Origin of the sequence: Escherichia sp. MOD1-EC5189, from assembly GCF_002966045.1 — a bacterium.
GTDB lineage: Bacteria > Pseudomonadota > Gammaproteobacteria > Enterobacterales > Enterobacteriaceae > Escherichia > Escherichia coli_F.
In genome coordinates, this window is record NZ_PTRX01000010.1 from 1 (window position 1) to 57,671 (window position 57,671).

Here is a 57,671-nt window from a genome sequence, read left to right on the forward strand (position 1 = left end):
GTAGTCAGCCTGATGTCCAGCCCGTACCGTGGCCCGGATGCTGATTCCCTGTTCTCTTACCGCGGTCTGTTCTGGCATCGTCCGATCCTCGCGGCAGTGATGACGGTGATGATGCTGTCACTGGCGGGTATCCCAATGACGCTGGGCTTTATCGGTAAGTTCTATGTGCTGGCGGTCGGTGTCCAGGCACACTTGTGGTGGCTGGTGGGTGCGGTGGTTGTCGGTTCGGCAATCGGCCTCTACTACTACCTGCGCGTAGCGGTGAGCTTATACCTGCACGCCCCGGAACAACCGGGTCGCGATGCACCATCAAACTGGCAGTACAGCGCGGGCGGTATCGTGGTGCTGATCTCTGCACTGTTGGTACTGGTGCTGGGTGTATGGCCACAACCGCTGATTAGCATTGTGCGGTTAGCCATGCCGCTGATGTAAGCTGTCAGTTCGTAAGTCAGAAAGCCGCCGACATGTTCGGCGGTTTTTTTTGGTGCCCTGACCCCATCACCCAACAATAACCGTCAGCGCATGATTCCCCTGTCGCAGCATACGTCGATACGCACTAATCAGCTTTTCCATATCCAGCATGATCGAAGCAAAGAGTTGCCCCTCTAACTCTTCTGAAAAAGTCACACCAGGGTAAATCTCCATTTCATTGAGTCGTTTAATGGAAAACTGTTTACGCAGCTCACTTCGATCCAGTGATTCCAGGCGATCGATTGTCGCGGCTAACTCCTGATTCCAGGTCAATCCTAGGAATCCATCTATGCCATCTTCGAGGCTGTGTTCACCAAGCACGGCACGACTCAGCGGATCATTCTTCGCGGGATCAAAAGCAGAGGTGCCTGTCAGCCCAAAGTGTAAAAAATCCCAGCGTTTATCAATATCCAGTCGGCGTAATCCTGAAAGCGTGTCATGTATATTATCCATCAAAGGTTTTTGAGTAGACTCAAGAAGTTGGTTAATCTTTTCTGAGTCAATTTCTGCAAAATAGCCAATCATTCCCATTTTATTTTCCTCCGTTGAATTTCATGTTTCGCATCTTAAAACAGACGAGGGAAAATAAAATGTACATGTCGCTTTTTCTGGACCCGCCTCGAGAAATTTTTATTATTTACTGTTGTATAACAAAGTTATAACCCCATCCACTACCTGAGCCATTTTCTGATAATTCAATCTGTCTGCGGTATCACCGGGCAAGTGGTATTGTTTATTACGATAAAAAGCGGTGTCGGTAATCATTACGGCGGGAATATCGTGTTGCTAATAATTAAGGTGATCAGAGAAATCAATACCGGGAATAAACCCTGGGGCATTCATAGAATAAACAGATAAATCCTGAGATGACAACAATGCCGCTTTTAGCTGACGAACGGCGTTGATATCCTGCATTCTGCCGACCACGGCAATAAAATCTCCCCGATCGGGATAAAGCCAGGACATTGCCGGGTAAGGATAATCCTGGCTTCCAGGCGCAGAGTCGTAATAGCCAATCATCTCCAGCGCTATCATTAATTTCACTGGACGCTCAAGCGAAGCTGCATGTATCGCGCTCCCCATTTCATCGCTACGAAAGAAGGGCGGTTCTTCCGACGCATAGGAGACCAGCTGCACGCCTGTTTTCGGCGCTTGCTGCTGTAATAAACGTGCCAGTTCAAGTAATCCTGCTACGCCGCTGGCGTTATCATCCGCGCCAGGCGTATAGGTTAATTGATCGTTTTCAAAACTGCTGGCAGAGTCATAGTGCGCACCAATAATAATCAGCGGTCCATTGGCAGGACCATAATCAGCTACAATATTTTTGTAGGGGCCATCCGTAATGGGGACGTCCTGCGTGGTAACTCTGGCACCGCTACTGATAAAGACCTCTTTTATATACTCTGCGGACCTTTTCAGATTATCAATATTGTCGGCACTACGTGGATGCACAGTTTGTGTAAGATAGCGAACTGTTTTTTCTAATTGCTCAGGACTTGCGTGTCGGGGCGTTGGCGGTAATGCATTGACCCAGGGTTGATAAAAAATAATAAAAGGAAGTGATAGTAGTAATGATATAAAACAAAGAGGTGTTATTTTTTTCATATGTAAATTATCAATAAAGGGCGTTATTTCATTATTATTTTAATGAGTTATGAGCGTTTATTTTATTACGGTTGGTAGTAATATACAAAAAGTATTTTTTCAGTGGGTTCGCTATTTTAAAAAGGAATTCATATGAGAAATAAAAAATAATTATGTTATTTATTGGTAGATTGAATTGACAGGGGGCAGAAATCTGAGGGTAAGAAAAGTCAGCAACTACAATCCACTACATCAACAGACCAGCAATCGCGTGCCGCGATACGCTGGAAATACCCGTAGATTGAACTGGCGGATGGTGTGACTGACATCGGTCCGTGATGACTTTTTAGCAAACTATGTTCGATCAGTCAGCATATTTGCTGACTGGTCGAATTGACTAACAATGATGTTAACTTACTCTTTTGCCTGATGCTCTATTTTGGGGTTGTGAGTGTTTTATTTCTAAGTCTCTATAATAATCATTGATATTTGCATCGCTATATTTATCCAAATAAAAATTTCTGTTGACCAGTCGATGTTGAAAATCAATTTCGTACTGCTCTTCTGCTGAATATTTTTTAAATCTGTCAGCATAGTTTTTTAATAACGTATAGGGAGCGCTGTCAGAATTGCTTTCCCTTTGTTCAATTACTTCTTTGGCTGCCATGCACACAAATGCACCGCAACTTTGGCTTAAGTATTGCTGAAGATCGGCATGTAAAAATGTTATCTCTTGTTCAGTTAAATGATCTGTTATATTCTTATTATTCGGCATTTCTCCCATGAATTTAGAATTGAAACTATTAATGACACGCTTAAGTGAATTTTCTTTATCATGGCCTAGTGCACGTAATGAGTTGAATATGACGCATTTTATTTGTTGTGTGTTATTTTTTTCATTAACTATTTTTTGTAGCGAAACTAATATCCAGTGTCCGCCAGTATTTATGGGGAATAACTGGACTTCTTTCGGCCATGATGGATCGCTCTTAATATTATCATTGAGAGCGATTTCCAGGTAAGTGCTGTTGGAATCGGGAAGGTAGAGACCAGTAGGATAATTGACTTGAGTATTTTTTGCATTAGCGGCGATCTTCTGAAGATAGCAATCTATTTCATCTGTGGTTAATTGACGGTTTTTATCCCAGAAGTTTGTACCATCGCTCAGTTCATTATTCTTATCATTTAAAAGTACCTTTGAAAGCGACTGTTTTTCAGATATAAGAGGAATATCATCACCGATAATTGTCATTAATTTTGACGGGGAGAATAGCTTTTTGAACAGGAGATCATCTGAATTATCCGGACCAGCTGGTTTAAGGGGGGAGTTGGTTGCGGTATGTGCCAAATTATATAATTTTAAACAGGCATTTTTGATAAGTCGGATAATCGATAGGGTTTCATTTGTTGGGTTTCTAACAATATGGTAAAGAATATCTTCAGCTTTTTTTCCAAATTCATCATAACCTAACGCAATGTTATGCAGTAACTCAATACTTTCTTCATCTCCGGATAACGCTGTTTTTTTTAAAGACTGCAGTAATTCATCGGTCACAGTAAATTTTTCTGCAAATGTCTGACTGAGTTGGGTTTGAGATAATTGACAATAATTGCTGACAACTGTAACCATCATAGGCTCCTTTTAGTTGCAAAGGTTGTGTTGAATGAAGATAAAAAGAGGCAACTTATTGCTCTGAATATAGTGCGTAAGGAGATGAATAAATATCAAAAATCGCTCAATATGCCCGTGTGGGTGGATATATGTAGCGCGGGTTACGATAACAGGGCAAGTTTCGCCCTGTTTTTAATAATAGGCAGAGTTAAACGTTAAACACAGTGAAATCATTCGCCAGTTCAGTCGCCGGGAAAATTGACCTGCATTCACGTAACAGGTGCTGACAACCTTTGTCATCATAGCGCGAGCTGACGTGGGTAATGATTAGCTTACCGACTCCAGCCTCACGGGCCAGTGTCGCAGCCTGGCGTGTAGAGCTATGACCGCGACTATTGGCTTTGGCTTCCATGGTTATATCCAGCGTCGCTTCGTGCACCATGACATCGACACCTTTAGCCAGGTCAAGTGCGGCATCGCAGGGGCCGGTATCGCCGAAAATAGCGAGCGCTTTACCTGGCACTGGAGCAGCTAAGTAATCTGCGCCGTTAATCTGCCTTCCATCTTCCAGCGTGATTGTTTTGCCCGCTTTTAATGCCTGAAACAGTGGGCCAGGCGGCACGCCAGCAGCTTTTAATGCCTGGGCATTTAATGCACCCGGTTTATCATGTTCTTCAATACGATAGCCATAACATTCCAGTGGGTGTTCCAGCGGATAAGCGGTTACTTTGCGCAGGCCATCATCGAAAATTTCGCCAGCGCCAATTTCGACAATTTCCAGCGGATAATCGGTCCATGAGCCGCTAATCCGCAGCGCAGTCTCCACAAATTCACGGAGACCTTGCGGACCATAAATCGTTAAGGGTTGGACAATACCAGACATAGAACGACTGCACAGCAAGCCGGGTAAACCAAAGAGATGATCGCCATGAAGGTGACTGATAAAAATCTTGTCCAGTTTTCCAGGGTTAAAGGCGGTATGCAGTAGCTGATGCTGGGTGCCTTCACCGCAGTCAAACAACCAAAGACCGCTCCGGGTCGGATGTTGCAGGTTAAGCAATATTGCCGTGACATTGCGCGTACGGGTTGGCACACCGGCTGAAGTACCTAAAAAAATTAATTCCATGAGTTCATCACGTTTCAAAAAATATTCCGGCTAGTATAAGGCATACATCTAAAAGGAGAGCATTATGATTGAATGGCAAGATCTGCATCACTCTGAATTATCGGTTTCCCAGCTTTATGCCTTATTACAACTGCGTTGCGCGGTGTTTGTTGTCGAGCAGAATTGCCCTTATCAGGATATCGATGGTGATGATTTGACGGGGGATAATCGCCATATTCTCGGTTGGAAAAATGATGAACTGGTGGCGTATGCGAGGATTCTGAAAAGTGATGATGATCTTGAGCCGGTCGTTATAGGTCGGGTGATTGTCAGTAAAGCGTTGCGTGGCGAAAAAGTGGGGCAGCAGCTGATGAGTAAAACACTCGAAACATGCGCGCATTACTGGCCTGATAAGCCTGTTTACCTCGGGGCGCAGGCGCATCTGCAAAATTTCTACCAAAGTTTTGGCTTTATCCCTGTGACGGAAGTCTATGAAGAAGATGGTATCCCACACATTGGGATGGCACGCGAGGTAATTCAGGCGTAATCAATAACCATTGTCTATAGTTAGTGACAGGTTTTACGCAAATGGAGAACGAGAATGTCTAATCAGTTTGGTGATACACGTATCGATGACGACCTGACGCTGCTTAGTGAAACACTGGAAGAGGTGCTCCGCTCCTCTGGCGATCCCGCCGATCAGAAATATGTTGAGCTGAAAGCGCGTGCAGAAAAAGCGCTGGATGATGTGAAAAAACGGGTTAGCCAGGCTTCAGACAGTTATTACTATCGGGCGAAGCAGGCTGTTTATCGTGCTGATGACTACGTCCACGAAAAACCCTGGCAAGGAATTGGGGTGGGCGCGGCCGTTGGGCTGGTATTAGGACTGTTGCTGGCACGCCGTTAAAACCTCCCTACACCGGGGTACTGCATTTTTTTTGTAGTACCCCGTATAATGTGAGGCTTTTAACAGGGAGAGGTCCGCGTGCAATCACTCACTACGGCGCTGGAAAATCTACTGCGCCTTTTGTCGCAAGAGATTCCAGCGACACCCGGCATTCGGGTTATTGATACTCCTTTCCCTCTCAAAGATGCTTTTGATGCCTTGAGCTGGCTGGCCAGTCAGCAAACGTATCCGCAATTCTACTGGCAACAACGTAATGGTGATGAAGAAGCTGCCGTCCTGGGCGCGATTACCTGTTTTACGTCGTTGGACCAGGCACAACGTTTTCTTCGCCAGCACCCGGAACATGCCGACTTACGCATCTGGGGGCTGAATGCGTTTGACCCGTCGCAGGGCAATTTACTTTTACCACGACTGGAATGGCGACGCTGTGGCGGTAAAGCCACGCTGCGGCTGACGCTATTCAGCGAAAGCTCCCTTCAGCACGATGCGATAAAGGCAAAAGAATTTATCGCCACACTGGTGAGTATCAAGTCCCTGCCAGGGTTACATTTAACCACCACGCGAGAACAACACTGGCCGGACAAAACGGGCTGGACGCAATTAATCGAACTGGCAACGCAAACCATCACCGAAGGTGAACTCGACAAAGTCGTTCTTGCACGGGCGACCGACCTGCATTTTGCAAGCCCGGTTAACGCAGCGGCGATGATGGCAGCCAGCCGTCGGCTCAATCTGAACTGCTATCATTTCTTTATGGCCTTTGATGGCGAGACCGCGTTTCTGGGGTCGTCTCCTGAGCGGCTATGGCGGCGGCGTGCCAAAGCGCTGCGTACTGAAGCGCTGGCGGGAACGGTAGCAAATCATCCTGATGATAAGCAGGCGCAGCAGTTGGGCGAGTGGCTGATGGCGGATGATAAAAACCAGCGCGAGAACATGCTGGTGGTGGAAGATATTTGCCAACGATTGCAGGCCGATACCCAGACGCTGGATGTTTTACCGCCGCAGGTACTGCGTCTGCGTAAAGTGCAGCATCTGCGCCGCTGTATCTGGACTTCACTCAACAAAGCGGATGATGTGATCTGTTTACATCAGTTGCAGCCAACGGCCGCGGTTGCGGGCTTACCGCGTGACCTGGCGCGGCAGTTTATCGCCCGTCACGAACCGTTCACCCGTGAATGGTATGCCGGTTCCGCGGGCTATCTTTCGTTACAACAAAGCGAATTCTGCGTTTCCCTGCGCTCAGCAAAAATTAGCGGCAATGTCGTGCGGTTATATGCTGGCGCGGGCATTGTCCGTGGCTCCGACCCCGAGCAAGAGTGGCAGGAAATCGACAACAAAGCGGCAGGGCTGCGTACTTTATTAAAAATGGAAGAGTAATGAGTCGCATCATTACCGATTCATATCAATAATCTATTTTTGTAGCTCCTTATACTTAGCCGCAATATTGATACCGGACAAACTCATGTCAGTAAGCGCATTTAACCGACGCTGGGCGGCGGTCATTCTGGAAGCATTAACGCGTCACGGCGTCAGACACATTTGTATCGCCCCTGGCTCGCGTTCTACACCGTTAACGTTAGCAGCGGCGGAGAATTCCGCCTTTATTCACCACACCCATTTTGATGAGCGTGGACTGGGGCATCTGGCGCTGGGGCTGGCGAAAGTCAGCAAGCAGCCGGTGGCGGTGATTGTGACCTCCGGCACGGCGGTAGCAAATCTCTATCCGGCACTAATAGAAGCTGGGTTAACCGGAGAAAAACTGATCCTGTTAACCGCCGATCGCCCGCCGGAGCTCATTGACTGCGGCGCGAATCAGGCGATTCGTCAGCCGGGAATGTTCGCCTCTCATCCTACGCATAGCATTTCACTGCCGCGCCCGACGCAGGATATTTCTGCCCGTTGGCTGGTCTCTACTATCGACCACGCCCTTGGTACGCTTCATGCTGGAGGAGTCCATATCAACTGCCCGTTTGCTGAACCGCTATATGGCGAGATGGACGACTTCGGGCTTAGTTGGCAACAGCGTCTTGGCGACTGGTGGCAGGACGATAAACCGTGGCTGCGTGAAGCGCCTCGTCTGGAAAGTGAAAAACAGCGTGACTGGTTCTTCTGGCGACAAAAGCGCGGCGTGGTAGTTGCTGGTCGCATGAGTGCGGAAGAGGGCAAAAAAGTTGCTCTGTGGGCGCAAACTCTTGGCTGGCCGCTGATTGGCGACGTCCTGTCGCAAACCGGACAGCCGCTGCCGTGTGCCGATCTCTGGTTAGGCAATGCCAAAGCGACAAGCGAACTGCAACAGGCGCAGATTGTGGTGCAACTGGGCAGCAGCCTGACGGGCAAACGGCTCCTGCAATGGCAGGCAAGCTGTGAACCAGAAGAGTACTGGATTGTTGATGACATTGAAGGGCGACTTGATCCGGCACACCATCGCGGACGCCGCTTAATTGCCAATATTGCCGACTGGCTGGAGCTGCATCCGGCAGAAAAACGCCAGCCCTGGTGCGTTGAAATCCCGCGCCTGGCGGAACAGGCAATGCAGGCGGTTATTGCCCGTCGCGATGCGTTTGGCGAAGCGCAACTGGCGCATCGCATCAGCGACTATTTGCCGGAACAGGGGCAACTGTTTGTTGGCAACAGCCTGGTGGTACGTCTGATTGATGCGCTTTCGCAACTTCCGGCAGGTTACCCGGTGTACAGCAATCGTGGGGCCAGCGGTATCGACGGACTGCTTTCGACCGCCGCAGGCGTACAGCGGGCAAGCGGCAAACCGACGCTGGCGATAGTAGGCGATCTCTCCGCACTTTACGATCTCAACGCGCTGGCATTATTGCGCCAGGTTTCCGCGCCGCTGGTATTAATTGTGGTGAACAACAACGGCGGGCAAATTTTTTCGCTGTTGCCAACGCCGAAAAGCGAGCGCGAGCGTTTCTATCTGATGCCGCAAAACGTCCATTTTGAGCACGCCGCCGCGATGTTTGAGCTGAAATATCATCGTCCGCAAAACTGGCAGGAGCTTGAAAAGGCACTTGCCGACGCCTGGCGCACGCCGACCACCACGGTAATTGAAATGGTGGTTAACGACACCGATGGTGCGCAAACCCTCCAGCAACTGCTGGCGCAGGTAAGCCATTTATGATCCTGCACGCGCAGGCAAAACACGGCAAACCAGGTTTACCCTGGCTGGTGTTTTTGCACGGTTTTTCCGGCGATTGCCATGAATGGCAAGAAGTGGGCGAGGCGTTTGCCGACTACTCGCGGTTGTATGTTGATCTCCCAGGTCACGGTGGTTCGGCAGCAATTAGCGTCGATGGATTTGATGATGTCACCGGCTTACTGCGTAAAACTCTGATTAGTTACAACATCCTTAACTTCTGGCTGGTGGGGTACTCGCTTGGCGGACGGGTGGCGATGATAGCGGCTTGTCAGGGGATGCCGGGGCTGAGTGGGGTTGTGGTCGAAGGCGGGCATCCGGGATTGCAAAGTGCTGAACAACGCACGGAACGTCTGCTTTCCGATCGCCAATGGGCGCAGCGTTTTCGCACAGAACCATTAACGGCGGTATTTGCCGACTGGTATCAACAGCCTGTCTTTGCCTCGCTCAATGACGATCAACGCCGGGAGCTGGTGGCGCTGCGTAGCCACAATAACGGTGTAACGCTTGCTACTATGCTGGAGGCCACTTCTCTCGCCGTCCAGCCTGATTTACGTGCTAACCTTAGCGCCCGCACATTTGCGTTTTATTATTTATGTGGTGAACGTGACAGCAAATTCCGCGCTCTGGCGGCGGAACTGGCTGCCAATTGCCATGTCATTCCTCGCGCCGGACATAACGCGCACCGGGAAAATCCCGCTGGCGTAATCGCAAGTCTGGCGCAGATCTTGCGTTTCTGACTAAAGGACACAATATGATTTATCCTGATGAAGCAATGCTTTACGCACCGGTTGAATGGCACGACTGCTCCGAAGGTTTCGAGGACATTCGTTATGAAAAATCCACCGACGGTATCGCAAAAATCACCATTAATCGTCCGCAGGTGCGCAATGCCTTCCGTCCACTGACGGTCAAAGAGATGATCCAGGCACTGGCAGATGCGCGTTATGACGACAACATCGGCGTGATCATTCTGACTGGTGCAGGCGATAAAGCGTTCTGCTCTGGTGGCGACCAGAAAGTGCGTGGCGATTACGGCGGCTATAAAGATGATTCCGGCGTACATCATCTGAATGTGCTGGACTTCCAGCGTCAGATCCGTACCTGTCCGAAACCGGTTGTCGCGATGGTAGCAGGTTACTCCATCGGCGGCGGTCACGTTCTGCACATGATGTGCGACCTGACCATCGCGGCGGAAAACGCCATCTTCGGTCAGACTGGCCCGAAAGTCGGTTCCTTCGATGGCGGCTGGGGCGCTTCCTATATGGCGCGCATTGTTGGGCAGAAAAAAGCGCGTGAAATCTGGTTCCTGTGCCGTCAGTACGACGCGAAACAAGCGCTGGATATGGGCCTTGTGAACACCGTTGTGCCGCTGGCAGATCTGGAAAAAGAAACCGTGCGTTGGTGCCGCGAAATGCTGCAAAACAGCCCGATGGCGCTGCGTTGCCTGAAAGCTGCGCTGAACGCTGACTGTGACGGTCAGGCGGGTCTGCAGGAACTGGCGGGCAACGCCACCATGCTGTTCTACATGACGGAAGAAGGTCAGGAAGGTCGCAACGCCTTCAACCAGAAACGTCAGCCTGACTTCAGCAAATTTAAACGGAATCCGTAATGCGTAGCGCGCAGGTATACCGCTGGCAGATCCCCATGGACGCGGGGGTGGTTCTGCGCGACAGGCGGTTAAAAACCCGCGACGGGCTGTATGTTTGCCTGCGTGAGGGCGAGCGCGAAGGGTGGGGGGAGATCTCCCCACTACCGGGCTTCAGCCAGGAAACATGGGAAGAGGCACAAAGCGTGCTGCTTGCCTGGGTAAATAACTGGCTGGCAGGTGATAGCGAGCTACCGCAAATGCCTTCCGTCGCCTTTGGCGTAAGCTGTGCATTGGCGGAGCTGGCAGACACGCTCCCGCAGGCAGCCAATTATCGTGCTGCGCCGCTGTGTAATGGCGATCCTGACGATCTGATCCTCAAACTTGCCGATATGCCAGGTGAGAAAGTGGCGAAGGTCAAAGTGGGATTGTACGAAGCCGTGCGCGACGGCATGGTGGTCAATCTGTTGCTGGAGGCAATTCCGGATCTGCATTTGCGTCTTGACGCGAATCGCGCCTGGACACCGCTGAAAGGCCAGCAGTTTGCCAAATACGTTAACCCGGATTATCGCCACCGCATCGCGTTTCTCGAAGAGCCGTGCAAAACCCGCGATGATTCGCGAGCGTTTGCCCGTGAAACCGGCATTGCCATTGCCTGGGATGAAAGCTTGCGCGAGCCGGATTTTGCCTTTGTCGCTGAACAGGGCGTGCGCGCGGTAGTTATCAAACCCACGCTCACGGGCAGCCTGGAGAAAGTACGTGAGCAGGTGCAGGCGGCGCACGCGCTGGGGCTGACGGCGGTGATCAGTTCATCTATTGAGTCGAGCTTAGGCTTAACGCAACTGGCGCGGATTGCTGCCTGGTTAACACCAGACACCATTCCGGGGCTGGACACGCTGGATCTGATGCAGGCGCAGCAGGTTCGTCGCTGGCCGGGTAGCACGCTGCCTTTTGTCGACGTTGATGCACTGGAGCGGTTGTTATGATCTTCTCTGACTGGCCGTGGCGTCATTGGCGGCAAGTGCGGGGAGAAGCCATCGCCTTACGTCTCAATGATGAGCAACTCAACTGGCGCGAGCTTTGTGTTCATGTCGATGAATTAGCCTCAGGCTTTGCGGCGCAGGGCGTGGTTGAGGGCAGCGGCGTGATGTTGCGGGCGTGGAATACGCCGCAAACGCTGCTCTCCTGGCTGGCGCTACTGCAATGCGGAGCGCGGGTGCTGCCCGTGAATCCACAGTTGCCGCAACCGTTGCTTGAGGAATTGTTGCCCAATCTGACGCTGCAATTTGCACTTGTGCCGGAAGGGGAAAACACATTTTCGGCGTTAACGTCGCTGCATATTCAGCAGGTTGAAGGCGTACATGCCGCTGCGTGGCAGCCGACGCGTCTGTGCTCAATGACGTTGACCTCCGGCTCTACCGGTTTGCCGAAAGCCGCTGTTCATACTTATCAGGCCCATCTTGCCAGTGCGCAAGGTGTGTTATCGCTGATACCGTTTGGCGAGCACGATGACTGGTTGCTCTCTTTACCGCTGTTTCACGTCTCCGGTCAGGGAATTATGTGGCGCTGGTTATACGCTGGTGCGCGGATGACGGTACGTGATAAACAGCCGTTGGATCACATGCTGGCAGGCTGTACTCACGCATCGCTGGTGCCGACGCAGCTCTGGCGTTTGCTGGTTAACCGCAGTTCCGTTTCCCTGAAAGCAGTGTTGCTTGGCGGCGCGGCGATCCCGGTCGAGTTGACGGAACAGGCGCGCGAGCAGGGTATTCGTTGCTTTTGTGGCTATGGTCTGACCGAGTTTGCTTCCACGGTGTGTGCGAAAGAAGCCGACGGTCTGGCGGACGTCGGTTCGCCGCTGCCCGGTCGGGAAGTGAAAATCGTTAACGATGAAGTGTGGCTGCGGGCTGCCAGCATGGCAGAAGGTTACTGGCGTAACGGACAACTGGTGCCGCTGCTCAATGACGAAGGCTGGTACGCTACGCGCGATCGCGGCGAGATGCATAACGGTAAACTGACCATTGTCGGGCGCTTAGATAATCTATTCTTCAGTGGTGGCGAGGGTATTCAGCCGGAAGAGGTGGAGCGTGTTATTGCTGCACATCCTGCGGTTTTGCAGGTGTTTATCGTCCCCGTCGCGGACAAGGAGTTTGGTCATCGACCGGTAGCGGTGGTGGAGTATGACCAGCAAACCGTTGATCTTGGCGAATGGGTGAAAGATAAGCTGGCCCGTTTTCAGCAACCGGTGCGTTGGCTGACGCTTCCACCTGAACTGAAAAACGGTGGTATTAAGATTTCACGTCAGGCGCTAAAAGAGTGGGTGCAACGCCAGCAATAATTAACCATCCGTTGCACTTCTCATTTCTGCCATTCCATTGCCGTTGATAAAGAGTTTATCTGTTAATCTGTAAATTGATGTGAAAACTCTTAGCAAACAGGATAATGCAATGGAATGGCTGGTCAAAAAATCGTGCTGCGATAAACAAGATAACAGACATGTACTTATGCTCTGCGATGCTGGCGGCGCGATAAAAATGATCGCCGAAGTGAAGAGTGACTTCGCCGTGAACGTAGGGGATTTACTCTCACCTTTGCAGAATGCGCTTTACTGTATTAATCGTGAAAAGCTGCACACGGTGAAGGTCCTCTCGGCAAGCAGTTACAGCCCCGATGAGTGGGAACGGCAGTGTAAAGCGGCAGGGAACACTCAGTAACGTTGTTTTGTCGTGGGCAGGAAAATCAACATCAACCCGCTCATAATACAAGCAACTCCCAGTAGTGCCTTCAGCGAAAAAGTTCCTTCCCAGCCGGGAAGTATCATTGATGCAATCCATACCAGCACATAGCTCATACTGAGCAAGGCATAGGCTTTGCTTAACGCAAGTTTATGTAGCGTTTTGTACCAACAAAAAACGGAAAGCAGATAACCCAGCAGCCCAAGCAACAGTATCCGTGCCTCCAGGCCAAAAGCTAACAGCGCCGCGATAAAATCCCATAAGTGCGTCATCGGCGGTAGATGACTCGCTGCATAACCCAGGCTTAATTGCGCAGCTGAGGCAATAATGACGCTGAATAATCCCCACATCAGGCCCATTACACCGTACTCCCGAGGATCACAATGCCGCCAATAATGAACGCCACCCCACACCAGTGACGCAGTGATACCGGCTCGTGCCACAGTTTTACTGCAGCCAGCGTCACCCAGACAAAATTCAGACTTAACATCGGGTAGGCAATGCCTACCGGTACGTTCTGCAAGACCAGCAGCCAGAGCACCATGGCAAGGCCAAGACAAGCCAGCGCCAGTCCCAGCCACAGCACGATATGTTTGCGCCGTTTGTTTATCGCCACAAAGCAGGTTGCTTGTTTCTGACACAACTGCCCGGCAACGCTAAGCAAGCTGGCAAAGACTAATGTTAGCCAGATCATTTGGGCCGATACTGAATCAGCACCAGACGCTCCTGACGATCGATGGCATCTGCGGGCGGAATGGCGAGACTGTTGATATCTTCATCGCGGTCAACCGAAAGCACGAGTGTAATAACCCCCTCCTGACGATGTTGATTAAGCCAGTTTGCGAACTCATCACCGCTGACAAATCTCCCTTTCGCATCCGGATAATTTAGGCCGTATTTCAATTCCCCTGTCTGGCGATACATGATGATGTCATCACGTCTCAGGCTCCATGCCAGACCAGCAGCAACGCCGACGCTATCGGTAAGAATATAGCGGCTTGGCTGCAGTGATTCTTGTGTCGTCTCGACAAAAAATTGCGGATGTTTTCCTTCCATGACTCTGTCAGGAATTGAAAATCCTACCAGCAACGCCAGCCCAAGCGGGCAAAGTGCGGCAAAAGACCAGGTCTTTTCGACGTTTGTTAAGGTGTACCAGCCGAAAAATGCCCATAGCGAAAAAATCGACCATGCACAGAAGACTTTATAGCTCTCGAAGGTTTGCCACACCGGCGTGCTCATAGGTCCCCAGGGGGAGACCACAAACGTAGCAATAATGCCAGTGACGCCAAAAGCGATGTTAATCCAGCCATTAATCCGCAACGCCAGAGGATTATTTTTTGCTGCCAGCAAAGCGTAATGCGCCATCAGCATTGCCAGAGGTGCAAAGCAGGAAAGAATATAGGTGGGCAATTTGCCTTTGGCAACGGAGAAAAACAGCAGCGGCATTACCGCCCAGCTCAATAAATAGACGGTTGCGGAATGCTTGCGGTTTTTCCAGCCTGTGTACAGTGCTCCGGGGAGTAATCCCAGCCACGGCAGGCTACCGGCAATGATGACCGGCAAGTAGTACCAGAACGGAGCTCTATGCTGGGCATCATCCAGTGCAAAGCGTTGAATATGCTCAACCCAGAAAAAATAGTGCCAGAAGTCAGGCTCCCGCTGCGCTATCGCCAGTCCCCAGGGGAGAACCGTCAGTACGCAACTGATAACCGCCAGCCAGCCGTAAATAAAGAGATCTTTCCAGCGTTTTTGCGTTGCAACCCATGGCAGCACGCTTAATACCGGCACGGCAAGGGCGAGAAAACCTTTGGTCATCACCCCCATGCCGCAGGTGATTCCCAGCAGTAAAAATCCCGCGCTTTTGCCTTTCCACGTCTGTGCCTGCATTGCCAGCCAGAAGCTGCACATTCCCGCCACCAGCCAGAATGCAATAAACGGATCGAGCACGGCATAAGTGCCAATGGCATAGACAATAAACAGTGAGAGATAAATCACTGCGGCGAGTAGAGCCAGACGTTTATCGCGCCATAAGCGCAGGGTAAACCAGGTCACCAGCGCGGCAGTTAACAGGGTCGCAAAGATAACGCCTGCCCGCACACCAAAGTTATTTGCGCCAAATAGCCATTGCCCAATACTGTTAATCCAGTATCCGGCAATGGGTTTTTCGAAATAACGTAGCCCTAACATATGGGGCACAATCCAGTCGCCGGATGCCAGCATTTCCCGACTGATTTCCGCATAACGCGTTTCATCTGGTTGCCAGAGCAGACGCGTGCTGATCGGTAACAGGTAATAGCAGGCAATAAACGCGAAGAGGCCGATAAGGTAACGTACCGATTTCATCAGCGACTACCCGCAATTTGTTGGCAACCCAGCCAGCCTTCACGTCCGGCAATATTTCCGCGAACAACTTGTCCGAGCGGCAACGTCCCTGATAACAGTTCGCTTAAAGGGCAAAATGTCACGCCTTCCTGGGTTGCGCGTTTCAGGAGATCCACAAAATTATGCTGATAAGCGCAGCCTTCAACTTCTGCATGAATGGTATAAACCGGCGTGCCTTTATCTCGCAGGATGCGGTTGAGTAGCCAACCGTTAAAATCTTCTGCTTTCACATCCCGACCAATCACTTCATCCCAGGTGGGTAAGGTCACCGGAATTTGCGCAGTACCGGGTTTTCCTGATTCGAGCAATGGACGAAACGGCATCGCCCCACGACAATCGCTGTTGTAGCGCAAATGGAACGCTTCTTTTGCTTCGATCACCTGCTGGTCGGCACGCCAGCCAGCGGCTGCGGAGCAGGTTACCGGTTGGCCGATAATTTCTTCCAGGGTGCGAAGGCCGCGTGCAATATCGTCGGTCATCGTTTGCCGATCCCAGTTACCGCTATGGGCTTGCCAGGCGTGATGATCCCAGGCGTGTAGGCCGACTTCGTGGTGTTTAGCCGCTTCTCGAATGATATCGGCATTGGCATGACCAATCTCTTTTCCTGGCCATGCCGTACCCGCCAGCAAAATATCCCAGCCATAAAGCGATGCTGCGTTTGAGCGCAGCATCTTCCACAAAAACTGTGGCTTCACCAGTCGCCAGAGATGGCGGCCCATATTGTCCGGGCCGACGCTGAAAAAAATGCTGGCCTGAATATTATGCTTACTCAAGATTTCCAGCAGACGTGGCACGCCTTCACGGGTGCCACGAAAGGTATCGACATCAATGCGTAAGCCTACTTTGGTCATGATGGTTTATCCGTAAGATCGACGGTGCGCAGGAAAAAATCCAGCGTTTCGTCGATGGTTTCCTGCATATCAATTTTCGGTTCCCAGTCCAGGCAACGGCGGGCATTGCGGATGCTCGGTTTACGATGCTCTACGTCCTGATATCCTTTACCGTAGTAACTGCTACTTTCGACCACACGAAAGCCTGCAAATGGTGGGAAGTGATGGCGCAGCGGATGTTTTTCGAAGCTCGCCAGCAGCATTTCGCCCAGTTCCTCAATGCTCGCTTCGTTATCAGGATTGCCAATATTGATAATTTCGCCGTCGCAGCGATTGCCTGCATTTTCGATGATGCGGTATAACGCCTCGATACCATCGCGAATATCAGTAAAGCAGCGTTTTTGTTTTCCGCCATCAATCAGCTTAATCGGTGAACCTTCTACCAGATTGAGAATGAGTTGCGTAATAGCGCGGGAGCTGCCAATTCGCGCTGCATTAAGGTTATCCAGTCGTGGTCCCATCCAGTTAAACGGGCGGAAGAGGGTAAACTGTAAACCCTCTTTTTCGCCATAGGCCCAGATCACTCGATCAAGTAATTGTTTAGACACCGAATAAATCCAGCGTGGTTTATTCACCGGGCCGACGATTAAATTAGAATGGTCTTCATCGAAGTATTTATCGCTACACATCCCATAAACTTCTGAAGTCGACGGGAAGATGATTCGCTTACGGTACTTCACGCAGTAACGGATAATGCGTAGATTCTCTTCAAAATCGAGTTCAAAGACGCGCAGCGGGTTGCGGGTATATTCAATCGGCGTGGCTATTGCCACCAGCGGCAAGACGACATCACATTTTTTGACGTGATATTCAATCCATTCGGAATGGATACTGATATCGCCTTCGACAAAGTGAAAATGCGGATGATTCAGAAAACGGCTTATCGCATCGCTGCCGATATCCAGACCGTAAACTTCATAATGATCTTCGCGCAGCAGGCGTTCTGTCAGATGGTTGCCAATAAAGCCATTCACCCCGAGGATGAGTACCCGAGTACGGCGTCGGGCGGTGCAGGCAGGCTGGCTATTCAAGCGTGAACCTTGCACCAGACCCAGCGACTGCGCTAACTGCGAGCCTTGCATAGTAATGCCGTCTCCCGCCTGTCCGGTGACGATTTCCAGCGCGCCATCGCCACAGGCAATCAGCAGTGGCGCAACAGAAATCACGCTCCCCGGTTGTGCTGCGGGCGCATGAGAATGCACGCGTGACGACCAGACGGTAAATTTTTGATTACCAACATAGCTGAAGGCACCCGGCCACGGATCGGCGACGGCACGCACCATGTTATGCAATACTGCTGCCGGTTTATGCCACTCGAGGAAGCTGTCTTCTGGCGTTCTGCGACCAAAACAGGTGGCTTCGTTTTCGCGCTGGGCGATTTCCAGAATATTACCGTGTTTAATGGCGGGTAATGTCTGCTCCAGTAGCTGGCGCGCGGCATGGCACAATTTATGATGCAGCGTAATGGCGATATCGTCTGGCGCAATGGCAATGCGCAATTGGGCCACAATGGCCCCAGCATCGGCACGTTTCACCATTCGGTGCAATGTCACGCCAGTTTCCGTTTCACCGTTCACCAGCACCCAGTTCAGCGGCGCGCGACCACGATATTTGGGTAACAGCGAACCATGCAGATTAAATGCACCTGCGGGGGCGAGCTGCAAAATTTCGTCGCAAATAAGATGGCGATAATAAAAAGAAAAAATCACATCAGGTGAAAGTTGGGCAATGCGTTCCACCCACAGCGGATGATTAACGTTATCTGGCGCATAAACCGGAATGCCTCTTTCCGCCGCCAGACGAGCTACCGAACCATAAAAGGCTTTTTCACCGGGATTATCACTATGAGTAAAAATAGCGCTAATTTCGTAACCGGCAGCCAGCAGGGCTTCAATACCGAGGCATCCCATATCGTGGTAAGCAAAAACGACAGTTTTCATTATTCATTTTCCTTGCTGGATGGACGGATAACTTGCTGAACAAAATAGCGGGGGCGGGCGCGGACATCGGTGTAGATCCTGCCGATATATTCACCGAGTAGTCCCATGCCGATAAACTGAGCGCCAATAAAAGTAAACAGCACGGCAAATAGCATAAAGACGCCTTCTGCCGCCCATTGGGGGCCGAAGGTCAGGCGTAAAATCACCAGCAGCACCGCAATGCTAAAACCTCCAATCGCAATAATGCTGCCAAGCAGACTCAGCATACGTAGCGGCGTAGTGGTAAGGCAGGTCACCAGGTCGTACATCAAATTAATCAGGCGCATAAAGCTGTATTTGGATTCACCAAACTCACGCTCGGCATGATGCACTGGAATTTCAATGGCACGGCGGGCGAAGATATTCGCCAGAATCGGGATAAAGGTGCTGCGTTCATGGCAGTGCAACATCGCATCGACAATATGACGGCGATAGGCGCGCAGCATACAACCGTAGTCACCCATCGCTTTGCCGGTGGTGCGCTGAATAAGTCGGTTGATCATCTTCGAGGCCGTTTTACGAAACCAGCTGTCCTGGCGGTTCTGACGCACAGTTCCTACCACGTCGTAGCCTTCATCGGCTTTTGCCACCAGGCGGGGGATCTCCTCTGGCGGATTCTGGAGATCGGCATCAAGGGTAATAATTAAGTCGCCAGTAACGTGACTGAATCCCGCCATAATCGCTGAATGTTGCCCGTAATTGCGGTTAAGCAAAATAGACACAATATGGCTGTTCTCCGCTTGTGAGGCTTCGACCAGCATATGCGCGGAATTATCGCTACTGCCGTCATCAATCAGCAGGATCTCATACTCTTTCCCCAGTGATTCACAGGCTGTGGTGGTGCGCCTGATTAATTCCGGTAAGCTTTCCTGCTCGTTATAAACGGGAATAACCACCGAGACTTTCTTAACAGGGTGGATTTCAAACATGGCTTATTGTCCTGCGAGTTGCTGAAGGGTTGTGATGACGCGGTCGGCATCGGCGGTGGTCATATCCGGGAACAGCGGCAACGAACAGATGCGTTCGCTATTCCATTCGGTATTCGGTAACGACAGCGTGGGAAAACGCTCGCGATAATATTTTTGTGTGTGAGCGGCGCGGAAATGTAACCCGGTACCAATGCCTCTTTCTTTTAACGCTTCCATCAACGCATCGCGACTGATACCACAACGTTGTTCATCGACACGAATAATAAACAGATGCCAGGCGTGAACGTGCGGCCAGGCGGGAAGGCTTAATGGCTCAAAGGGGAGAGCTGCCAGTGCTTGCTGATATTGCAGAGCAATTTCGCGCCGACGGGTGTTGAGGTGCTCTAATTTGGCTAACTGGGTCAGGGCAATCGCGGCGTTAATATCGGTCAGATTATACTTATAGCCCGGCGTTAAGACTTCAGCTTGCGGTGCACGGCCCCAGGTTTGTCTGTCATATGCATCGACACCCAGACCGTGAAATTTCAGCATCCGTAGCTGGCAGGCGAGGTTTTCATCATCGGTAACAATCAACCCACCTTCCGCACAGGTAATATTTTTGATGGCGTGAAACGAAAAAATAGCGGTACCTTTCGCGCCAATATGTCGGCCTTTGTAATATGTACCGACGGCATGGGCCGCATCTTCGATAACCGCGATGCCGTAACGTTCGCCAATGGCGCGAATAGCGTCAATATCTGCTGGCGCACCGGCATAATGCACCGGAATGATGGCTTTAGTGCGTGACGTAATGGCTGCTTCTATCAATTCTGGCGTGACCATCAGCGTATCGCGGTTAACATCCACCATTACCGGCGTTGCACCCAACAAGGAGATCATATTGAGCGTTGAAACCCAGGTCAGGGAAGGCGTAATCACTTCATCGCCCTTGCCAATTCCCAACGCCATCAGCGTGATATGCATTCCTGCGGTGGCTGAACTGACCGCGATGGCATGCTGATTTCCCGTCAATTGGCAAAAGGCTTGTTCAAGCGCTTGATTCTTCGGACCTGTAGTGATCCAACCGGATTCGAGAACCTCTTTAACTGCTGCGAGTTCCTCCACGCCCATTGCTGGTCGCGAAAAAGGCAAAAATTCTGACATTGCTTTTCCTTCCGCCATTGAATACCTGTCCACTTATATTTGCTATAAAGAGTGTTGTGTATATTTTGCCATTTGGAGCGAAATTCTAAGGATAGAATATTAACTTAACCTTAAGAAATTAATATTAGACGTAAATATTGAAATTTTTATATTTTTTCTTATTTAGGCTTTGCATTTGGCAAAATTTTGAGGCATTTTGCCGGCATCGTAGGATTTTTAATATTACACCAACTGCTAATTATCGCCAGAAATGTCGCTCAATTTCACGGTAATTGTCTGGTTGCGCTTGTCTATAGGTGGAGTTTACGTGTTAGCTTTTTGCCGCTCTTCGTTGAAGTCAAAAAAATATTTCATCATTTTACTGGCGCTCGCTGCCATTGCCGGACTGGGTACTCATGCCGCCTGGAGTAGCAATGGTTTGCCACGTATCGACAATAAAACGCTGGCCAGACTGGCACAGCAGCATCCGGTTGTCGTTTTGTTTCGCCATGCTGAACGTTGCGATCGTTCAACCAATCAATGCTTGTCAGATAAAACAGGTATTACGGTCAAAGGTACCCAGGATGCCCGTGAACTGGGCAACGCTTTTAGTGCTGATATCCCTGATTTCGATCTTTATTCCAGTAATACCGTCCGGACCATTCAGTCGGCGACCTGGTTTTCAGCGGGGAAAAAGCTGACGGTAGATAAACGACTTCTTCAATGCGGTAATGAGATTTATAGTGCAATTAATGACTTACAAAGCAAAGCACCTGATAAAAATATCGTTATTTTTACCCATAATCATTGCCTGACATATATTGCTAAAGATAAGCGTGATGCGACATTTAAACCTGATTATCTGGATGGTTTAGTCATGCATGTAGAAAAAGGCAAAGTTTATCTGGATGGGGAATTCGTTAACCACTAAATTTTCAATCTGACAGCCAGTAATGGCTGTCATCATTGTTACAGAAGACCTTTCAAACGTAACGTTTTTCGGGTGGCGACATTCAAATCATAATGCACCAGATCTTCAGGTTTTACCCACGCGTAGTCCTGAAACTCTTCGTTTATTTTCACTTCTCGGTTGGCTGATACACAGTCAAAGATCAGGTAAATCATATAAATTTCTTCCTTGCGACCATCTGCATACATCTTGGTACGAATATCATCGCTGAAGGTCCACGGCGTGATTTCTGTCAAAATCAGCTGTTCTCCCAGTTCTTCACGAATTTCGCGGCGTAGTGCCTCTTCAATTCGTTCACCAGGCTCCACGCCGCCACCCGAAAGCGCCCATTGACCGGGGAAAACGCCGCGATCGTCGGCCATTTTACACAGCAAATAAGCACCATCATTTTCAATCAAAGGGCATACAATAGTCCGTTGTCGCACAGGAGTATTCCTTATAAATAAAAAGAAACCATGAGAATACGGCAACTCAGAAATATGTGAAAGTGACAGTAATCTCTTTTGCGATGATAACCGCACTGATTATTATTTTTGTGTGTATCGATACAGTGTGTTTATTTTTTCAGCGTTTAATTATTTGAGAAGTATTTAGTTACAATAAGTGACTAGATCCCTTTTTTCGCTCATTGAATCCTCTGTGCCAGACAGTACAATCCCGCAGCTTTGGGAATTTTGATTTATTGCTTGTGGGAGAGGGGAAAATGAAAAAAATTGCGCTAGCAGGTCTGGCCGGAATGCTGTTGGTTTCTGCATCGGTCAATGCAATGAGTATCAGCGGTCAGGCGGGTAAAGAATACACCAATATTGGTGTCGGTTTTGGAACGGAATCGACGGGCCTGGCGTTAAGCGGTAACTGGACACATAACGACGACGACGGTGACGTCGCGGGCGTAGGGCTGGGGTTGAATCTGCCTCTCGGGCCGTTAATGGCGACCGTTGGCGGAAAAGGCGTTTACACCAACCCGAATTACGGCGATGAAGGTTATGCTGCGGCGGTAGGAGGTGGTTTGCAGTGGAATATTGGCAACAGCTTCCGTTTGTTTGGCGAGTATTACTACTCTCCAGATTCGCTCTCCAGCGGTATTCAAAGTTATGAGGAAGCGAATGCGGGTGCGCGTTACACCATTATGCGTCCAGTCAGTATTGAGGCGGGCTATCGCTACCTGAACCTTTCTGGTAAAGACGGTAACCGCGACAACGCCATCGCTGACGGTCCATATGTTGGCGTTAACGCCAGTTTCTGATCCCTTCCGGCGCGGCATTCTGTCGCGCCATTCAGTTTCTTACTACGCCTTATCTCCCTTTGCGTTATAGTGATTCGATAACAAAAGCAGGAGATAACCATGTTAACAGTGGAAATGTTATCCACCGGGGATGAAGTGTTACACGGGCAAATCGTTGACACTAACGCTGCCTGGCTGGCCGATTTTTTCTTTCATCAGGGGTTGCCATTATCTCGCCGTAATACGGTGGGGGATAACCTCGATGACTTAGTGACCATTCTTCGTGAACGTAGTCAGCACGCCGATGTGCTGATTGTGAACGGCGGGCTGGGGCCGACCAGTGATGATTTAAGCGCACTCGCCGCTGCGACTGCAAAAGGAGAAGGCCTGGTGCTGCATGAGGCCTGGCTCAAAGAGATGGAACGTTATTTTCGCGAACGTGGACGGGTGATGGCACCGAGCAACCGTAAACAAGCGGAGCTACCTGCCAGTGCAGAATTTATCAATAACCCGGTAGGCACCGCCTGTGGTTTTGCCGTGCAGCTTAATCGTTGCCTGATGTTCTTTACCCCCGGCGTACCGTCAGAATTTAAGGTGATGGTCGAGCACGAAATCCTGCCGCGCCTGCGCGAGCGTTTTTCTTTACCGCAGCCGCCGGTTTGTCTGCGTTTGACTACCTTTGGTCGTTCGGAAAGCGATCTGGCGCAAAGCCTGGACTCCCTGCAACTGCCGCCGGGCGTAACAATGGGCTATCGCTCCTCGATGCCGATAATTGAACTTAAGCTGACCGGACCGGCAAGCGAGCAACAGGCGATGGAAAAACTGTGGCTGGACGTTAAACGTGTTGCCGGACAGAGCGTGATTTTCGAAGGCACCGAAGGACTGCCCGCGCAGATCAGTCGCGAATTGCAGAGCCGCCAGTTCAGCCTGACGTTGAGCGAGCAATTCACCGGTGGTTTATTGGCTTTGCAACTTTCTCGCGCAGGTGCTCCATTGCTGGCGTGTGAAGTAGTTCCTTCACAGGAAGAAACCCTGGCGCAAACTGCGCACTGGATTACAGAACGGCGTGCCAACCATTTTGCCGGGCTGGCACTGGCTGTTTCTGGTTTCGAGAACGAACATCTCAACTTTGCGCTAGCCTCGCCAGACGGCACTTTCGCTCTGCGTGTGCGTTTCAGCACTACGCGCTACAGCCTGGCTATCCGTCAGGAAGTGTGCGCACTGATGGCACTGAATATGCTGCGCCGTTGGTTAAACGGTCAGGACATCGCCAGTGAGCATGGCTGGATTGAGGTTGTTGAGTCCATGACTTTATCTGTCTGATTCCGCCACTCCGTGCCGGTTTACTGCACCGGCACATTCCCCCTCCGGCAAAATTTGTCCAACCTGTTGTACTCAATAAGAAAAAATCCGTGCGCTGATTCACAAATTTGTGCGTAATTTCTCCAGTCCGCTGGACGAGGTGCGGGATTTGATGCGCTTCACAATTTTACTCCCCCTGAGCAACGAGACTGATTCCAGTATCTAAGACTGGAGTCCAGTATGTTGGAATCAAGCAAAGTTCCCGCCCTGACACGGGCTATTGATATTCTCAATTTGATTGCCCGCATTGGCCCCTGTAGTGCTGCGACGATCATTGACACATTGGGGATCCCTAAAAGCACGGCCTATTTGCTGCTTAATGAACTAAGCATTCGGCGGATCTGCGCTGCGGGTAAAGCGGCTGGTTTTCTGGCTGTGGCTCCTGATATGGCGCAGCAATGCCTGACGTGGGAAGCGAACTTTGTCGCTGTTGGCGTTGACACGATGCTCTACAGCGATGCCCTGGATCAACGACTGGCGATGTTTAAATTAGGCAAAAATGGGCCACAAATAAAAGGTAGTTATTAATATCAAAGGCCCACGGGGAATTGCACGTGGGCCAGTGTTAATTAGTGGTTATTGGCTGCAAGATCGGCTTCGCTTAGCTGGGTGGCTGCGAGCACCAGGTCATGATCGATGCCCTGTTCCAGCATGCGTAAGGCAATTTTAATGGCTTGTTCATGCATGCCTTGCTGCAAACCTTCTAATTTACCCTCCTGCCAGCCTTCAAGCTTACCCTCCTGCCAGCCAATTTGATGCCCTTCCTGCCGTAGCCGTTCAGCAATAGTCATCAATCTCTCCTTTTGTAGTGGTGAACGTTCGGCAATCTCCTCAATAAAGCGGGTGAAACGGGAGGTATCGCCGCATTGCAGCAGATAATTAAACAGCGTTTGTAGCTGGCTGTCATTAGTGAAGCCTCTAACCAAAAGCGTGGTGATCCTGTCGACCATACCGATTAAATCGCGGTCGCGAATATGCTTTTGAATCAGTTCAAGCAGAGCTATACGCCGATGTTGCATGATCTCATCGTCAGGTACGATGGTGATATCCACCAACGGAAAAGCTTCGGTGTACAACTGCCGGGCAAGTTGCGGATCATCAAACTCATCCAGCCAGTTAAGTGAGTATGGGTAGGGCGAGGTTTCGCCGTGATAAAACAGCAACGGCACCACCAGCGGGACTCTGTCATAGCCTTTGTCAAGGTGACGCTGCATGGCGGCGGTGGCATAGCGCATTAGCCGAAAAGCCATATTCTTTTCTGCGGAACTTTGATGTTCAATCACGCAGTAGATATAGCCGTCACCATCGCTGGTTTCCACCGACCACAAAACATCCGAGTAGTAAGCGCGTAAACTTTTTTTAATAAAGCTGGTGGGTTCCAGGCGTAAGGTTTGCAGGTTGCAAAGTTTACACAGTGGCTCCGGTAGATGTATTTCGAGAAAATCCCGCGCGGTTTCGGGCGAGAACATAAAGGTTTTAAACACCGCATCATGCGGGGAGGAGGTTGTTGATTCGGTCATGGTTGTCCGTCACCTGATATTTATGATGACGCGACATTACGGGGATCTCAGAACAATGACATCTGCCAGTTTCTGCCTTTGCGAGACGTTTTCAGAAGAATTTTCAAAGCGATGCAACGCATACACTGGATGCGGAATCACGTACGCAGAAATGCCCGATAAGCAATGCGCTTACCGGGCATCACAAGGAAGATTAAGACAGCGCCTGGGCCAGCAGCGTAATCGGGTGCTCGCAGCGAAGGCTCGTGGACATCTCAATCTGCCATTTGCAGGTTTCGCAGTCGGTGACCACCAGATCCGCGCCGCTCTCTTCTATCTGACGGAATAGTGGTGCGCCGATGGCTTGTGAGGTGGGGTAGTTCTCTTTTTTGAAACCGTAAGTACCTGCAATACCGCAGCACTGGGAATCCAGCACCGTTAACTCAAGCCCCGGGATTTTACGCAACAGTTCCAGGGTGTAGAGTGTCCAGCCCATTTTTTCCATATGGCACGGGGTGTGATAAACCACTTTTAGTGGCAGCGTTTTCAGCGGTAACGTTTTTCCTTCGTCCAGCTTGCGCCACAGCCAGCGGGTCGCCAGTTCGATATGATCGCGCAAGCCTTTGTTGTCGACATTCAGCACTTCCGGGTATTCATCGCGCAGGGCAAATGTACAGGTTGAGGAGGTGGCAATCACCGGAATGCCTTTTCCCCCCACAGCTTCGCGGATCGACTCTACATTCGTGATTGCTTGTTTACGTGCTTTATCGGTAAAACCGTTGGCGATGAGCGGCACGCCGCAGCATTTTTCTTTGCTCAGCAGTTGTACGCCGGTGTCCATCGCGTTGAGCACTTTAATTAAATCTTTACCTAACTGCGGATGGTTGTAGTTAACGAAGCAGCCGTGAAAGAAAGCCACCTGGTCTTTATATTGCGCTTGCTGAGCCGCCACGCTGCGATACCAGCGACGGAAAGTGCCGAAGGAGTATTTCGGTAGCGTGCGGCGATGATCGATTTTTAACGCCGCATCAAGCAACTGCCGCACCGGTTTCAGCGAGGTAGCGGTGTTGACGATTGGTGCGAACGGCGTGGAAACGCTACCCATCAGGTCGGTATGACTCAACACAAAATTACGCAGCGACGGGCGTGTGGTGTCATATTTCGCCCGCGCGCGCTGGATAATATCGCCAATCTTCACATCGGACGGGCAGGCGACTTCGCAACGTTTGCAGTTAATACAATATTTCAGTGCCTCGTCATACAGTGCACCATCTTTTAAACGCAGACGCTCGCCATCCGGCCCGGCTTGTTTTGGCCCCGGATAGCTGGGATTCACCCGGCTCACCGGGCAGGCGGTGGTGCAGACGGTGCACTTAATGCAGTTTTCGAAGCTGGTGTCGTTCATTGTTGGCCTCCTGCGCGTTGGGCAATTTGTTGAGCGGCATGTAAAGCACTGACAGCACAAACACCGCCGCCGCATCCCTGGGCAATGGGATCAAATCCGCCCAGCACCGAACCGATGGCAAACAGGTTTTCAATGGTTTGCCCTGCCTGCGACGGGCGTAGCGCCTCATCAGTGGTTACACCGAACTGCTGCCACGGTTGCGGCGCAAAAAAATCGCCCTTATACCATTCACCCCGCGTGGCGGTTTGTAGCACATCAAGGCCGAGAATCGGCTCGCGAATGCCGTCACGTTCTGCCACCAGTCCGCCGCTAAAGAAACTGCCGCTCGCAAGCACCGCAAATCGTGGGCGCAGCGGGATATCGGCGTGATTGCGCGTCCAGATTTCATTCACTACGCCATTTTTACAGGTCACTTTTTTCACTTCATCGCCCGGCATCCACACGCCCCCCTGGCGCACAAACTGGCGCTGTAACTGGTTTTGCAGACGAATGCCCAGCACTGAAGGTGGTAATGTCGGCAGTAACATTAATGAACAGGGCAATTGCTCGTTCAGCCACCGCCAGAGTTTGTCATCAGCCATGCCGAAGCAGGCGGGCATCAGGATCATTTCACTGGTATTGGCGACAGGAATAAGCGCATCAATTAACAGAGGCCAGTTTTCTTCGTTATCAAGGAAACGGGCGATATTCACCGCGCGGAACTCGGTGGCGTTATTGCGCAGGATATCCAGTTCTGGCAGCTCTATTTCTGCGGTTTCAACATTAAGATCCAGTTCGCGCAATGAAGCCGCCGCAAGATGCGCCTGAAAATCCATCAGGCCGCTAATTCCCACTACACAAATTTTCTTCGCGGGCAGCGGCCAGACGGGGACTTCTGGCGAACTTAGCCAGGTAGAGCGCAGAGTACCGAGCGGCGTAACTCGCTGGTGAGCCAGCTCTACGCTGCCCTGTAATTGCGCACCGCTTTCAGCGATTAATGTCTGTGCCTGACAAGCGAGATCGAGCACGCGTTGTGGCCCGAGAAGAGAGTATGGATGGGCAGGTGCCTGATGACACAAAGATTCCAGTCCACTGTGAATGTCTGTCACCGGCTGACCGTCAGGCAGATTGCTCAGCAAATCCAGCGATCCGGATGAAAAATGCAGCGCGCTTTGACCACGCGTAACAATGGCACAGCGCAGTCCGTGTTTTTGCAGTTGCAGGCCGCAGAGTAATCCGGCGAGCCCGCCGCCCATAATGACAGTATCAAAGCGCATCTTTCTGCTCCTTCTCCAGACCACAAAGTCCCTGATAAACCCAACGGGTAAACTCGCTTTCGCGCAATGCGTCTCCCCAGGCGATGGGTTGCACGCCTTTCCAGCGTTCGTTAAGGAAGGTGGAAAGTTGCTCGATAGATTGCGCGGACGTCGTGACGTTAAAACGCTGTAGCAGTCCGGCAGCGCGGCAGGCGCAGAGCTCGCCCTGGCAGGTTCCCATCCCCACACGGGTGCGACGACGTAAATCCAACAGGCTGTTAACGTTTAAATTTTCTACTGCGTACTGCACTTCACCCGCAGTTACCGCTTCGCACTCACATACCAGGCTGCGGTGCAGACGGCCTTCGCTCAGCCAGGCAGGCGTGCGATCGCCATGACGATAAACCGCAGAACCGCGCAGCGGGGCAGGCAGGGAGATGACTTTACGCAAGGTAACTTCAGCGGGTTCCTGTGAACCTGGAAGTGCCAGTTCGGCGGTCGTACAGGGGCGCGTATTGCCCAGCTTGCGACATACCGCGTCGGTAGCCCATTCCGCCATCAGCCGATAGGTCATCAGTTTGCCACCGGTGATGGTGATAAATCCGTCCAGACCATCGCGTTCAGCATGATCGAGCAGCACGATGCCACGGCTGACGTTACGTCCGCTCGGGTCGTCATCGCTGGCAACCAGCGGACGCACGCCAGAGTAAGCCCGCAAAATACGCGTTTTCGCCATCACGGGGGCCAGTTTTTCCCCTTCACGCAGCAGAATATCCACTTCTTCTGCCGTCACTCGATTATCGTCAATCTCGTTGTAATCAATACGTAAAGAGGTGGTGCCAATCAGCGAAATGGTATCGCCAGGCACCAGAATATCGGCGTCAGAAGGTTTACGGCAGCGGTTGATCACATGCTGATTAATGCGGTGATCCATAATCAGAAGCGACCCTTTCGCCGGGAACATGCGAATGCGCAGATCGGCATATTCCGCAATATGTTGCCCCCAGATCCCGGCGGCATTAACCACGACAGGCGCATGGAGAGCCTGCGTTTCGCCGGTGAGATGGTTACGTACACGAACGCCGCACACCGTCGTGCCTTCACGAATCAGCCCCGTGACTTCGTGAGCGGTAAGGATAATCGCACCGTGTTCTTTGGCATCCAGCATGTTTGCTGCGGTCAGACGAAATGGATCAACAGTGCCATCCGGAACTTTCACCGCGCCAATCAGTGCCGGGTTAACGGCAGGTTCGATAATGCGTGCTTGCTGCGGATCAATCGCTTCTGCGCTGATCCCTGCTTCCTGGCAGGCACGAATAAAAGTCGCCTGGAAGGAGAGATCATCTTCCGGCAGGGTGATAAACAGGCCGTTGGTTGGTTCGACACAGTGACGCGCAATGCGTTTTAAAATCTGGTTTTCACTAATACATTCGCGGGCCGATTCCGCATCCGTTACCGCATAGCGTGCGCCGCTGTGCAGTAGCCCGTGATTACGCCCGGTGGCTCCCGTTGCGATGTCGTGGCGCTCAACCAAAATCACGCGCAGCCCGCGCAGGGCACAGTCGCGGGCAATCCCGGCTCCCGTTGCGCCGCCGCCAATGATAATCACGTCACTTGATTGCGAGTCGCGAGTTTTCATTGTTATCCCTCTGAAGTTCGTTTTTTACCATTTAGCCATAGTAAAAACATGAATTGTTTGATTTCGCGCATATTCGCTCATAATTCGAAAGTGAAACGTGATTTCATGCGTCATTTTGAACATTCTGTAAATCTTATTTAATAATGTGTGCGGCAATTCACATTTAATTTCTGAATGTTTTCTTAACATCGCGGCAACTCAAGAAACGGCAGGTTCTCCCACTGAATCAGGCTGTTAATCATAAATAAGACCACGGGCCACGGAGGCTTTCAATGTTGAGTATTTTTAAACCGGCGCCACACAAAGCGCGCTTACCTGCCGCGGAGATCGATCCGACTTATCGTCGATTGCGCTGGCAAATTTTCCTGGGGATATTCTTTGGCTATGCTGCTTACTATTTGGTTCGTAAGAACTTTGCGCTCGCTATGCCTTACCTGGTGGAGCAGGGATTCTCACGCGGTGATTTAGGTTTTGCCCTTTCAGGGATCTCAATTGCCTACGGATTTTCGAAATTTATCATGGGCTCGGTGTCGGACCGCTCGAATCCGCGCGTTTTCCTGCCGGCAGGTCTGATTCTTGCGGCGGCAGTGATGCTGTTTATGGGCTTTGTGCCATGGGCGACATCGAGCATTGCGGTGATGTTTGTACTGTTGTTCCTCTGCGGTTGGTTCCAGGGTATGGGGTGGCCGCCGTGTGGTCGTACTATGGTGCACTGGTGGTCGCAGAAAGAACGTGGCGGCATTGTGTCGGTGTGGAACTGCGCACACAATGTCGGTGGTGGTATTCCGCCGCTGCTGTTCCTGCTGGGGATGGCCTGGTTCAATGACTGGCACGCGGCCCTCTATATGCCCGCTTTCTGCGCCATTCTGGTGGCACTATTCGCCTTTGCGATGATGCGCGATACCCCACAATCCTGTGGCTTGCCGCCGATCGAAGAGTACAAAAACGATTATCCGGACGACTATAACGAAAAAGCGGAACAGGAGCTGACCGCGAAGCAAATTTTCATGCAGTACGTGCTGCCGAACAAACTGCTGTGGTACATCGCCATCGCCAACGTGTTCGTTTATCTGCTGCGTTACGGCATCCTCGACTGGTCACCGACCTACCTGAAAGAAGTTAAGCATTTCGCGCTGGATAAATCCTCCTGGGCCTACTTCTTCTATGAGTATGCGGGCATTCCGGGCACCCTGTTGTGTGGCTGGATGTCGGACAAAGTCTTCCGTGGTAACCGTGGGGCAACCGGCGTCTTCTTTATGACACTGGTGACCATCGCAACTATCGTTTACTGGATGAACCCGGCAGGCAACCCAACCGTAGATATGATTTGTATGATTGTTATCGGCTTCCTGATCTACGGTCCTGTGATGTTGATCGGTCTGCATGCGCTGGAACTGGCACCGAAAAAAGCGGCAGGTACGGCAGCGGGCTTTACTGGTCTGTTTGGTTACCTGGGCGGTTCGGTGGCGGCGAGCGCGATTGTTGGTTACACCGTGGACTTCTTCGGCTGGGATGGCGGTTTTATGGTAATGATTGGCGGCAGCATTCTGGCGGTTATCCTGTTGATAGTTGTGATGATTGGCGAAAAACGTCGCCATCAGGAATTACTGCAAAAACGCAATGGAGGCTAATTGCATGAAATTGACGCTGAAAAACCTTAGCATGGCGATCATGATGAGTGGAATGATCATGGGAAGCAGTGCAATGGCGGCGGATAGCAACGAAAAAATAGTCATCGCCCATCGCGGTGCCAGTGGATATTTACCGGAGCATACGCTGCCAGCAAAAGCGATGGCTTATGCGCAGGGAGCGGATTATCTGGAACAGGATTTGGTGATGACGAAGGATGATCATCTGGTCGTTCTGCATGACCACTATCTTGACCGGGTAACCGATGTCGCCGATCGTTTCCCGGATCGGGCGCGTAAAGATGGCCGTTACTACGCGATAGATTTTACGCTGGATGAAATTAAGTCTTTGAAATTTACGGAAGGCTTCGATATTGAAAACGGTAAAAAAGTGCAGACTTTCCCCGGACGTTTCCCGATGGGTAAATCTGACTTCCGGGTGCACACCTTTGAAGAAGAGATTGAATTTGTTCAGGGGCTAAACCATTCGACCGGGAAAAATATTGGTATCTATCCAGAAATTAAAGCGCCGTGGTTCCACCATCAGGAAGGGAAGGATATTGCGGCAAAAACGCTGGAAGTGCTGAAGAAATATGGTTACCTCGGTAAGGACGACAAAGTTTATTTGCAATGTTTTGATGCTGATGAGCTGAAACGCATTAAAAATGAGCTGGAACCGAAAATGGGCATGGACCTCAATCTTGTACAGCTGATTGCCTATACCGACTGGAATGAAACGCAGCAGAAACAGCCGGACGGAAGCTGGGTTAATTACAGCTATGACTGGATGTTCAAGCCGGGCGCCATGAAACAGGTAGCGGAATATGCTGATGGCATTGGTCCGGATTACCATATGGTGATTGAGGAGACATCGCAGCCGGGTAATATCAAGCTTACCGGAATGGTAAAAGATGCACAGCAGAATAAGCTGGTGGTGCATCCTTATACCGTGCGGTCAGATAAGCTGCCTGAATACACTACTGATGTGAATCAGTTATATGATGCTCTGTATAACAAAGCGGGTGTAAATGGGCTGTTTACTGATTTCCCTGATAAGGCAGTAAAATTCCTTAATAAAGAGTAATGCTACTGCAGGATGGCGTTCATGCGCCATCCTCTGCTAAAGCGAAATAATGCTACTACCGGTTATTCTTTTCATTAACGGGTGCATCCTGTAAAAAGATGCCAACATAATTTTCGCAAAACTCATTCGTTAAAAAAGCTAACACTGGGCATTGTTATTCTTTAAACAGTATGAATAGGTCTCAATAATAAATTGTAATGCAGTTTATACTGTAAAGTATTATTCGAATTTCGGAAAGGTAAAGAAAATATTAATGTATCTTATTAATTTATCATATTGTTCTTGGGTGAATGCTGTTTGCACACCTTCAGGGCAATATTTACCTGTAATAACCAGTTGCCCATTGCTGTGTTGTACCATTAAACCTTCTTTTTCCTTTGGATCTACAAAATTAGAATTATCAAATGTGAAGATATTTTTTTCCTGTTTTGAGTAAGCAAAGAAATCTCGTGTATAGCTGAAACTATCATTTATTAATGGTGCTAACTTTTTGTCGGCGATATCGATAAACTCACCACTTAATTTATTGATGTATTTCATTTGCTTCAATTTTTTCTGCGCTTGCACAATTTGCTTGTAGGTATTTTCAATTTTTTTAGAAGAATTCTTAAATACATCATAGCGTTCCTCGGAGGATGTGTATTTGTACCATTCTGTATTTTTCTCAGAATGTTGTAGCAGGTCTGTATATTTTTTTTGATCGCTGTAAAGTTGACTTTTAATACTTTCCTCACTGCTGATCTTATAATGTTTATCAGAGTCGTTTGTTTTTGAAATGTCCTTTTCTGTCAGTGTCTGGTCCGTGTTGTGGGTATTTTCTTTTGCAACATGCTCATTGATGATGTTAATTGCAGTTTCATATTCATTTAAATTTATTGTTCTTTGTGAAAGAAACCCTTCTTTGCTTTCGATACTCAAAACACCTTCGTTGTTTTCACCTCTGGTAAAGGTAAGGATATAGGGTTCATAATCTTCTGCAAATTCATTTTTATACGTTATGACATGCTCGACAAAATGTCTTATTGGTACGAAACCATAACTGTGAACGTCAATTTTTTTGGTCTTGACACTATCAATTTCATCTGAGGCTTTCGTGAAAAAAGCCAATGAATTAGCTATGTTGTCTGCTGAGGTTGATAACCCGAATCTACTTTGAGATATTTTTAGAAACTCATTGCAAAAAATCTCAAGTTTCGCGGTTTGTTGTGATTCTTTGTAAATTTCTGCTGTTTGCAATTTATTATTTTGTAAAATATTACAGCGAGATAAGTGAATAGATGTATTTGGCATAAATGATTCCTTGTAGTGTGAGTTAACAAGATACAATTTAATCTTTGCAGAATATATTCACTATCAAATTTAGCTCATTTTATTACGAAGACCTTTACGCATGTTAGAAAGTATCATTATTGTTAATAAATACGGTAATAAGTAACAAACAGATATTGATAACTTCCCTGACAAGTTATTAGGTATCCCACTTGAAGATTGAGAATGGCTCCAGAGTAAACTGTGTACTGTTCGCCGGAGTGTCATTACTCTCAACAATCGGTTTTGACAGTGAGTCGGGCGCTTCATACCGGTTTCTACCTGGAGTCATTGTCACTTCCCTAAACTGGATAAATATTTATCGCTAATTCACAAAGTGGACCAAAATCAGGTGAAAACGAATTATTACGCATGGTAAAGACTACAGGCCAACTAAGTGTGGCGAATCAGGCAATCTTACATTTGTCATCAATCTCATGTCTCACATCAAATTTTTCCACTCACCACGAGTTGTTCCGTACACGTTTGTAGTAAAAACAGTGGACTGCCTTCTACCGGCTTTTCTTTAGCCAGCAACGAAATCTGTCGATAGAAGGTTGGTTCGAGAGGAACGGAACACAATTCACCTGCAATGGTTTTCAGCGTTAACTCTGGTAATAAGGCGATGCCTAATCCCTGTCGAATAAAATTCATCGCTGTATCCGCCTGATTAAATTCACATTTTATTTGCTGCGCGCACTATTAGTGGTAGTGGCTGGTGGAGTCTATGCGCTGCAAATGAAGGGTAAAAGCGGTGTCGCGCTAGTAGTGGCAAAAGAAATTCATTAATACGACACGTTTCATTAAGATTTTTCGCAGGTAACCACCTATAGTCATTGTCGTTAATAAAAAATGACAGGCGATAGGGTATGGCAGTTTCAGCAAAGTACGACGAATTTAATCACTGGTGGGCAACAGAGGGCGACTGGGTTGAAGAGCCTAACTATCGCCGTAATGGGATGAGCGGGGTGCAATGCGTCGAGCGCAACGGCAAAAAGCTGTATGTGAAGCGCATGACGCATCATCTGTTTCATTCCGTACGTTATCCGTTCGGTCGACCGACGATTGTCCGTGAGGTTGCGGTAATTAAAGAGCTGGAACGGGCTGGTGTCATTGTGCCGAAAATCGTTTTTGGTGAAGCGGTGAAAATTGAGGGTGAATGGCGCGCGTTGCTGGTGACGGAAGATATGGCGGGGTTCATAAGTATTGCTGACTGGTATGCCCAGCATGCAGTAACACCTTATTCTGACGATGTTCGGCAAGCCATGTTGAAAGCTGTGGCGATGGCGTTTAAGAAAATGCATAGCGTTAATCGTCAGCATGGCTGTTGTTACGTTCGCCACATCTATGTGAAAACAGAAGGTATGGTAGAAGCTGGTTTTCTTGATCTGGAGAAAAGTCGTCGCCGCTTACGTCGGCATAAAGCGATTAATCATGATTTCCGCCAGCTGGAAAAATATCTGGAGCCGATCCCTAAAGCGGACTGGGAGCAGGTTAAAGCGTATTACTACGCCATGTAATCACGTAGGCCAGATAAGACGCGTAAGCGTCGCATCTGGCACAAGTACCCGATCACATCTCGATTTCAATATCGCCTTTTGCCCGGCAACAACAGGGCAAAATTTCCCCCGGCTGAATAAAGGCCAACGGTTCGGCAATCCAGTCCACCTGGCCTGCAACAAGGCGTGTGCGACAGGAGCCGCAGTAACCTTCGCGGCACTGATACTCAACCGCCACATTGTGGGATTCCAGCGCCGCCAGAAGGGAAGGGTGTTCATCCTGGCACAGCAGTTGTGTGCCAGTGATGCGCAGGGTAACGCGAGCCATCAGAGCTGGAAGTTACTCAAATCGTCGGTGTCCACTTCCGAGTCAATCTGCCCGACCAGATAAGAACTGACTTCCACTTCCTGCGGAGCAACCTGTACGTTATCAGACACCAACCAGGTGTTGATCCACGGGATCGGGTTGGAGCGCGTCTGGAACGGCAGATCCAAACCGACCGCCTGCATACGGATATTGGTGATGTATTCAACGTACTGGCAGAGGATGTCTTTATTCAGACCAATCATCGAACCATCACGGAACAGATAATCCGCCCAGTCTTTCTCTTGCTGTGCCGCCTGGACAAACAGGTCATAGCACTCCTGCTTACACTCTTCGGCAATTTCTGCCATTTCCGGATCATCCGCGCCGCTGCGCAGCAGATTCAGCATATGCTGTGTACCGGTCAGGTGCAGGGCTTCGTCACGGGCAATCAAGCGAATAATCTTGGCGTTGCCTTCCATCAGTTCGCGTTCCGCAAATGCGAAAGAACAAGCAAAGCTGACATAGAAACGAATCGCTTCCAGCGCGTTAACGCTCATCAGGCAGAGATACAGTTTTTTCTTCAGCTCGCGCAGGCTAACGGTTACGGTTTTACCGTTAACGGTGTGGGTGCCTTCGCCCAGCAGATGCCAGTAGCTGGTCATTTCGATCAGTTCATCGTAATAGCTGGAGATCCCTTCCGCACGTTTCTGGATCTGCTCGTTGGTGACGATATCGTCAAACACAACCGACGGATCGTTAACGATATTACGAATGATATGAGTATAGGAACGGGAATGAATCGTTTCTGAGAATGCCCAGGTTTCGACCCAGGTTTCCAGTTCCGGGATCGAGATCAGCGGCAGCAGTGCCACGTTCGGGCTGCGACCCTGAATGGAGTCCAGCAGCGTCTGATATTTCAGGTTGCTGATAAAGATGTGTTTTTCGTGTTCAGGCAGTGCCTGGTAATCGATACGGTCACGAGAAACGTCAACTTCTTCCGGACGCCAGAAGAAAGAGAGCTGCTTTTCGATCAGCTTTTCGAAGATGTCATATTTTTGCTGATCGTAGCGAGCCACGTTGACCGGCTGACCAAAGAACATCGGTTCTTTGAGCTGATCATTTTTCGTCTGTGAAAAGGTGGTATATGCCATGAATGTGTCCTGTTGGGAGTTTAATGCCGGATAAGGCATTTTACGCCGCATCCTGTGCCTGATGCGACGCTGGCGCGTCTTATCAGGCCTACAAAACCGAGCCGTAGGCCGGATAAGGCGTTCACGCCGCATCCGGCATCTCAATATCAGATCTTACATGCGCCGCTTTCGCAGCCATCGTCCTGGATTGACGGCACCAGATCGTCTTGTGCGTCTTCAGCACCGTCACGGGTGTTCTGATAATACAGCGTTTTGACCCCGAATTTGTAGGCGGTGAGCAAGTCTTTCAGCAGTTGCTGCATCGGCACTTTTCCTGACGGGAAGCGTGACGGATCGTAGTTGGTGTTAGCAGAGATCGACTGATCGATAAATTTCTGCATGATACCCACCAGTTGCAGGTAGCCATCGTTACCCGGCATTTCCCACAGCAGCTCATAGGCGTCGTGCAGGTGCTCATAGTCCGGCACCACCTGGCGCAGAATACCGTCTTTCGACGCTTTGATGCTGACGTAACCGCGCGGCGGTTCAATACCGTTAGTGGCGTTAGAGATCTGCGAAGAGGTCTCGGACGGCATCAGAGCAGAAAGCGTGGAGTTACGCAGGCCGTGCGTTTTGATTGACTCACGCAGTGCTTCCCAGTCGTAATGCAGCGGCTCATTAGCGATAGCATCCAGGTCTTTCTTATAGGTATCGATCGGCAGGATCCCTTTCGCGTAAGTGGTTTCGTTAAACCACGGGCACGCGCCTTGCTCTTTTGCCAGCTCATTAGACGCTTTCAGCAGGTAATACTGAATGGCTTCGAAGGTTTTATGCGTCAGGTTGTTGGCGCTGCCGTCGGAGTAGCGTTTACCGTGCTTCGCCAGGTAGTAAGCGAAGTTGATCACACCAATACCCAGCGTACGACGACCCATCGCTCCACGTTTGGCGGCCGGGATCGGGTAATCCTGATAATCCAGCAGCGCGTCGAGTGCGCGTACTGCCAGGATCGCCAGCTCTTCCAGTTCATCCAGGCTATTAATTGCGCCCAGGTTGAAAGCAGACAACGTACACAGCGCGATTTCACCGTTCTCGTCGTTGACATCATTCAGCGGTTTGGTCGGCAGGGCGATTTCCAGGCACAGGTTAGACTGGCGCACTGGCGCGATGGCCGGATCAAACGGGCTATGGGTATTGCAGTGGTCAACGTTCTGAATATAGATACGACCGGTAGACGCACGTTCCTGCATCATCAGCGAGAACAGCTCAACGGCTTTCACACGCTGCTTGCGGATGCTGTCGTCTTTCTCATATTTGGTGTACAGGCGTTCAAACTCTTCCTGATCGGCGAAGAACGCGTCGTACAGCCCCGGTACGTCGGACGGGCTGAACAGGGTGATATCTTCACCTTTCAGCAGACGGGTATACATCAGTTTGTTGATTTGTACCCCGTAGTCCATATGACGCACGCGGTTGCCTTCAACCCCACGGTTGTTTTTCAACACCAGCAGGCTTTCCACTTCCAGATGCCACATCGGGTAGAACAGCGTTGCTGCACCGCCACGCACACCGCCCTGAGAGCAGGATTTCACCGCTGTCTGGAAATGTTTGTAAAACGGAATACAGCCGGTGTGGAATGCTTCGCCACCGCGAATCGGGCTACCCAACGCACGAATACGCCCGGCGTTAATGCCGATCCCGGCACGCTGGGAAACGTATTTAACAATCGCGCTGGAGGTGGCGTTAATGGAATCCAGGCTGTCGCCGCACTCGATCAGTACGCAGGAGCTGAACTGACGAGTCGGGGTACGCACGCCGGACATGATTGGCGTCGGCAGCGAAATTTTAAATGTGGAAACCGCGTCGTAAAAACGCTTCACGTATTGCAGGCGCGTTTCACGCGGGTAGTTCGAGAACAGGCACGCGGCAACCAGAATATAAAGGAACTGGGCGCTTTCGTAGATTTCGCCGGTCACGCGGTTCTGTACCAGATATTTGCCTTCCAGCTGCTTAACGGCAGCATAAGAGAAGGTCATATCACGGTCGTGATCGATAAACGTGTCCATCTGCTTGAACTCTTCTTCCGTGTAGTCTTCCAGCAGATGATTATCGTATTTGCCCATCTCGACCATTTTCACCACGTGGTCGTACAGCGCAGGCGGCTCAAACTGGCCGTAGGCTTTTTTACGCAGGTGGAAGATCGCCAGGCGCGCGGCGAGATACTGATAATCCGGCGCATCACGGGAGATCAGGTCTGCGGCAGCCTTGATAATGGTTTCGTGGATGTCAGAGGTCTTGATACCGTCATAAAACTGAATGTGGGAGCGCAGCTCGACCTGGGAAATCGAAACGTTATGCAGTCCTTCTGCCGCCCAATCCAGAACGCGATGGATTTTGTCGAGATTGATGCGCTCTGTGCTACCGTCGCGCTTTGTCACCAGCAGATTCTGATTCATGTATGTCGTACCTGTTTTTGGAATTCTTTCCGCAATAGTTTCATGCAGACTACCTGTAGTGAGGGAAGCTGCTTAGAACACTATATATAGGGGGTATGTTTGGGATTCACTGCAAGATAGTGTGAAACTGGCCCTCTTGCAAGTGCATAACTTTGTGGATAACTCAGGAAGGAAAAAGTGGCTTCCGCGCAACTTAGGTCAGACAAGGTATCCGGGAAAGTCAATGGGAAGAGAAAAATTTGTTAAAAATAACTGTTCGGCGATTTCTTGAACGGCAGAATAGTATGGGTAAATTGATATAGATGGTTTATTAATCTTGTCGCTAATGATTGTCAAAATTGATCTAAGCACGAATCATCACATAATCTGATGTATCAGTTGTGGTCAATATATAAGCGAATGTAAGCGATTGTTGAGTCGAAATGGTTGTTTTATATTCGTTTGTTGTTAAATACCAAGCCAATTTGTTACTTTTGCATATATTATAAGAATATTATTTATTACTTTAATTCAGTTTAAATATAACCGATTTACCTTAAGGTTATTAATTTGAATTATGATACACTGATATTATTCATCAAGTAATAACAAAATAGTCATTGCACCAAGTTATACAATTTACAAAAGAAAGATACCCCATATCACATAATGCGATTAAATACGCCTTCTCATAGAAAAGGATGGTTAGGGTAATATGCGGATTATTTTTCTACGTAAGGAGTATTTATCTTTACTCCCGTCAATGATTGCGTCTCTCTTCTCCACTAATGGTATCGCAGCGGTTATTGATTCATGCCAGGGATATGATATCAAAGCGAGCTGTCAGGCCAGCAGGCAAAGCCTTTCAGGCATTACGCAGGACTGGAGCATCGCCGATGGGCAATGGTTGATTTTTTCGGGTATGGCCAATAATGCCAGCGGTGGGGCCGTATTTTTGCAGCAAAGTGCTGAATTTACGATATCGCCACAAAATGAAACAGGGATGACTCTGTTTGCCAATAATACTGTCTCAGGAGAATATAATAATGGCGGGGCAATATTTGCTAAAGAAAATTCAACGCTGAATCTTACTGATGTTATTTTTTCCGGTAACGTCGCAGGCGGCTATGGTGGCGCAATCTATTCTTCTGGTACTAATGATACTGGTGCCGTCGATTTACGTGTCACTAACGCCGTGTTTAGCAATAACATCGCTAATGATGGCAAAGGTGGCGCAATTTATACCATCAATAATGATGTCTATCTAAGTGATGATGTTTTTAATAATAACCAGGCATATACATCAACAAGTTACAGTGATGGCGATGGCGGTGCAATCGATGTCACCGATAATAATAGCGATATCACGCATCCGTCAGGTTTCACAATAATAAATAACACCGCATTTACAAATAACACTGCCGAAGGTTATGGCGGGGCAATTTATACCAATAGCGTGACGGCTCCCTATCTTATTGATATTTCTGTTGATGACAGCTACAGCCAGAACGGCGGTGTGTTAATCGATGAGAACAATAGCGCAGCAGGCTATGGGGATGGTCCTTCCACTGCGGCGGGCGGCTTTATGTATCTCGGCTTAAGTGAAGTTACCTTTGATATTGCTGACGGAAAAACGCTGGTTATCGGCAATACAGAGAATGATGGAGCTGTTGACTCTATTGCTGGTACCGGGTTGATCACCAAAACAGGTTCCGGCGATCTGGTACTTAATGCAGATAACAATGACTTTACTGGTGAGATGCAGATTGAAAACGGTGAAGTTACCCTGGGTCGCAGCAACTCCCTGATGAATGTCGGAGATAATCATTGCCAGGACGATCCGCAAGACTGCTACGGTCTGACGATAGGGAGTATTGATAAGTACCAGAATCAGGCAGAGCTAAATGTTGGCTCCACCCAACAAACCTTTGTGCACGCATTGACGGGCTTTCAGAATGGCACTTTAAATATCGATGCTGGTGGCAATGTTACTGTTAATCAAGGCAGTTTTGCTGGCACCATCGAAGGTGCTGGTCAGCTCACCATTGCGCAAAACGGCAGCTACGTGCTGGCAGGGGCGCAGTCGATGGCGCTAACTGGCGATATAGTCGTTGATGATGGCGCGGTGCTTACGCTAGAAGGCGACGCGGCAGATCTCGCCGCTCTCCAGGACGAGCCGCAGTCGATCGTGTTAAACGGCGGTGTGCTCGATCTCTCTGATTTCTCCACCTGGCAGAGCGGCACATCATACAACGATGGCCTTGAAGTCAGCGGCAGCAGCGGAACGGTTATCGGCAGTCAGGATGTGGTAGATCTTGCAGGCGGAAACGATATGCATATCGGCGGCGACGGGAAAGATGGCGTCTACGTGGTGGTCGATGCGGGTGATGGGCAGGTCAGCCTGGCAAATGACAATCAATACCTCGGCACAACGCAAATTGCTTCCGGTACGCTGGTGGTGAGTGACAACTCGCAGCTTGGAGATACCCACTATAACCGCCAGGTTATCTTTACCGATAATCAACAAGAAAGCGTGATGGAGATTACTGCCAATGTCGATACTCGCTCTACAACGGTTGAGCATGGGCGTGATATTGAAATGCGCGCCGACGGTGAAGTGGCAGTTGATGCGGGGGTAGACACGCAGTGGGGCGCACTGATGGCTGACAGCAGCGGGCAGCATCAGGATGAGGGTAGCACATTGACTAAAACGGGGGCTGGCACCCTGGAGCTGACCGCCAGCGGTACGACGCAGTCGGCGGTGAGAGTAGAAGAAGGCACGCTGCAAGGCGATGCTGTGAATATCTTTCCTTATGCTTCGTTGCTGTGGGTCGGTGACGGAGCAACATTCGAGACTGGCGCAGATCAGGATATTCAGTCTATTGATGCTACTTCCAGCGGCACTATCGACATCAGTGATGGCACCGTTTTGCGCCTGACGAGCCAGGATACTTCCGCCGCACTGGATGCCTCGCTGTTTAACGGCGACGGTACGTTGGTGAATGCCACCGATGGCGTGACGTTGACAGGCGAGCTTAATACTAACCTGGAAACTGACAGCCTGACCTATCTTTCCGATGTGACGGTTAATGGTGATCTAACCAATATGTCCGGTACAGTCAGTCTGCAAAATGGCGTCGCTGGCGATACGCTCACGGTAAACGGTGATTACACCGGCGGCGGTACGTTGTTTCTCGACAGCGAATTAAACGGCGATGACTCGGTAAGCGACCAACTGGTGTTGAAGGGCAATACCTCGGGTAACACGACCGTGGTGGTTAACCCCATTACCGGCACTGGTGAACCGACTTCTACAGGTATTAAAGTGGTTGATTTCACTGCTGATCCCACGCAATTTCAAAACAATGCGCTGTTTAGTCTTGCGGGCAGCGGCTACGTTAATATGGGAGCGTATGACTACACGCTGGTGGAAGATAACAACGACTGGTATCTGCGATCGCAAGAAGTAACGCCACCATCGCCACCTAATCCAGACCCGGACCCAACTCCCGATCCTGACCCAACACCAGATCCAATCCCCGCTTACCAGCCGGTGTTGAATGCCAAAGTTGGTGGATATTTTAATAACCTGCGGGCGGCAAATCAGGCGTTTGTGATGGAGCGACACGATCACGCTGGTGGCGATGGTCAGACGCTGAATTTACGTGTTATCGGCGGACGTTATCATTACACGGCGGCAGGGCAACTGGCTCAGCATGAAGACACTTCTACGGTGCAGCTTAGCGGTGACCTGTTTAGGGGGCGCTGGGGTGATGACGGCGAATGGATGCTAGGGGCCATTGGTGGTTACAGCGATAACCAGGGCGATAGCCGCTCGAATATGACCGGAACTCGCGCCGATAACCAGAACCACGGTTATGCCGTTGGGGTGACGTCAAGCTGGTTTCAGCACGGTAGCCAAAAACAGGGGGCCTGGCTGGATAGCTGGCTGCAATACGCGTGGTTTAACAATGATGTTTCCGAACAAGGCGATGGTGCGGATCATTACCATTCGTCGGGGGTTATCGCCTCTCTGGAAGCCGGGTATCAATGGTTACCGGGGCGTGGTGTGGTGATTGAACCGCAGGCGCAGGTGATTTATCAGGGCGTGCAGCAGGATGATTTCACCGCTGCTAACCATGCGCGGGTATCGCAATCGCAGGGCGATGATCTTCAGACACGGCTGGGGTTACACAGCGAATGGCGTACCGCTGTTCATATCACGCCAACCCTGGATCTGAATTATTATCACGATCCCCATTCGACGGAAATTGAAGAAGATGGCAGCACTATCAGTGACGATGCGGTGAAGCAACGGGGGGAAATAAAAGTGGGAGTAACGGGCAATATCAGTCAGCGAGTGTCCCTGCGTGGTAGCGTGGCGTGGCAGAAAGGGAGTGATGATTTTGCCCAGACGGCAGGGTTTTTGTCGATGACGGTGAAATGGTAATCGCTGTCTGACCGGCACTATTGCCGGATGCGGCGTAAACGCCTTATCCGACCTACGGGGAGCATTTGTAGGCCTGATAAGACGCGGCAAGCGTCGCATCAGGCATTGGCACGGTTGCCGGATATATCCGGCCAACAACCTCACTTATTCTGCGTGTGCAGCATATAGTTCACATCGACGCCGGGGCCGAGCTTAAAAGTATTAGTGATCGGGTTGTAATGCAGTCCGATCATATGCCGTTCTTTTAGACTGGTCTGATCCACCCAGCCCAGCAATTCTGCCGGTTTAATAAACTTCTTCACATCATGCGTGCCTTTGGGCACCATGCGCAAAATATATTCCGCACCAACCACCGCCATCAGCCATGACTTGCCGTTGCGGTTAAGCGTCGAGAAAAAAACATCGCCGCCCGGTTTCACCAGTTGCGCACAGGCTCTGACCACTGACTGCGGATCGGGGACGTGCTCCAGCATCTCCATGCAGGTCACCACATCATACTGCCCGGCATGTTTTGCCGCGTGCTCTTCCACGGTTTCCTGCACGTAATCCACCTGAATGCCGCTTTCCAGCGCGTGCAGTTTTGCCACCTGCAATGGCTCAAAGCCCATATCCAGACCGGTCACCGTCGCACCTTCGCGCGCCATACTCTCGGCCAGAATGCCGCCGCCACAACCAACATCGAGCACCTTTTTGCCAAATAAACCGCCAGCACGCTCGGCAATATAGCCCAGACGCAGCGGGTTAATGCGGTGCAGCGGTTTGAACTCACCTTCAAGATCCCACCAGCGGGAGGCGACGGCTTCAAATTTAGCGATCTCTTCGTGGTCTACGTTAGGGGTTACCGGCGATTTTTCGGCATTCATTGGCACTTCTACTCCGTAATTGGCAAGACAAACGAGTATATCAGGCATTGGATGTGAATAAAGCGTATAGGTTTACCTCAATCTGCGCGGCTGTGTTATAATTTGCGACCTTTGAATCCGGGATACAGTAGAGGGATAGCGGTTAGATGAGCGACCTTGCGAGAGAAATTACACCGGTCAACATTGAGGAAGAGCTGAAGAGCTCCTATCTGGATTATGCGATGTCGGTCATTGTTGGCCGTGCGCTGCCGGATGTCCGAGATGGCCTGAAGCCGGTACACCGTCGCGTACTTTACGCCATGAACGTACTAGGCAATGACTGGAACAAAGCCTATAAAAAATCTGCCCGTGTCGTTGGTGACGTAATCGGTAAATACCATCCCCATGGTGACTCGGCGGTTTATGACACGATCGTCCGTATGGCGCAGCCATTCTCGCTGCGTTACATGCTGGTAGACGGTCAGGGTAACTTCGGTTCCATCGACGGCGACTCTGCGGCGGCAATGCGTTATACGGAAATCCGTCTGGCGAAAATTGCCCATGAACTGATGGCCGATCTCGAAAAAGAGACGGTCGATTTCGTTGATAACTATGACGGCACGGAAAAAATTCCGGACGTCATGCCGACCAAAATTCCTAACCTGCTGGTGAACGGTTCTTCCGGTATCGCCGTAGGTATGGCAACCAACATCCCGCCACACAACCTGACGGAAGTCATCAACGGTTGTCTGGCGTATATCGATGATGAAGACATCAGCATTGAAGGGCTGATGGAACACATCCCGGGGCCGGACTTCCCGACGGCGGCAATCATCAATGGTCGTCGCGGTATCGAAGAAGCTTACCGTACCGGTCGCGGCAAGGTATATATCCGCGCCCGTGCTGAAGTGGAAGTTGACGCCAAAACCGGACGTGAAACCATTATCGTCCACGAAATTCCGTATCAGGTGAACAAAGCGCGCCTGATCGAAAAAATTGCGGAACTGGTAAAAGAAAAACGCGTGGAAGGCATCAGCGCGCTGCGTGACGAGTCTGACAAAGACGGTATGCGCATCGTGATTGAAGTCAAACGCGATGCGGTCGGTGAAGTGGTGCTCAACAACCTCTACTCCCAGACCCAGTTGCAGGTTTCTTTCGGTATCAACATGGTGGCATTGCACCATGGTCAGCCGAAGATCATGAACCTGAAAGACATCATCGCTGCGTTTGTTCGTCACCGCCGTGAAGTGGTGACCCGTCGTACCATTTTCGAACTGCGTAAAGCTCGCGATCGTGCTCATATCCTTGAAGCATTAGCCGTGGCGCTGGCGAACATCGACCCGATCATCGAACTGATCCGTCATGCGCCGACGCCTGCAGAAGCGAAAACGGCGCTGGTTGCTAATCCGTGGCAGCTGGGCAACGTTGCCGCGATGCTGGAACGTGCGGGCGATGATGCTGCGCGTCCGGAATGGCTGGAGCCAGAGTTCGGCGTGCGTGACGGTCTGTACTACCTGACCGAACAGCAAGCTCAGGCAATTCTGGATCTGCGTCTGCAGAAACTGACCGGCCTTGAGCACGAAAAACTGCTCGATGAATACAAAGAGCTGCTGGATCAGATCGCGGAACTGTTGCGTATTCTTGGTAGCGCCGATCGTCTGATGGAAGTGATCCGCGAAGAGCTGGAGCTGGTTCGTGAACAGTTCGGTGACAAACGTCGTACTGAAATCACCGCCAACAGCGCAGACATCAACCTGGAAGATCTGATTACTCAGGAAGATGTGGTAGTGACGCTCTCTCACCAGGGCTACGTTAAGTACCAGCCGCTTTCTGAATACGAAGCGCAGCGTCGTGGCGGGAAAGGTAAATCTGCCGCACGTATTAAAGAAGAAGACTTTATCGACCGACTGCTGGTGGCGAATACTCACGATCATATCCTGTGCTTCTCCAGCCGTGGTCGCGTCTATTCGATGAAAGTCTACCAGTTACCGGAAGCGACTCGTGGCGCGCGTGGTCGTCCGATCGTCAACCTGCTGCCGCTGGAACAGGACGAACGTATCACCGCGATCCTGCCAGTGACCGAATTTGAAGAAGGCGTGAAAGTCTTCATGGCGACGGCTAACGGGACCGTGAAGAAAACTGTCCTCACCGAGTTCAATCGTCTGCGTACCGCCGGTAAAGTGGCGATCAAACTGGTTGACGGCGATGAGCTGATCGGCGTTGACCTGACCAGTGGCGAAGATGAAGTAATGCTGTTCTCCGCCGAAGGTAAAGTGGTGCGCTTTAAAGAGTCTTCTGTCCGTGCGATGGGCTGCAACACCACCGGTGTTCGCGGTATTCGCTTAGGTGAAGGCGATAAAGTCGTCTCTCTGATCGTGCCTCGTGGCGATGGTGCAATCCTCACCGCAACGCAAAATGGTTACGGTAAACGTACTGCGGTAGCGGAATACCCGACTAAGTCGCGTGCGACGAAAGGGGTTATCTCCATCAAGGTTACCGAACGTAACGGTTTAGTGGTTGGCGCGGTGCAGGTAGATGACTGCGACCAGATCATGATGATCACCGATGCCGGTACGCTGGTACGTACTCGCGTTTCTGAAATCAGCATCGTGGGCCGTAACACCCAGGGCGTGATCCTTATCCGTACTGCGGAAGATGAAAACGTGGTGGGTCTGCAACGTGTTGCTGAACCGGTTGACGAGGAAGATCTGGATACCATCGACGGCAGTGCTGCGGAAGGGGACGATGAAATCGCTCCGGAAGTGGACGTTGACGACGAGCCAGAAGAAGAATAATTTCATCGCCTCATGCCAAAAGGGAGTTATCTCCCTTTTTTGAATTGAAGTCCAGGCTGCAAAGTCTGGGCTTTTGTCGTATTAGGGCGCGGTAAAGTTTTGCTGTACCCATAAAAAATGGCTGGCTTTACACAAGGAATGTGGCAATGGGTAGTGAAAAAAAGGCGAAAGGCTGGCGGTTCTATGGTCTTGTAGGTTTTGGCGCAATAGTACTGCTTTCCGCTGGTGTCTGGGCATTGCAATATGCTGGTAGTGGGCCAGAAAAAACGTTGTCGCCGCTGGTGGTGCACAACAATCTGCAAATCGATCTCAATGAGCCGGATCTCTTTCTCGATAGCGACTCTCTGAGCCAGCTTCCCAAAGATCTTCTCACTATTCCGTTTCTTCACGATGTTCTAAGCGAAGATTTCGTTTTTTATTATCAGAACCATGCCGACCGTCTGGGCATTGAAGGCAGCATTCGCCGCATTGTCTACGAACACGATCTCACACTAAAAGATAAGCTCTTTTCGTCACTCTTAGATCAGCCCGCGCAGGCGGCGCTATGGCACGATAAACAAGGCCATCTTTCTCATTATATGGTGCTGATCCAGCGAAGTGGTTTAAGCAAGCTGTTGGAGCCATTGCTGTTTGCCGCTACCAGCGACAGCCAGTTAAGTAAAACGGAAATCAGTAGTATTAAGCTAAATAGTGAAACCATCCCGGTTTATCAGTTGCGCTATAACGGCAATAACGTCCTGATGTTCGCAACTTATCAGGACAAGATGCTGGTGTTTTCCAGCACGGACATGCTGTTTAAAGATGATCAGCAGGATACCGAAGCCACGGCGATCGCAAGTGATTTGTTGAGCGGTAAAAAACGCTGGCAAGCCAGCTTTGGCCTGGAAGAGCGTACTGCCGAAAAAACGCCAGTACGCCAGCGCATCGTGGTCAGTGCAAATTTGCTGGGTTTTGGCTACCAGCGATTAATGCCTTCTTTTGCTGGTGTGCGCTTCGAAATGAGCAATGACGGCTGGCACAGTTTTGTGGCGTTAAATGATGAATCCGCAAGCGTAGATGCCAGTTTCGATTTTACGCCGGTATGGAACAGTATGCCTGCAGGGGCCAGCTTCTGTGTGGCGGTGCCTTATTCACATGGTATTGCTGAAGAGATGCTTTCCCACATCAGCCAGGAAAACGACAAGCTCAACGGGGCGTTAGACGGTGCTGCGGGGCTGTGCTGGTATGAAGATTCAAAATTGCAAACTCCGCTGTTTGTCGGTCAGTTTGATGGTTCTGCCGAACAAGTGCAATTGCCAGGAAAACTGTTTACGCAAAATATTGGTGCGCACGAAAGCAAAGCGGCAGAAGGTATATTGCCAGTAGCCCAGACGCAGCAGGGCGAAGCGCAAATCTGGCGTCGCGAAGTGAGTTCCCGATACGGTCAGTATCCGAAAGCGCAGGCAGCGCAACCAGATCAATTAATGTCGGATTATTTTTTCCGCGTGTCGCTGGCGATGCAAAACAAGACGATGCTTTTCTCCCTCGATGACACGCTGGTCAATAACGCGTTGCAAACACTGAATAAAACCCGCCCGGCAATGGTGGATGTGATACCCACTGAAGGCATTGTTCCGGTCTATATCAATCCACAAGGCGTGGCGAAACTGCTGCGCAACGAAACGCTGACCAGTCTGCCGAAGAATCTCGAACCGGTTTTTTATAACGCCGCACAAACTTTATTAATGCCGAAGCTGGACGCTTTATCTCAACAACCGCGTTATGTCATGAAGCTGGCCCAGATGGAACCCGGTGCCGCCTGGCAGTGGCTACCCATTACCTGGCAGCCACTATGAGACACGTGCTGCTGGCGCTGATTTGCTGGCTGTGTTGTGTTGTTGCTCATAGCGAAATGCTGAATGTCGAACAATCGGGGCTGTTTCGCGCCTGGTTTGTGCGTATTGCACAGGAACAACTCCGCCAGGGGCCAAGTCCGCGCTGGTATCAGCAGGATTGTGCGGGCCTGGTGCGATTTTCGGCGAACGAGGCGCTGAAAGTTCACGACAGCAAATGGCTAAAAAGTAACGGTATAGCAAGTCAGTATTTGCCGCCTGAAATGACGCTAACACCTGAACAGCGTCAACTGGCGCAAAACTGGAATCAGGGGAACGGAAAAAACGGCCCCTATGTGACCGCGATTAATTTGATTCAGTACAACAGCCAATTTATTGGCCAGGACATAAACCAGGCGTTGCCTGGCGATATGATTTTTTTCGATCAGGGCGATGCCCAGCACTTAATGGTCTGGATGGGGCGTTACGTCATCTACCACACCGGAAGCGCCACGAAAACTGACAACGGAATGCGCGCAGTCAGTCTGCAACAACTTATGACATGGAAGGACACCCGATGGATACCCAACGATTCCAATCCCAATTTCATTGGCATTTATCGTTTAAATTTTCTGGCGCGATAGCAGCGTGCTTGTGCCTGTCTCTTGTGGGAACAGGGCTTGCTAATGCTGATGATTCGCTTCCTTCCAGTAACTATGCACCGCCCGCCGGGGGAACATTCTTTTTGCTCGCTGACAGCAGTTTTAGCAGCAGTGAAGAGGCGAAAGTGCGACTGGAAGCGCCGGGGCGTGATTATCGGCGTTACCAGATGGAAGAGTACGGCGGCGTGGACGTTCGCCTGTATCGTATTCCTGACCCGATGGCATTTTTGCGCCAGCAGAAAAACCTGCATCGCATTGTGGTGCAACCGCAATATCTGGGCGACGGGCTGAACAATACGCTAACCTGGCTGTGGGATAACTGGTATAGCAAATCTCGCCGTGTAATGCAGCGTACTTTCTCTTCTCAGTCACGGCAGAATGTGACTCAGGCGTTACCCGAATTACAGCTCGGTAATGCCATTGTTAAACCTTCCCGTTATGTACAGAACAGCCAGTTTTCACCGCTGAAAAAATATCCACTGGTGGAACAGTTCCGCTATCCACTATGGCAGGCAAAACCGGTCGAGCCGCAGCAAGGGGTAAAACTGGAAGGCGCATCCAGCAATTTCATCTCGCCGCAGCCGGGCAACATCTATATTCCTCTCGGCAAACAAGAGCCGGGACTGTATCTCGTCGAGGCGATGGTCGGTGGGTATCGGGCAACGACGGTGGTATTTGTCTCCGATACCGTGGCGCTTAGCAAAGTGTCAGGCAACGAACTTCTGGTGTGGACTGCTGGCAAAAAACAGGGTGAAGCGAAGCCAGGCTCAGAGATCCTGTGGACTGACGGTCTTGGCGTGATGACTCGCGGTGTGACCGATGACAGCGGTACCTTGCAGTTACAACATATATCGCCGGAACGTTCATACATTCTGGGTAAAGATGCAGAAGGCGGCGTTTTTGTCTCCGAGAATTTTTTCTACGAAAGTGAAATCTACAATACCCGCTTGTATATCTTTACTGATCGCCCGCTATATCGCGCAGGCGATCGTGTCGATGTTAAAGTGATGGGCCGCGAGTTCCACGATCCGTTGCATTCATCCCCTATCGTCAGCGCACCGGCGAAACTTTCAGTGCTGGATGCTAATGGCAGCCTGTTGCAAACCGTCAATGTCACGCTGGATGCGCGTAATGGCGGGCAGGGGAGTTTCCGCCTGCCAGAAAATGCCGTTGCCGGAGGTTATGAATTACGTCTTGCTTACCGCAATCAGGTCTATAGCAGTAGTTTTCGCGTAGCCAACTATATCAAGCCACATTTTGAGATTGGTTTAGCTCTCGACAAAAAAGAGTTCAAAACAGGCGAAGCGGTTAGCGGCAAACTGCAACTGCTTTACCCGGATGGCGAGCCGGTAAAAGATGCCCGCGTGCAGTTAAGTTTGCGCGCTCAGCAATTATCAATGGTCGGTAACGATTTGCGCTATGCCGGGCGCTTCCCGGTGTCGCTGGAAGGCAGTGAAACGGTTTCCGACGATAATGGTCATGTGGCGTTAAATCTCCCCGCCGCCGATAAACCAAGCCGTTATTTGTTAACTGTCTCCGCCAGTGACGGCGCGGCGTATCGTGTCACCACCACCAAAGAGATCCTCATTGAACGTGGTCTGGCGCATTACACTTTGAGCACCGCCGCACAATACAGCAATAGCGGTGAATCGGTTGTTTTCCGTTATGCTGCGCTGGAATCTTCAAAACAGGTTCCTGTTACGTATGAGTGGTTGCGTCTGGAAGACCGCACGAGCCACAGCGGAGATCTACCTTCTGGCGGCAAATCCTTTACCGTCAATTTCGATAAACCAGGCAACTACAACCTGACGTTACGCGATAAAGACGGCTTAATTCTCGCCGGGTTAAGCCATGCCGTCAGCGGTAAGGGCAGCACGGCGCATACTGGTACGGTAGATATCGTGGCGGATAAAACGCTGTACCAGCCAGGCGAAACCGCGAAGATGCTGATTACCTTCCCGGAGCCAATTGATGAAGCGTTATTGACGCTGGAACGCGATCGCGTTGAACAGCAGTCGCTGCTATCGCATCCGGCAAACTGGCTGACGTTACAACGTTTAAACGATACCCAGTATGAAGCCCGCGTACCGGTGAACAATTCCTTTGCGCCTAACATCACTTTTTCGGTGCTGTATACCCGTAACGGTCAGTACAGTTTTCAGAACGCCGGGATCAAAGTTGCCGTTCCCCAGTTGGATATCCGGGTGAAAACGGACAAAACCCATTACCAGCCAGGTGAACTGGTCAATGTCGAATTAACCTCGTTGCTGAAAGGTAAACCAGTTTCTGCGCAGTTAACGGTTGGCGTGGTCGATGAAATGATCTACGCGCTGCAACCGGAAATCGCGCCGAATATCGGCAAATTTTTCTATCCGCTGGGGCGTAACAATGTGCGCACCAGCTCCAGCCTGTCATTTATCAGCTACGACCAGGCGCTCTCCAGCGAACCTGTTGCGCCTGGCGCGACTAACCGCAGCGAGCGGCGAGTGAAAATGCTGGAACGTCCACGGCGTGAAGAAGTGGATACCGCTGCCTGGATGCCGTCACTCACAACCGATAAACAAGGCAAAGCGTATTTCACGTTCCTGATGCCTGATTCATTAACCCGCTGGCGCATCACCGCGCGTGGGATGAACGGCGACGGGCTGGTCGGGCAGGGGCGTGCTTATTTGCGTTCGGAAAAAAATCTCTACATGAAGTGGAGTATGCCAACGGTATATCGCATGGGTGACAAACCGGCGGCAGGACTGTTTATCTTCAGTCAGCAGGATAACGAACCGGTGGCGCTGGTGACTAAATTTTCAGGCGCTGAGGTGCGTCAGACGCTGACGTTGCATAAAGGGGCGAATTATATTTCGCTGACGCAGAATATTCAGCAATCTGGCTTGTTAAGTGCAGAACTCCAACAAAATGGGCAAGTGCAGGACAGCATTAGCACAAAACTGTTTTTTGTGGATAACAGCTGGCCCGTTGAACAGCAGAAAAACGTCATGCTCGGCGGTGGCGATAACGCGCTGATGTTGCCCGAGCAGGCGAGCAATATCCGGTTGCAAAGTAGCGAAACGCCGCAGGAGATTTTCCGTAACAATCTTGATGCGTTAGTCGATGAACCGTGGGGTGGCGTGATCAACACCGGTAGCCGTCTGATCCCGCTCAGTCTCGCCTGGCGTTCACTTGCCGATCATCAAAGTGCCGCCGCTAACGACATTCGTCAGAGGATTCAGGATAACCGTTTGCGGCTGATGCAACTGGCGGGGCCAGGAGCGCGCTTTACCTGGTGGGGTGAAGATGGCAATGGCGACGCATTCCTCACGGCATGGGCATGGTACGCCGACTGGCAGGCCAGCCAGGCGCTCGGCGTAACGCAACAACCGGAATACTGGCAGCATATGCTCGACAGCTACGCGGAGCAGGCGGATAACATGCCGTTATTGCATCGGGCGCTGGTGCTGGCGTGGGCGCAGGAGATGAATCTGCCGTGCAAAACGTTGTTGAAAGGGTTGGATGAAGCTATCGCCCGGCGCGGAACTAAAACTAAAGATTTCTCTGAGGCAGACACCAGCGATATCAATGACAGCCTGATCCTCGATACACCTGAATCTCCACTGGCAGATGCGGTGGCAAACGTCTTAACCATGACGTTGCTGAAAAAAGCGCAGTTGAAGTCCACTGTGATGCCACAGGTTCAGCAATATGCGTGGGATAAAGCGGCAAACAGTAACCAGCCGCTGGCGCACACGGTTGTGCTGCTCAATAGCGGAGGCGACGCCACCCAGGCTGCCGCTATTTTAAGTGGTTTAACCGCTGAGCAATCCACCATTGAGCGCGCGCTGGCAATGAACTGGCTGGCGAAATATATGGCGACGATGCCTCCGGTTGTGTTACCTGCTCCTGCGGGCGCATGGGCCAAACATAAGTTAACCGGAGGGGGTGAATACTGGCGTTGGGTTGGTCAGGGCGTGCCGGACATTCTCTCTTTTGGTGACGAATTACCGCCGCAAAACGTGCAGGTTCGCTGGCGTGAACCGGCAAAAACGGCTCAACAAAGTAACATTCCGGTGACCGTTGAACGACAGTTGTATCGGCTTATCCCGGGTGAAGAGGATATGAACTTTACCTTACAGCCTGTCAACAGCAATGAGATTGACAGCGATGCGCTGTATCTCGATGAAATCACACTTACCAGCGAGCAAGATGCTGCTCTGCGCTACGGCCAGGTAGAAGTACCGCTGCCGCCGGGAGCCGATGTTGAGCGTACAACCTGGGGCATTTCGGTCAATAAACCGAACGCCGGAAAACAGCAAGGACAACTGCTGGAAAAAGCGCGCAATGAAATGGGCGAACTGGCCTATATGGTGCCGGTGAAAGAACTGACGGGAACGGTCACTTTCCGCCATTTGCTGCGCTTCTCGCAAAAAGGGCAATTCGTTCTGCCTCCTGCTCGTTATGTGCGTTCCTATGCACCTGCACAGCAAAGTGTTGCGGCAGGGAGCGAATGGACCGGGATGCAGGTGAAATAAGTGAACTGGCACAGAATCGTCTGGCTATTGGCGTTGGTTACTCTGCCAACGCTGGCGGAGAAAACGCCGTTACAACTGGCGCTGCGGGGCGCGCAACACGATCAACTGTATCAGCTGTCGTCATCAGGCGTGACCAAAGTCTCGGCATTACCTGACACACTCACCACGCCGTTAGGGAGTTTGTGGAAACTGTATGTTTACGCCTGGCTGGAGGATACCCATCAACCAGAGCAGCCCTACCAGTGTCGCGGAAACTCCCCGGAAGAGGTTTATTGTTGTCAGGCTGGGGAGAGCATAACGCGCGATACCGCGCTGGTACGCTCCTGTGGACTCTATTTTGCGCCGCAACGGTTGCATATTGGTGCAGATGTTTGGGGGCAATACTGGCGACAGCGTCAGGCACCTGCGTGGTTAGCGTCTCTTCCGACGCTGAAGCCAGAAACCTCGGTAACGGTTAAATCACTGCTTGATTCATTAGCGACGTTACCCGCGCAAAACAAAGCTCAGGAAGTCTTACTGGATGTGGTGCTGGATGAGGCGAAAATCGGTGTCGCATCCATGCTCGGTAGTCGGTTACGGGTGAAAACCTGGAGCTGGTTTGCCGATGATAAGCAGGAAATCCGTCAGGGTGGTTTTGCTGGCTGGTTAACCGATGGTACACCGCTGTGGGTTACTGGCAGCGGCACCAGCAAAACGGTACTGACCCGTTATGCGACGGTGCTTAATCGGGTTTTGCCAGTGCCGACGCAAGTTGCCAGTGGGCAATGTGTAGAGGTGGAGCTGTTTGCCCGTTATCCGCTGAAGAAAATCACGGCGGAAAAGAGTACGACAGCAGTAAAACCCGGCGTACTTAATGGGCGCTATCGTGTGACGTTTGCCAATGGTAACCACATTACGTTTGTCAGCCACGGTGAGACGACCTTACTGACAGAAAAGGGCAAACTGAAATTGCAGTCGCATCTTGATCGTGAAGAGTACGTTGCCAGAGTACTGGACCGCGAGGCGAAAAGTACCCCCCCTGAGGCAGCGAAAGCTATGACCGTGGCGATTCGCACTTTCTTACAGCAAAACGCCAATCGGGAAGGCGATTGCCTGACCATCCCCGACAGCAGCGCCATGCAGCGTGTTTCTGCTTCGCCAGCCACCACGGGCGCGCGGACGATGACCGCCTGGACGCAGGATCTCATTTACGCTGGCGATCCGGTTCATTATCACGGCAGTCGCGCTACCGAAGGGACGCTCTCCTGGCGGCAAGCCACCGCCCAGGCGGGGCAGGGAGAGCGTTACGACCAGATACTCGCGTTTGCTTATCCCGACAACAGCCTTAGCCGCTGGGGAGCGCCACGCTCAACCTGCCAGTTATTACCCAAAGCGAAAGCCTGGCTGGCGAAAAAAATGCCGCAGTGGCGGGGTATGTTACAAGGCGAGACGGGGTACAACGAACCAGACGTGTTTGCGGTCTGTCGTTTAGTCTCAGGTTTCCCCTATACCGATCGGCAGCAGAAACGGCTGTTTATTCGTAACTTCTTTACGCTTCAGGATCGGCTTGATTTAACCCATGAGTATCTGCACCTGGCCTTTGATGGTTATCCCACCGGGCTTGATGAGAACTATATCGAAACGCTGACCCGAAAATTATTAATGGACTAATGCTATGCGAAAGATTTTTCTTCCGTTGTTACTGGTGGCGCTTTCGCCTGTCGCTCACAGTGAAGGTGTACAGGACGTCGAGATTGATGCACCGCTCTCTGGCTGGCATCCTGCGGATGGTGAAGATGCCAGCTTTTCACAATCGATCAATTACCCCGCGTCGTCCGTCAACATGGCAGATGATCAAAATATCTCAGCGCAGATCCGCGGCAAAATAAAGAATTATGCGGCGGCGGGTAAAGTTCAGCAGGGCCGGTTGGTGGTCAACGGTGCCAGTATGCCGCAGAGAATTGAATCCGATGGTTCATTTGCACGCCCTTATATTTTCACTGAAGGCAGCAACAGCGTGCAGGTCATCAGCCCAGATGGGCAAAGCCGACAAAAAATGCAGTTTTACTCAACGCCGGGCGCTGGAGTGATCCGCGCGCGTTTACGGCTGGTTCTCTCCTGGGATACGGACAATACCGACCTCGATCTTCATGTTGTCACGCCGGATGGTGAACACGCCTGGTACGGTAACACGGTGCTGAAAAACAGTGGTGCACTGGATATGGATGTCACGACGGGTTACGGACCGGAGATTTTCGCCATGCCAGCGCCAGTTCACGGGCGCTATCAGGTATATATCAACTACTATGGCGGACGCAGTGAAACGGAATTGACGACCGCCCAACTGACGCTGATCACCGATGAAGGATCGGTTAATGAGAAACAGGAAACATTTATTGTACCGATGCGTAATGCTGGCGAACTGACGCTGGTGAAAAGTTTTGACTGGTGATTACTGAGGTTATCTTTACTGTCAATGTTCAAGAAAACGCCCGATGACTTTCGCTATCGGGCGTTTTTAAATGTTAATTCAATCGTTCAATCACCATCGCAATTCCTTGACCGCCGCCAATGCACAACGTTGCCAGACCCAGCGTTTTATCGCGTGCCTGCATTGCATGTAATAGTGTGACCAGAATACGCGCACCGCTGGCGCCGATAGGATGCCCCAGCGCGATGGCCCCACCGTTGACATTCACTTTCTCAGGATCAAAGCCCAGTGTTTTCCCAACGGCAAGGAATTGCGCGGCAAATGCTTCATTGGCTTCGATAAGATCAATGTCTGCCAGCTGCAGCCCCGCCAGTTGTAACGCTTTTTGCGTGGCAGGTACTGGCCCCATACCCATCAATGCGGGGGGCACGCCACCGCTGGCATAACTTTTAATGCGAGCCAGGGGGGTAAGGCCTGCTGCCAGCGCCGCAGATTCTTCCATAATCACCAGAGCGGCAGCACCGTCGTTAATGCCAGACGCGTTCCCGGCGGTGACTGTTCCTGCTTTATCGAAGGCCGGGCGCAATGCGCCTAACGCTTCAGCCGTAGAATCCGCTTTCGGGAATTCGTCTTGACTGAAGACGAGGGTTTTCTTTCGAGTGACAACATTTACCGGGACGATTTCGGCTGTAAAAGCACCGGACTCAATTGCGGCAGCCGCTTTACGCTGTGAATGTAGCGCCAGTTCATCCTGCATTTCACGGGTAATTCCGTACTCTTTAGCCACGTTTTCGGCGGTAATCCCCATATGATAACCATGGGTGGCGCACATCAGACCATCGCGCAGGATTACGTCATAAACCTGTCCGTCTCCAAGACGATAACCAGAGCGTGCTTTTGCATCGAGTAAGTAGGGCGCTAAACTCATATTTTCCATACCCCCCGCCACAATGCTTTGCGCCTGACCTGCCTGAATTGCCTGGGCGGCAAGCGCCACACTTTTAAG

43 protein-coding genes and 5 pseudogenes (1 of these 48 running past the window's edge) are annotated in these 57,671 nt (G+C 50.7%); 25 read left to right on the forward strand and 23 right to left on the reverse strand.

Annotated elements, in window-relative coordinates; translation table 11 throughout:
• Positions 1-432: proton-conducting transporter transmembrane domain-containing protein (locus tag ATB02_RS10675; RefSeq protein ID WP_274540900.1), on the forward strand; the 432-nt coding region annotated here is incomplete at its 5' end.
• 66 nt (positions 433-498) lie between these two features.
• On the opposite strand, the gene ATB02_RS10680 is transcribed toward ATB02_RS10675, so the two are convergent.
• The 4 genes and pseudogenes from ATB02_RS10680 to rbn form a co-directional block, all read right to left on the reverse strand.
• Positions 499-1,002, reverse strand: coding sequence for a YfbM family protein (locus tag ATB02_RS10680; RefSeq protein ID WP_000525377.1), 504 nt, complete (start codon positions 1,000-1,002; stop codon positions 499-501).
• A gap of 102 nt (positions 1,003-1,104) precedes the next feature.
• Positions 1,105-2,076 (reverse strand): annotated as a pseudogene (locus tag ATB02_RS10685) (M28 family metallopeptidase).
• 388 nt (positions 2,077-2,464) lie between these two features.
• On the reverse strand, positions 2,465-3,688 hold the full coding sequence (locus ATB02_RS10690) for an ElaD/SseL family deubiquitinase (protein ID WP_105271541.1): 1,224 nt from the start codon (positions 3,686-3,688) through the stop codon (positions 2,465-2,467).
• Positions 3,689-3,875: 187 nt separating this feature from the next.
• A complete protein-coding gene (rbn, locus tag ATB02_RS10695) occupies positions 3,876-4,793 on the reverse strand; it encodes a ribonuclease BN (protein WP_032184809.1) in 918 nt (305 codons plus the stop codon).
• 64 nt (positions 4,794-4,857) lie between these two features.
• Here rbn and ATB02_RS10700 point away from each other — a divergent pair, with 64 nt between their 5' ends.
• From ATB02_RS10700 to pmrD, 9 genes are all read left to right on the forward strand, one after another.
• Positions 4,858-5,319, forward strand: a complete 462-nt coding sequence (locus ATB02_RS10700; RefSeq protein ID WP_105271542.1) for a GNAT family N-acetyltransferase — start codon at positions 4,858-4,860, stop codon at positions 5,317-5,319.
• 54 nt (positions 5,320-5,373) lie between these two features.
• A complete protein-coding gene (elaB, locus tag ATB02_RS10705; protein WP_000070621.1) occupies positions 5,374-5,679 on the forward strand; it encodes a stress response protein ElaB in 306 nt (101 codons plus the stop codon).
• 78 nt (positions 5,680-5,757) lie between these two features.
• Positions 5,758-7,056 (forward strand): isochorismate synthase MenF, encoded by a 1,299-nt coding sequence (gene menF, locus ATB02_RS10710; RefSeq protein ID WP_105271543.1) that lies wholly within the window; start codon positions 5,758-5,760, stop codon positions 7,054-7,056.
• Between the two features lie 85 nt (positions 7,057-7,141).
• A complete protein-coding gene (gene menD / locus ATB02_RS10715) occupies positions 7,142-8,812 on the forward strand; it encodes a 2-succinyl-5-enolpyruvyl-6-hydroxy-3-cyclohexene-1-carboxylic-acid synthase (RefSeq protein ID WP_105271544.1) in 1,671 nt (556 codons plus the stop codon).
• Entirely contained in the window at positions 8,809-9,567 is a 759-nt protein-coding gene (gene menH, locus ATB02_RS10720) for a 2-succinyl-6-hydroxy-2,4-cyclohexadiene-1-carboxylate synthase (protein ID WP_105271545.1), read from the forward strand. The genes menD and menH overlap by 4 nt, the downstream gene beginning before the upstream one ends.
• A gap of 14 nt (positions 9,568-9,581) precedes the next feature.
• Positions 9,582-10,439, forward strand: coding sequence for a 1,4-dihydroxy-2-naphthoyl-CoA synthase (gene menB / locus ATB02_RS10725; protein WP_000640000.1), 858 nt, complete (start codon positions 9,582-9,584; stop codon positions 10,437-10,439).
• Complete coding sequence (menC, locus tag ATB02_RS10730) at positions 10,439-11,401, forward strand: o-succinylbenzoate synthase (RefSeq protein ID WP_105271546.1); 963 nt, start codon at positions 10,439-10,441, stop codon at positions 11,399-11,401. The genes menB and menC overlap by 1 nt, the downstream gene beginning before the upstream one ends.
• Positions 11,398-12,753, forward strand: a complete 1,356-nt coding sequence (gene menE, locus ATB02_RS10735; protein WP_105271547.1) for an o-succinylbenzoate--CoA ligase — start codon at positions 11,398-11,400, stop codon at positions 12,751-12,753. Before menC ends, menE begins: the two co-directional genes overlap by 4 nt.
• 109 nt (positions 12,754-12,862) lie before the next feature.
• Complete coding sequence (gene pmrD, locus ATB02_RS10740; protein ID WP_105271597.1) at positions 12,863-13,129, forward strand: signal transduction protein PmrD; 267 nt, start codon at positions 12,863-12,865, stop codon at positions 13,127-13,129.
• On the opposite strand, the gene arnF is transcribed toward pmrD, so the two are convergent.
• Genes arnF through arnB form a run of 7 tightly spaced genes read right to left on the reverse strand, consistent with a single transcriptional unit; the run spans position 13,123 to position 20,473 of the window.
• On the reverse strand, positions 13,123-13,509 hold the full coding sequence (gene arnF, locus ATB02_RS10745; RefSeq protein WP_105271548.1) for a 4-amino-4-deoxy-L-arabinose-phosphoundecaprenol flippase subunit ArnF: 387 nt from the start codon (positions 13,507-13,509) through the stop codon (positions 13,123-13,125). The two genes, pmrD and arnF, sit on opposite strands and share 7 nt — an antisense overlap.
• Complete coding sequence (arnE, locus tag ATB02_RS10750; protein ID WP_000638030.1) at positions 13,509-13,844, reverse strand: 4-amino-4-deoxy-L-arabinose-phosphoundecaprenol flippase subunit ArnE; 336 nt, start codon at positions 13,842-13,844, stop codon at positions 13,509-13,511. Before arnE ends, arnF begins: the two co-directional genes overlap by 1 nt.
• Positions 13,841-15,493, reverse strand: coding sequence for a lipid IV(A) 4-amino-4-deoxy-L-arabinosyltransferase (arnT, locus tag ATB02_RS10755; RefSeq protein WP_105271549.1), 1,653 nt, complete (start codon positions 15,491-15,493; stop codon positions 13,841-13,843). The genes arnE and arnT overlap by 4 nt, the downstream gene beginning before the upstream one ends.
• Complete coding sequence (gene arnD, locus ATB02_RS10760; protein ID WP_105271550.1) at positions 15,493-16,383, reverse strand: 4-deoxy-4-formamido-L-arabinose-phosphoundecaprenol deformylase; 891 nt, start codon at positions 16,381-16,383, stop codon at positions 15,493-15,495. The genes arnT and arnD overlap by 1 nt, the downstream gene beginning before the upstream one ends.
• Positions 16,380-18,362: a bifunctional UDP-4-amino-4-deoxy-L-arabinose formyltransferase/UDP-glucuronic acid oxidase ArnA gene (arnA, locus tag ATB02_RS10765; RefSeq protein ID WP_105271551.1), complete on the reverse strand. Its 1,983-nt coding sequence runs from the start codon at positions 18,360-18,362 to the stop codon at positions 16,380-16,382. Before arnA ends, arnD begins: the two co-directional genes overlap by 4 nt.
• The gene (gene arnC, locus ATB02_RS10770; protein ID WP_000461657.1) at positions 18,362-19,330 is read right to left on the reverse strand and encodes an undecaprenyl-phosphate 4-deoxy-4-formamido-L-arabinose transferase; all 969 of its coding nucleotides are present in this window, start codon (positions 19,328-19,330) and stop codon (positions 18,362-18,364) included. Before arnC ends, arnA begins: the two co-directional genes overlap by 1 nt.
• Before the next feature lie 3 nt (positions 19,331-19,333).
• Entirely contained in the window at positions 19,334-20,473 is a 1,140-nt protein-coding gene (arnB, locus tag ATB02_RS10775; RefSeq protein ID WP_032184679.1) for a UDP-4-amino-4-deoxy-L-arabinose aminotransferase, read from the reverse strand.
• 307 nt (positions 20,474-20,780) lie between these two features.
• Between arnB and ais the strand changes: the two genes are divergently transcribed.
• Positions 20,781-21,383: a lipopolysaccharide core heptose(II)-phosphate phosphatase Ais gene (gene ais / locus ATB02_RS10780; RefSeq protein WP_105271552.1), complete on the forward strand. Its 603-nt coding sequence runs from the start codon at positions 20,781-20,783 to the stop codon at positions 21,381-21,383.
• A gap of 38 nt (positions 21,384-21,421) precedes the next feature.
• Here the strand turns inward: ais and nudI are convergent, their stop codons facing one another.
• Positions 21,422-21,847: a nucleoside triphosphatase NudI gene (nudI, locus tag ATB02_RS10785; RefSeq protein WP_105271553.1), complete on the reverse strand. Its 426-nt coding sequence runs from the start codon at positions 21,845-21,847 to the stop codon at positions 21,422-21,424.
• A 278-nt stretch (positions 21,848-22,125) separates the two neighbouring features.
• On the opposite strand from nudI, the gene ATB02_RS10790 reads away from it, so the two are divergent.
• The 3 genes and pseudogenes from ATB02_RS10790 to ATB02_RS26985 form a co-directional block, all read left to right on the forward strand.
• Positions 22,126-22,668: a YfaZ family outer membrane protein gene (locus ATB02_RS10790; protein ID WP_105271554.1), complete on the forward strand. Its 543-nt coding sequence runs from the start codon at positions 22,126-22,128 to the stop codon at positions 22,666-22,668.
• A 99-nt stretch (positions 22,669-22,767) separates the two neighbouring features.
• On the forward strand, positions 22,768-23,970 hold the full coding sequence (locus ATB02_RS10795) for a nicotinamide mononucleotide deamidase-related protein YfaY (protein ID WP_105271555.1): 1,203 nt from the start codon (positions 22,768-22,770) through the stop codon (positions 23,968-23,970).
• Between the two features lie 219 nt (positions 23,971-24,189).
• Positions 24,190-24,378 (forward strand): annotated as a pseudogene (locus ATB02_RS26985) (helix-turn-helix domain-containing protein); the annotation flags it as partial.
• Positions 24,379-24,578: 200 nt separating this feature from the next.
• On the opposite strand, the gene ATB02_RS10805 reads toward ATB02_RS26985, so the two are convergent.
• The 4 genes from ATB02_RS10805 to glpA all read right to left on the reverse strand — a co-directional run bounded on the left by ATB02_RS10805 (position 24,579) and on the right by glpA (position 29,787).
• Positions 24,579-25,529 carry an ISNCY family transposase gene (locus ATB02_RS10805; protein WP_105271557.1) on the reverse strand — a complete coding sequence of 317 codons (951 nt, stop codon included), beginning with the start codon at positions 25,527-25,529 and terminating at the stop codon, positions 24,579-24,581.
• A 193-nt stretch (positions 25,530-25,722) separates the two neighbouring features.
• Positions 25,723-26,913: an anaerobic glycerol-3-phosphate dehydrogenase subunit GlpC gene (gene glpC / locus ATB02_RS10810; RefSeq protein WP_001000389.1), complete on the reverse strand. Its 1,191-nt coding sequence runs from the start codon at positions 26,911-26,913 to the stop codon at positions 25,723-25,725.
• Complete coding sequence (gene glpB / locus ATB02_RS10815; protein ID WP_039020261.1) at positions 26,910-28,169, reverse strand: glycerol-3-phosphate dehydrogenase subunit GlpB; 1,260 nt, start codon at positions 28,167-28,169, stop codon at positions 26,910-26,912. Before glpB ends, glpC begins: the two co-directional genes overlap by 4 nt.
• Entirely contained in the window at positions 28,159-29,787 is a 1,629-nt protein-coding gene (gene glpA, locus ATB02_RS10820; RefSeq protein ID WP_105271558.1) for an anaerobic glycerol-3-phosphate dehydrogenase subunit A, read from the reverse strand. Before glpA ends, glpB begins: the two co-directional genes overlap by 11 nt.
• 272 nt (positions 29,788-30,059) lie before the next feature.
• Here glpA and glpT point away from each other — a divergent pair, with 272 nt between their 5' ends.
• Together glpT and glpQ are read left to right on the forward strand one after the other, a co-directional pair.
• Positions 30,060-31,418: a glycerol-3-phosphate transporter gene (gene glpT, locus ATB02_RS10825; RefSeq protein WP_000948724.1), complete on the forward strand. Its 1,359-nt coding sequence runs from the start codon at positions 30,060-30,062 to the stop codon at positions 31,416-31,418.
• 4 nt (positions 31,419-31,422) lie between these two features.
• The gene (glpQ, locus tag ATB02_RS10830) at positions 31,423-32,499 is read left to right on the forward strand and encodes a glycerophosphodiester phosphodiesterase (protein ID WP_032303540.1); all 1,077 of its coding nucleotides are present in this window, start codon (positions 31,423-31,425) and stop codon (positions 32,497-32,499) included.
• Between the two features lie 219 nt (positions 32,500-32,718).
• Here the strand turns inward: glpQ and ATB02_RS10835 are convergent.
• A pseudogene (locus ATB02_RS10835) lies at positions 32,719-33,789 on the reverse strand (hypothetical protein).
• 465 nt (positions 33,790-34,254) lie between these two features.
• Positions 34,255-34,497, reverse strand: a pseudogene (locus tag ATB02_RS10840) (LysR substrate-binding domain-containing protein); the annotation flags it as partial.
• Here ATB02_RS10840 and ATB02_RS26665 point away from each other — a divergent pair.
• Positions 34,492-34,596 (forward strand): annotated as a pseudogene (locus tag ATB02_RS26665) (hypothetical protein); the annotation flags it as partial. The pseudogenes ATB02_RS10840 and ATB02_RS26665 overlap by 6 nt on opposite strands.
• Before the next feature lie 80 nt (positions 34,597-34,676).
• Positions 34,677-35,327 carry a lipopolysaccharide kinase InaA gene (gene inaA / locus ATB02_RS10845; RefSeq protein ID WP_000301053.1) on the forward strand — a complete coding sequence of 217 codons (651 nt, stop codon included), beginning with the start codon at positions 34,677-34,679 and terminating at the stop codon, positions 35,325-35,327.
• Between the two features lie 52 nt (positions 35,328-35,379).
• Here the strand turns inward: inaA and yfaE are convergent, their stop codons facing one another.
• The 3 genes from yfaE to nrdA all read right to left on the reverse strand — a co-directional run bounded on the left by yfaE (position 35,380) and on the right by nrdA (position 39,196).
• Complete coding sequence (yfaE, locus tag ATB02_RS10850) at positions 35,380-35,634, reverse strand: ferredoxin-like diferric-tyrosyl radical cofactor maintenance protein YfaE (RefSeq protein ID WP_000135040.1); 255 nt, start codon at positions 35,632-35,634, stop codon at positions 35,380-35,382.
• Positions 35,634-36,764, reverse strand: a complete 1,131-nt coding sequence (gene nrdB / locus ATB02_RS10855) for a class Ia ribonucleoside-diphosphate reductase subunit beta (protein ID WP_000332037.1) — start codon at positions 36,762-36,764, stop codon at positions 35,634-35,636. Before nrdB ends, yfaE begins: the two co-directional genes overlap by 1 nt.
• A 146-nt stretch (positions 36,765-36,910) precedes the next feature.
• On the reverse strand, positions 36,911-39,196 hold the full coding sequence (gene nrdA, locus ATB02_RS10860; protein WP_001075170.1) for a class 1a ribonucleoside-diphosphate reductase subunit alpha: 2,286 nt from the start codon (positions 39,194-39,196) through the stop codon (positions 36,911-36,913).
• A gap of 694 nt (positions 39,197-39,890) precedes the next feature.
• Here nrdA and yfaL point away from each other — a divergent pair.
• On the forward strand, positions 39,891-43,625 hold the full coding sequence (yfaL, locus tag ATB02_RS10870) for an AIDA-I family autotransporter adhesin YfaL/EhaC (protein WP_105271560.1): 3,735 nt from the start codon (positions 39,891-39,893) through the stop codon (positions 43,623-43,625).
• 140 nt (positions 43,626-43,765) lie between these two features.
• On the opposite strand, the gene ubiG is transcribed toward yfaL, so the two are convergent.
• The gene (gene ubiG, locus ATB02_RS10875) at positions 43,766-44,488 is read right to left on the reverse strand and encodes a bifunctional 2-polyprenyl-6-hydroxyphenol methylase/3-demethylubiquinol 3-O-methyltransferase UbiG (RefSeq protein WP_000990785.1); all 723 of its coding nucleotides are present in this window, start codon (positions 44,486-44,488) and stop codon (positions 43,766-43,768) included.
• Positions 44,489-44,634: 146 nt separating this feature from the next.
• Here ubiG and gyrA point away from each other — a divergent pair, with 146 nt between their 5' ends.
• The 6 genes from gyrA to ATB02_RS10905 all read left to right on the forward strand — a co-directional run bounded on the left by gyrA (position 44,635) and on the right by ATB02_RS10905 (position 56,686).
• A complete protein-coding gene (gene gyrA, locus ATB02_RS10880; protein ID WP_001281242.1) occupies positions 44,635-47,262 on the forward strand; it encodes a DNA topoisomerase (ATP-hydrolyzing) subunit A in 2,628 nt (875 codons plus the stop codon).
• 146 nt (positions 47,263-47,408) lie between these two features.
• Entirely contained in the window at positions 47,409-49,097 is a 1,689-nt protein-coding gene (locus ATB02_RS10885; protein ID WP_105271561.1) for a DUF2138 domain-containing protein, read from the forward strand.
• Positions 49,094-49,717, forward strand: coding sequence for a DUF1175 domain-containing protein (locus tag ATB02_RS10890; RefSeq protein WP_105271562.1), 624 nt, complete (start codon positions 49,094-49,096; stop codon positions 49,715-49,717). Before ATB02_RS10885 ends, ATB02_RS10890 begins: the two co-directional genes overlap by 4 nt.
• 23 nt (positions 49,718-49,740) lie before the next feature.
• The gene (locus tag ATB02_RS10895; protein WP_198600580.1) at positions 49,741-54,255 is read left to right on the forward strand and encodes an alpha-2-macroglobulin family protein; all 4,515 of its coding nucleotides are present in this window, start codon (positions 49,741-49,743) and stop codon (positions 54,253-54,255) included.
• Positions 54,256-55,905: a YfaQ family protein gene (locus ATB02_RS10900; RefSeq protein ID WP_105271564.1), complete on the forward strand. Its 1,650-nt coding sequence runs from the start codon at positions 54,256-54,258 to the stop codon at positions 55,903-55,905.
• A 4-nt stretch (positions 55,906-55,909) separates the two neighbouring features.
• Entirely contained in the window at positions 55,910-56,686 is a 777-nt protein-coding gene (locus tag ATB02_RS10905; RefSeq protein ID WP_105271565.1) for a YfaP family protein, read from the forward strand.
• 73 nt (positions 56,687-56,759) lie between these two features.
• Here the strand turns inward: ATB02_RS10905 and atoB are convergent, their stop codons facing one another.
• On the reverse strand, positions 56,760-57,671 hold the 3' portion of the coding sequence (gene atoB, locus ATB02_RS10910; RefSeq protein WP_105271566.1) for an acetyl-CoA acetyltransferase. It continues 273 nt past the right edge of the window; the window shows 912 of its 1,185 coding nt (coding positions 274-1,185); the start codon falls outside the window, past its right edge; it ends in the stop codon at positions 56,760-56,762.

Excerpts from the sequence above, each read along its gene's own strand:
- yfaE (WP_000135040.1), bottom strand. The coding sequence starts at position 35,634 with ATGGCTCGCGTTACCCTGCGCATCACTGGCACACAACTGCTGTGCCAG.
- menE (WP_105271547.1), top strand. The coding sequence starts at position 11,398 with ATGATCTTCTCTGACTGGCCGTGGCGTCATTGGCGGCAAGTGCGGGGA.
- ATB02_RS10690 (WP_105271541.1), bottom strand. The coding sequence starts at position 3,688 with ATGATGGTTACAGTTGTCAGCAATTATTGTCAATTATCTCAAACCCAA.
- ATB02_RS10680 (WP_000525377.1), bottom strand. The coding sequence starts at position 1,002 with ATGGGAATGATTGGCTATTTTGCAGAAATTGACTCAGAAAAGATTAAC.
- arnT (WP_105271549.1), bottom strand. The coding sequence starts at position 15,493 with ATGAAATCGGTACGTTACCTTATCGGCCTCTTCGCGTTTATTGCCTGC.
- nrdB (WP_000332037.1), bottom strand. The coding sequence starts at position 36,764 with ATGGCATATACCACCTTTTCACAGACGAAAAATGATCAGCTCAAAGAA.
- ATB02_RS10885 (WP_105271561.1), top strand. The coding sequence starts at position 47,409 with ATGGGTAGTGAAAAAAAGGCGAAAGGCTGGCGGTTCTATGGTCTTGTA.
- menH (WP_105271545.1), top strand. The coding sequence starts at position 8,809 with ATGATCCTGCACGCGCAGGCAAAACACGGCAAACCAGGTTTACCCTGG.
- arnF (WP_105271548.1), bottom strand. The coding sequence starts at position 13,509 with ATGGGCCTGATGTGGGGATTATTCAGCGTCATTATTGCCTCAGCTGCG.
- glpB (WP_039020261.1), bottom strand. The coding sequence starts at position 28,169 with ATGCGCTTTGATACTGTCATTATGGGCGGCGGGCTCGCCGGATTACTC.
- glpQ (WP_032303540.1), top strand. The coding sequence starts at position 31,423 with ATGAAATTGACGCTGAAAAACCTTAGCATGGCGATCATGATGAGTGGA.
- arnC (WP_000461657.1), bottom strand. The coding sequence starts at position 19,330 with ATGTTTGAAATCCACCCTGTTAAGAAAGTCTCGGTGGTTATTCCCGTT.
- pmrD (WP_105271597.1), top strand. The coding sequence starts at position 12,863 with ATGGAATGGCTGGTCAAAAAATCGTGCTGCGATAAACAAGATAACAGA.
- arnD (WP_105271550.1), bottom strand. The coding sequence starts at position 16,383 with ATGACCAAAGTAGGCTTACGCATTGATGTCGATACCTTTCGTGGCACC.
- yfaL (WP_105271560.1), top strand. The coding sequence starts at position 39,891 with ATGCGGATTATTTTTCTACGTAAGGAGTATTTATCTTTACTCCCGTCA.
- arnE (WP_000638030.1), bottom strand. The coding sequence starts at position 13,844 with ATGATCTGGCTAACATTAGTCTTTGCCAGCTTGCTTAGCGTTGCCGGG.
- nrdA (WP_001075170.1), bottom strand. The coding sequence starts at position 39,196 with ATGAATCAGAATCTGCTGGTGACAAAGCGCGACGGTAGCACAGAGCGC.
- ATB02_RS10890 (WP_105271562.1), top strand. The coding sequence starts at position 49,094 with ATGAGACACGTGCTGCTGGCGCTGATTTGCTGGCTGTGTTGTGTTGTT.
- gyrA (WP_001281242.1), top strand. The coding sequence starts at position 44,635 with ATGAGCGACCTTGCGAGAGAAATTACACCGGTCAACATTGAGGAAGAG.
- ATB02_RS10700 (WP_105271542.1), top strand. The coding sequence starts at position 4,858 with ATGATTGAATGGCAAGATCTGCATCACTCTGAATTATCGGTTTCCCAG.
- glpT (WP_000948724.1), top strand. The coding sequence starts at position 30,060 with ATGTTGAGTATTTTTAAACCGGCGCCACACAAAGCGCGCTTACCTGCC.
- glpC (WP_001000389.1), bottom strand. The coding sequence starts at position 26,913 with ATGAACGACACCAGCTTCGAAAACTGCATTAAGTGCACCGTCTGCACC.
- inaA (WP_000301053.1), top strand. The coding sequence starts at position 34,677 with ATGGCAGTTTCAGCAAAGTACGACGAATTTAATCACTGGTGGGCAACA.
- menC (WP_105271546.1), top strand. The coding sequence starts at position 10,439 with ATGCGTAGCGCGCAGGTATACCGCTGGCAGATCCCCATGGACGCGGGG.
- arnA (WP_105271551.1), bottom strand. The coding sequence starts at position 18,362 with ATGAAAACTGTCGTTTTTGCTTACCACGATATGGGATGCCTCGGTATT.
- ATB02_RS10790 (WP_105271554.1), top strand. The coding sequence starts at position 22,126 with ATGAAAAAAATTGCGCTAGCAGGTCTGGCCGGAATGCTGTTGGTTTCT.
- menD (WP_105271544.1), top strand. The coding sequence starts at position 7,142 with ATGTCAGTAAGCGCATTTAACCGACGCTGGGCGGCGGTCATTCTGGAA.
- ubiG (WP_000990785.1), bottom strand. The coding sequence starts at position 44,488 with ATGAATGCCGAAAAATCGCCGGTAACCCCTAACGTAGACCACGAAGAG.
- rbn (WP_032184809.1), bottom strand. The coding sequence starts at position 4,793 with ATGGAATTAATTTTTTTAGGTACTTCAGCCGGTGTGCCAACCCGTACG.
- glpA (WP_105271558.1), bottom strand. The coding sequence starts at position 29,787 with ATGAAAACTCGCGACTCGCAATCAAGTGACGTGATTATCATTGGCGGC.
- menB (WP_000640000.1), top strand. The coding sequence starts at position 9,582 with ATGATTTATCCTGATGAAGCAATGCTTTACGCACCGGTTGAATGGCAC.
- elaB (WP_000070621.1), top strand. The coding sequence starts at position 5,374 with ATGTCTAATCAGTTTGGTGATACACGTATCGATGACGACCTGACGCTG.
- arnB (WP_032184679.1), bottom strand. The coding sequence starts at position 20,473 with ATGTCAGAATTTTTGCCTTTTTCGCGACCAGCAATGGGCGTGGAGGAA.
- ATB02_RS10795 (WP_105271555.1), top strand. The coding sequence starts at position 22,768 with ATGTTAACAGTGGAAATGTTATCCACCGGGGATGAAGTGTTACACGGG.
- ATB02_RS10905 (WP_105271565.1), top strand. The coding sequence starts at position 55,910 with ATGCGAAAGATTTTTCTTCCGTTGTTACTGGTGGCGCTTTCGCCTGTC.
- ATB02_RS10805 (WP_105271557.1), bottom strand. The coding sequence starts at position 25,529 with ATGACCGAATCAACAACCTCCTCCCCGCATGATGCGGTGTTTAAAACC.